The following is a 57,671-nucleotide window of genomic DNA, read 5'->3' as shown; positions in this document are numbered from 1 at the left end:
AACGAACGGCAGTCGCGCAGCAGGATGAAATGACGTTGCTCCAAAGCCTTCCGTAGGGGCACCAGGCTGTGTTCAGCCCGGATCAACACGAAATTCACCGCCGAGGGCATCGGTGTGATGCCAGGCAACTGCGCCAGCTGCTGCTGCATCCAAGCCCCTTCCCGCGCCACCCAGGCCTGGGCCTTCTGGCACCAGCACTGATAGCGACGGGGCGACGACAGCAACTGTTCCGCCATCGCCGCAGCGATGCCATTCACCGGCCAGGGATCCCGCCACTCGGCCCAGCGCTGCAAACGTTCCGCCTGCGCAACGGCATAACCAAGCCGCAGACCGGCAATGCCATACAGCTTGGTGAGGCTACGGATCACCACCAGATTGGCGTGATCGGCAACAAGGGGGATCAGCGATTGCTGTTCGCCATCGGGCACCAAGGAGAGAAACGCTTCGTCGCAGATCACCAAGCGATAGCGATGCAGCAAAGATTCGAGCGATTTACGGCTCCAGAGCTGGCCGGTGGGGTTGTGGGGGTTGCAGATCCACAGCACCTCGCCGCGGTCACCAACCGGATAGGCCTGGGGCATCGTCGCTGACCAGTTCGTAGCCAGGGGAATCGAGCGGGATGAACCAGCCCAGCAGGCCAAGGCACGGGAGTAATCGTCGAACCGCGGCGCAGGCAGCATGCTGACGCCAGCCTCAGAGGCATCACGGGCCGCCCAAGTGAACAGTTCGGCGGCGCCGTTCCCAGGCAGCAGCGAAGAGGAAGCAATGCCGTGCACCGCCGCCAAACGACCACGCAAGCTGCTGTGACTGCGATCTGGATAGTCGCGAAGCACCGCTTGACCCAACAACAGCGGCAGCCGAGGCGTCCAAGGCACGAGAGATGCACTGGCATCCAAGAGCCGAGCCTCGCGAATTCCCAAGCGCCTGGCTGCGGCTTCCACCTCGCCGCCATGGGCAGAAGGCATAGACATCAATGCACGTTTTGCAAGTGTGCCGGTACGGCTTGCTTGACAAAGCTTGGAGAGCTCAGAATGATTCAGGAAGCTTTTTAATTCCCATGAGCCTTCTCCAGGCCTATTTGCAGAATCCACGCACCCGCAAGGCGCTCTCGCGCAAGCCAGGCCAGAAGGGCTTCTCCTTGATCGAACTGGTCGTGGTGATTGCCGTGCTGGCGGTGCTCACGGCGATTGCACTGCCTAATTTCCTTGGAGTGAGTGACGACGCATCAGCACGTACAGCTCAACAAGCGGCAATTACAGCTTTCAAGGAATGCCAAGTTTTTAAAGCCCGAGGCCAGGCAACCAATGATGCCTCTGACTTTGAAAGGCCCTCACTAAACGACTACGTAGTTGTTGCCGTGGATTCGGACAGCGGCTTCAGCGGACCTACTGGAGATTACTCAAGTGGGTCGTTTGAAGCGCAAAGCGATGTTTCCGTCGATTGCTTCGAGGACAATGGAGCGATGAGAGACATTTTCGCCGCACCAAAAGTCGAAGAAAAGTTCCCAATTTTCAAAGTCTCATCAAGCGGCAAAAGATCGTGTCTAAGCGGAGATCTCGACGAGGGATCGAACGATAGCACCTACAATATTGGTTGCGATTCAGCAGGAGCATCAAGCGCTGGCGACTGGCAGTAATCAATTACGCCAACAGTGCAATCTCTTAGCGCGAAAAATCACGGCTTCTCACTTTTAGAACTAATAGTCGTTTTAGCTGGGCTCGGCATTTTGTCGAGCCTGGCCATTCCCAATTTCATGCGACTTCTCGATTTCAACAATATTGACGAAGCCAAAGCACTTTTGAACACAGCAGCCGCTGACTGCCTGCAAAAAAGTCGTCTCAACGATCTCGACGAAAAGGACACGATCGACGAAGAAATCCTTTCAGACAAACGTCTCAACACCATTGGCTATCAAATTGACCCAGATGCTGATAAGTGCTCATATCTTCAGCTCACTCCAACCAACGACAACGACGAAATTCGCTACCCCATTGGCTTTTCAGTTTCCGACGGAAAACTGAGTAAATTCGCTGAGCCCACCTCGAGTGATGGGGGAAGCATCAGCTCATGTGAGAACTGGGCAGGCGTGAACTGCAGACAAGACGAAAGCCTGAAGGAACTGATCGCCCACAAGCAAACAATCGCCGCCGCAGAACGCACCTGCAGAGATGCCTACAGCACATGGCTGACCAACGGCACAAAACCCACCGTCTTCCAAAACTGGAATTCCAACGCTGACAGGGGCTGTCCGACAAGGCCACCCAAGGATGGCTCCACCGACTACAAAACCAGCAACACCTGCACGACCAACGGCTGCAATCAAACCGTCTATGGCCTCGACGGCGAATTTGTGGGCACAACACAAGCCCAATACGACAAGGCGCTAGACGATAAATACGGACAGCAGTGCAAAGAATGGAGAGCCCAAAAAGCCGAAACTAATTACACCAACCCCTCCGAACAAGCGATTACCAAATCCCCCGAGTGCGGCGACCAGGAGTTTTGGTTTGTTAATGGATTGGACACCGGAAGCAAACTCGCGTACCAAGAAGCGAAATGCAAGTCTACCCACGAAGAATGGCGAACCCAAGGCGTGAACAAGAGGTATTCACCAGTAGGAGGGCCTGGAGATTGCGGGAAAGAGATACATGTGTGCAACAAGAGTATTGTCAGTGAATCTGTTTACTATCAAACCCCTGGGTGTGGGAAGGCGCCACAATTCTGCAGCTGCTACTTGCCCCAAGACGAACCGAATGAACAATGTTCCATACATGAAACATCTGAATATATGATGCAAAAATGTGGCCCCCGTCCTGATCAAGGTTATGAAACAACGCAATGCAGAAAACCAGGAGGAGGCAAACCCCCAAACAAATTAGGCGGATGGCTCAACAGCCCAAAATGCAGTGAATGGGCTCAATGCATGGGATACCTCTACCAAGGCCTGCAATGCCAAGCCCCTCCATTTTGATTCGTCAGCTAATTGACACACATTTTTCCCTTCAATGGTGCAGGGAAAATATTGTCGTGCCGATTGGGATCGAAAACAACCAGTCAACAGGCAGCCAACGCCTCACTGTTGCTATTGGCAACTTCAGCTACCTCGCCACGATTGGTGATTTCATCAAGCAACGTGCTGCCAATGCTGGCCTGGAATGCCAATTCATTGAAAAGCCTGCACACGAAATTCAGGCGCTGCTCGATCAAGCAAGCCAAGAGAGGCTCATCAGTGGTGACAGCAACAATCTTGACGGCTTTGAATTCAGTGATGATGCAGTCCTCGAGGCCCTTCAAGGCGCAGAGAACGAAGGGAGCGCTCAAGGGTTTGATTTTGACTTTGACGACAGTGATGAGCAAATCATCGAGGAGGAAGCGCTTGATCTCTCCACAGAAATGATGGGGACGAAAATCCAACAGGCTGCAGCCAAAATTCTGATCAACTCTGCTCGGTCAGGGGTTTCTGATATTCACGTCGAACCCAGACAAGACGAATACAAAGTGCGGGTTCGCCGCGATGGTGTGATGCAGAACTATGTGAGCATGCCGCGTTCAGCTGGGATCAAACTCACCGCCTGCCTCAAAAACATGGCGCAGATGGATATTGCCGAACGCCGTGCTTCTCAAGACGGAAAAATCCGTAGACGGTTTGAAGGTCAAATCATGGAATTCCGCTGCGCCACGGCACCCGGAAAGTTCGGCGAAAAGATGGTGATGCGCTTTCTCAATAGCAATGCCGATATGCTCAGCCTTGACGTCTTAATTTCCAACGAGGAAGTACGTGAAGAGTTCCGCTCCATCATCAACGAAGCCAATGGAATCATCATCGTTTCTGGGCCAACAGGATCGGGAAAATCGACAACGCTAGCCTCGGCACTTCGCGAGAAAGACAGCGGAGAACTGAATATCGTCACGGCAGAAGATCCAATCGAATACGACCTCGGCGGCAATATTCAGCAATTTCCTGTCATCCGAGCCAAGGGACAAACCTTCTCCAATCTGCTACGAACCTTCTTGCGTCAGGATCCCGACGTCATCCTGATTGGAGAAACCCGCGACCCGGAAACGGCTGAATCCTCGATGGATGCTGCTGAAACTGGCCACCTTGTATTCACCACCCTTCACGCCAACAGTGCATCCAGCTCCCTAACACGACTGATGGATATGGAGGTGCCGAGTTACAAGCTGAATGCGTCCTTGCGAGGCGTCCTGGCCCAACGGTTACTCAGAAAAGTCTGCCCAGAATGTAGCGTCGAGCGACCGATTAATGATGCGGAAAGCCGCTTTACCGGTCTCCGACGTGGCACCACCGTTCGTTTTGCAAGCGCCCTCAATGCTGAAGAAAAACAGCAAAGAAAACTAGAAGGCACACTCTGCACTCGCTGCAATGGTACCGGCTACCAAGGTCGGATTGGCACCTATGAACTGATGAAGGTCAACCGCAAGATCCGTGACGCCATCAAGCAGCAGAAGTCCACTCACGACATTGAATCAGTCGCGGTACAGACAGGTATGCTGACACTCAAAACCTATGCTGTTGATCTGATCGCAAAGCAGCTCACCACCATTTCGGAACTACAAAAAATCTGCAATACTGAGGATTAATTCCTCTCTGTCGTCTGGAGCAACCCCATGAGCATTGCACGTCAGATTGTTGATTTTGCGATTAAGGCGGGGTCCTCCGATATCCATCTAGAGGAAGGCTCCCCGATTGCCATCCGAGTCAACTCAGATATTCGCATACTGGAGAACATTCTTCGTAGAGACGACATGACGAAACTGTTGGTGGAAATCGTCGGCGAGCAGAAGCTAAATCAATATCAAGCCACAGGAGACCTCGATACATCGGTCGGCCTTGATGGACTGTCCAGAATCAGGATTAATGCCTACATGGCCAATGAAAAGCGGTGTCTCACGCTCCGGATCCTGCCCGACAACTTGCCGAAATGGCAGGACCTCGGCCTCCCCCAACCCTTCATTGATCTCACCCACAAGCACCGGGGCTTGGTGCTTTGCACGGGACCAACCGGCTCTGGCAAGTCGACCACTTTGGCGGCCTTTATTAACTGCATTCTTGAGACGCAAAAGCGCCACATCCTCACGATTGAAGATCCGATCGAATTTGAGTTCAATCATTCGCAAACATCGATCATTCATCAACGGGAAGTCAAACGCGACACCCAAACCTTTGCCTCTGCCCTCAGGGCTGCCCTGCGGGAAGATCCTGACGTGATCTACATCGGTGAGATGCGCGATCTTGAAACCATTCAACTCGCGATTACAGCCGCCGAAACAGGTCACCTCGTGCTCGGCACTCTGCACACCTCGTCGGCGGCAAAAACGGTGGAGCGCATCGTGGATGTGTTCCCAGGTGATCAACAGGAACAAGCACGCCTGCAGGTGTCGACATCCCTACTCGGGGTGATGACCCAAACCCTGTGCAAAAACACGAAAGGAAAACGATCACTGGCCTATGAATTAATGATCAATACCCCAGCCATTGCCAACCTGATCCGCGAACGCAAGATCAGCCAGATCTATTCTCAGCTGCAAACAGGAAGCAAAGAAGGGATGAACACCCTGGAGCAGTGCCTGCTGAAACTGGTGGACAGTGGAGAGATCAGTCAACAGGAAGCACTTGGCAAGGCCTCTAACCCCAAAGCGCTTCTGCACGTTGAGTCCTGATGGCAACCTACGGCGGTCAAACCCTCTCGGCCCGACCTGGCACTGAGGCAAGCACACCGACTGCGTCGGGAGGGCTCTTCGCTGAACTGATGGGAGGCCAACCTTCCCCAGCACGGCTGAAGATTCCCCAAAAAGATCTGCTGATGTTTTTCCGCCAATTGGCGGTGATTCTTCAGAGCGGTGTACCACTGGCCCAGGGAATGGTGCTGATCGCAGAGAACATGACCAATGAAAAACTCAGCCATTGCGTCAAACGCATCTCCGCCCGCCTCAGCGCTGGGGAAGAACTCTCGGTCAGCTTGCGTCAATATCCCAAAGTGTTCGAATCCCTCACCATTGGTCTGATTGAAGCAGGTGAAGCAGGCGGCATTCTTGAAGACGTGCTCGACCGCATCGCACTTCTTTTAGAAGAACGCGCCAAAATCCGTGGTCAGATTATCGGAGCGATGATCTACCCAGTGATTGTGTTGCTGCTGGCAGTTGGTGTCAGCCTCGGGCTGCTCATTTTCATCGTGCCGCGGTTCAAAACGATGTTCGATGGCATGGGCGCCTCCCTACCAGCTCTCACCAACTTCCTGCTCGAGCTCTCGAAAATCGTCACCTCGCCCTACTTTGCTGCTGGGGCTCCATTGGCGATTCTGCTGGTGATGTACCTCTTCCGTGGTTACTACAGCAGCGCCAGCGGTCGCCTCAATGTAGATAAAAACATTATCAAAGTGCCTCTCTTTGGTGATCTCTTGTTGAAGTCGGAAATGGCCAGCATGTGCGACACCCTGGCCACCCTCGTGAACTCGGGAATCCCCATCGTGGATGGCCTAGAGCGCTGTATTTCCTCCAGCTCAAACGAACTGATCCGGCGCACATTGCGACAATCCATCCTGATGGTGCGTCAGGGCCAAGAACTCAACTACGCCATGGGACGCCCGGGGGTGTTACCCAAACTCGTGATCTCGATGACCAAGATCGGCGAAGAAACCGGACAACTCAGTTTCATGTTGGAAAAATTGGCTCTATTCTACAAGCGTGAAGTGGAATCGGCAGTGTCGGCACTCACCAAAGCGATGGAGCCAGCCGTTGTGTTTGTGGTTGCAGGCATCGTCGGAACGATCGTAATCGCTCTGTATCTACCCATGTTCAGCTTGATCACAGAGATGGGTAAATAACTCACTCAGGATCAGCAAAGCGCAAGTCCCCGAGCGAGTCCAATTCGGCCTCACCCTTCTCTTCCATCACAGGTGCCTTACTTGTGGGGATCTGATCATCTGCCGCCTCAGAACCAAGCTCCAAACCTGGAATCACCAACAGAACATCTTCATCAGCGGAATCAATAACCGGCTCTTGCTGCAACGGCACGTGCTGATTCCTTGCTACTGACGAGGAGGTCATTGGGCCTTCAGAGGGCACCGCAGCGATCGTTGGCCATGGCACCTCCTCCTCACTCACATCGTCCTGCCATTCCTCGGCATCAACCGCACCCGTACTGCCCGTGTTAATCGACGGCCATTCCTCAACCTGTGTGCTCAAGCCATCCTTCGTCTCCTCTTCAACAGCCTTCTCCACCGCACCAGCAATGGACGGCCATTCCTCATCAGCAGAGCTCAATCGCTCCTGCTCCTCTTGATCAACTACGACCTCAGCGACACCTCCAATAGTTGGCCATTGCTCCTCTGCTTCACTCTCCTCTTCCGTTAACTCCTCGACCGGCTCGGAAACAACACCAACACCAATCGGCGGCCACTCCTCAACAGCAAAACCAATCGTGGAATGATCAGGCTCATCCAGTCGATCCAAGCTCCCCGCACCCACAGGCTGATCATCATCATCTGGAGGCGATGTGGTGGGTTCCTCGTCGGACTCAAGCGTGATCGAAGACCCCACATCAGGTGATGCGATCGGCATCGTTGAAGCATCCAGTACCGATGCGGCTACAGGCACCACAGCGGCGTCCTCCAGCACTTATCCCTGCACCCTTACAGACACTGACTGATCAGCCACCACAGGCAGCTGATCAAGGCTCGAACTCTGCACATCCAGATCCAGCAACTCTTCAATCGCCACCCCTGGGCGATGGGGGCGGGACACACCATCGTCCAAACTATCGACTGGAAACGTGACCAGCTGATCTCGATTCAGCAGACCAAGGGCCAGGCCCACCAACCGGCCCAATCCCTTCTGTACCAACACCTCATCCGCTGCAAATCCTGCGACACCCGGTGCCAACAGAGGCCGGTGAGCCAACACGTTGAGCCCCAAAGCCTGCTGCAGCAAATCCACCAGCATGGGGTGGGCACTGTTGAGACCTGTGAGTTGCAAGCAACGGATCTCAGCACCCGGAAACATGCCGTTAAAGCGCGCCAAGGCTGCTTTGAGATCGGCGATCAACACGCGCAGATCAAGATCAGAGATGGGCAGATAGCTCTCGTCTTGCACCGTGAACGACTCCGCCGACAGGCCTGCCTCGAGAGCTGCCCTCGTTTGCTCCTCATCCAAGTCAGGCTCCGGGAAATCCCTGATCGCCGCCAAGCGCTCTGAGCCCAACAATCCAGAGCACGTCACCAACATCAAATTGCTGCAGTCGGGGTGTAGTTCCAACACCAGTTCCACTTGGTGTGGCGCCAACATCACCAAATCCAGTGCCAACGAGCGCAGCTGACTGAGGCTGCCGAGTTCGAGTAACTGCAGCTCCAGATCAGCGGCCTGCAACATCTCAATCACCCGATCCACCAGCACCTGGGGAACCGCCGACAACATATACAACCGCATCCCAGGCGCCCGCTGCGCGATCGACGGCGTTGACATCGGCACCAGGTCGAAATCGGTCTGAGCCAAGGGGAACGGAAGCTGCACACCCTTAGCGGGATCGAGCACATACTCGCGGGCCTCCTCCGTGGTCAGCTCACCGGGAAGATCCACCAGGCGCTGAAACGCCACTTCCGGAGGCAGAACGACCGCCACCCGGTGAGCTGGGATCTTCTTCTCGGTGCAAATCTGCTGGATCAGGCTGGCCATCTTGGCCGGCTCCGCAGGAACACCCCGATCCAGTGCTTCAGGCGGGAGCGCCACACTGCTGATGTGATTGAGCTGCACCCCCTGCTGCGTCAAACACGCCTCGGCCAGATGAAGGAGATCCGTGCCGAATTCCAACACCAACACCCGTTTGGAGACGCGCCGCCGCATCGAGCTCAGCTGCTCGCCGAGCTGACTGATGTCGATGCCGAAAAAGGTGGAGCCAACGAGGGGGGTGGCAGTCATGGGCTCAGCAGAACGGGCGCGGACGACAGAACAGGCGCCTCGTGGGAAGCGTGGAAGCACTCAGGCGTTCGGGCAAGGCCTGAAGCAAATAAATCCCGGGCTTGGCACCCTCGGCATCAGCCAACAGCGATGCCATTAGTGACTCGCGCGCCGTGGTTGTCCACAGACAGAGCCTGTAGCCAGGCGGCAACGTGATCGTTGGCATCGGCAATCCCCACTGAGCAACTGGATCCGCTATTGGACAAGCCACCTGAGGATCGGTCGAATCAGGATCAAAGGCAATCTGCGGATGATCAGCCCCCTGGCCATCCAGTCGTTCTTTGCTCAAACCAGGCTGGGCGAGCACCTCCACCAACTGATCCATCGCCAGCTGAATCTCCTGGTGATCAATCAACACACCATTCGAAACTTCAAATTCATTGCGTTCTCCGGATTCAGCGGCACCAAGAAAGCGAAACGTGAACTCCATCACCATCGCCACCACACCGGTGAACACCACCAACATCAACACAGCCACCAGCATCTCCACCAGGGTCATGCCACGCTGATCCTGCAGACGCCGCAGGCGTAAAGGACCGCACTGTGATAACCACCTACTCAACGGTGCCCACCTCTCGGGGTGCCTTGAGCACATTCTGTTGCCAAAAGTTCTCCGCGTCGTCTGCGGACAGGCCAGCCTGCTCCAACACGGTTCGCTCCTCGTCATTGAGGGGGTAACGGCCGGTCTGGTCAAACGCCTGTTCTGCCACCTCGATAGCGAACAACAACGACGTGGTCGCCACCACCATGATCACTGCACCAACAACGGCATCGACCATCAGCTGCGCTTACTCCTGCTCGAACGAGCAACGCTCATCACCGCTTGGAAGCACACAGGAATACAGCTGATAAGGAGTTGTTGCATTGCCTAAATCAGGAAGCACCACCACATGATGGGCACCATCATTGAGCAGACAACTTCCGGCCCAACGGCCACTATTGACGGGCATATCGGGATCTTCCATCAAGGGATTCACTCCACCAATGGGCACATCATTGCTCTCGTAGGCCGTCGACAAAGCAGTACAGAGAGACGTCCCTGATAGCCCCGCTGGCACAGCACTGCGATCAGCCAACAAGGTGAGCAGTTTCTGATCCATCATCTTCACCCCCTCATCAGAGAGATAGGCATCAGGCGGTGATGGCAACAGCGAACGCCCACTGAGCGCCAGGCCCATTTCAAAGATCGCCATGATCCCGGCCAGCATTGCCACCCCAAGACCGGCGTAGAGGTACACCATCAGGAGTCCTCCTTGGGAACGTCCGGTGCAGGCTGTTGGCCATAGGCCGTGAGTTTGAGCGCCATGGTCACCTCCGGCTCAGGCGATTGATCCGCGGCCTGCCCGCTAGAGGCCACTGCCTTCACATCCATCTCACTGATCACCACAAACACCTGTAGGCGCTCCAGCGCCTGAAGGAACACCAACACCTGAGGGAATGCACCTTGCACAGTGAGACCAGCCGAGCGTTTTTCCAGCCCCCTGTTCAGCAAGGCATCCCCCGATGCAGCGGCCGGCTGGCCACCGCCTGCGGCTGGCGGCGCTTCCTGCCCAGTGGGCGCCGCCGGCGCCGTGAAACGCTGCACCTCGCCGGGCTCCGTGGTGGTGATGGCAACGCGGTGGGTATTGCCGAGATCATTGAGCTCCGCCAGAAACGTGTTGAGCTCTGAGCTGCCAGCCACGAGGGCCAGCAAACGATCGAGTTGCCGTTCCCGCTGAGCTTGTTTCAGCCTCAACTCACTGAGCTCCTGCTCCAGCAACGGCAGCATCTCGCTCTTGAAGCTGAGGTCGTCAACCAGCTTCTGCTGCTCATCGACCCGCAGTTTCAACGGGGTAATCCCAGCGCTGAACACCAACACCGACAAACCAAGCCCTGCAATCACCGGCAGCACCAACACCGCCCGCTCTGGGGAAAGCCAACTCCACAGGCCCGTGCGGCCAGCCCCTGAGAAGTTCGTCATGGCAGCAGATCCTCCTCCTGCTGTAGGCGTTGCAGGCGCTGCTCCAGCCCCACGGCTCCGAGGGACGCCAGTTGCGAGCGAATCGCCTGGGGTGCATCGGGCGCAAACGAGGCAGTGAGGGCATAGGTCAGCCGTTGCGCTGAGGCCTGATCACCGCCCCCCGCCTGCTGCACCTGCGCTTTCTTCAGCACGACGGCATCCTGTTGAAACAGACCCGATTCGCCCAACGACAACATCAAGGCATTGACGATGCGCAAGCCATTGGGCTGCAGAGCATCTCCATCCAGCTCCAAAACATTGCCATTGATCTTGGCCTGACCAATGCTCACGGCCGATGGCACCAAACGCCGCAACTCCGCCAGCAGGGCTGAACTGGAACGCACATCGGCCATCGCCTTCGCCATGGCCTTGTTGGTGTTCACCAAACCCTGCAATGCGGCCTTCTCCGTTGCAATCTCCCCCTGCAAACGGTCGTGCTTTTGAGCCCGCGGGGTGAGCTCTTCTTCCATCTGGATCAGACGCCGTTCACTGAACCAAAACCAACCACACATCAACAGCAACCCCAGCGGCAGCGCTGCTCCCAGCAAGGCTCCCCGCAGCAACAGGGTGCGCACCGGCACCACCTGCGGACGCTGATGGCCGAACTGCTCACGCCGTTGGCGCAACAGATCAATGTCAAGCCAGGCGCCCGAACTCACGATTCACTGCGTACGTCTTGCCTATTCAATCGATTCAAGCCGAGTGGCGCCATGATCATGCACAACACGCGTTAAATCGTTGGCGATGTTGCGTCCTAAGCGCACCACATTGCTCTACTCAGCAGCCCTGTTACTGCTGGGGCTGGGGATTGGCTGCAGCGGCACGCTGCTGGTGCAGAAATGGACCACACCCCCGCCGGCCCCGGTGCGACCCAAGCCTGAGCCCCCACCGGCACCAAAGCTGACGACCGACCTGTTGCTGGAGGGGGAGCCAGCCATGGGCGCCGCCAATGCCCCACTGACAATCGTGGAATTCAGCGATTTCGAATGCGTCTACTGCCAGCGCTTCCATGAACAGGTGCTGCCCCAACTGAAGCAGCAGTACGTCGATAGGGGGCTGGTGCGCTTTGTGCACAAAGACCTGCCCCTGCCTTTTCATCAGCACGCCAGGCCAACGGCAACTGCGGCCCGCTGCGCTGGAGAACAGAACCGCTACTGGGAGATGTACGAGGCGATCTTCGACCAACAAAGCTGTCTGGAATGCAAAGGGGTCACTGGCATCGCCAAAGAACAGAAACTGGATACCGACGCACTGGAGGCGTGCATGAAGCGGGAAGCCACCCAGGCCCTTGTGAACGCCAACCTCTCGGAAGCCGAACTGCACAACATCCGCGCCACACCCACCTTTGTGATCGGCCCGACCCAAGCGGGCAACAAACACAGCGGCGAAATCATCGAAGGGGCCATGCCCTGGCCACAATTCAAGGCGTTAGTCGATGCACAGCTGAAAGCAGTGAACAAGCCTTGATTGGCGAAACCAGACTTGCAGGCAGCGGCATAATCCATCCAGCAACGTCTCGTCATGCATCACGTCGTTCGCGAAGACCGCCTCTGGTTCCAGCGACATCCAACGGCGATCGTGCGCTTCCGCAAATCTGCTTCGGGCGAATTCGCACCGCTTCAGAAGCAAGGGGACGAGCCACCCGCCTTCCGCCCCAGCTTCAGCAAAGCCAGCGCTCCCCTTAGCTGGGTAGCGGTTGTCGACCTGATGCAACTGCTCGGCTCCAGTGCGGGCCAGGCTGAATCAGCTCCTTGTGCTCGGCTACGACTACGCACACCGGCCCTGCGCAGTAAAGATCATCGGCAGGCCGCGAAGCAAGAACTGATGGAAGCGGTGGCGGCCGAACTGCTAGGCCAAAGCGAACCGAACCAATCGGACAGCCCTGGAGACGAAACCAACAAAGACGTCAACACACCATCCGAATCAGAGGACGAAATCGCAGCCTGAAGAGGGTTCGACAGGCACGAGCAAGGTCGCTAGAACGGACCATTACGGCAATGCAAGCCATGGCTCAGCGCCTTGCCTTCCTAACAGCTCTGGCGCTGACAACATCGATTGCAGCCGCTGAAGCAGCGCCACAAGCTGACGCAGCATTGATTCAGCTACTCCAAACCCAAACCTGCAAGAACTGCCGGCTGGCGGATGTGGATCTCGTCCATGCTCAGCTGCGTGATGCTGATCTGGAAGGTGCCAGGTTGCAACGGTCGAACCTGAGCAAGGCTCAGCTCGATGGTGCCAATTTGCGCAATGCCGACCTCAGCTTCACAAGCCTCCAGGGCGCCTCCCTGCGCGGTGCCGACCTACGTGGAAGCCGATTGGTGGGGACGGATCTGCGTGATGTGGATCTCAGCGGAGCCCTCCTCGATCCCAATGCCCTGGAAGAAGCCCATTGGAGCGGCGCCACTGGACTCCCACCCCAGGCACAGAGCCATGCGGCGCTGCACAATGCCGGGGTAGGTGCGACTGAAACCAATCGATGGACACAGGCTGAAGAACTATTTGGCCTAGCGATCCAAAAACAACCTCACATTGCAGAAAGCTGGGTCGCAAGGGCGATCACCCGAGAGAAACTTGGCAAGCGGCAGCTGGCCATTCAGGATTTGAGATATGCCGGCCACCTCTATGCAGCCAATGGGGCTAGTGATCAGGCGACGCAGCTCGAAGGCGCTGCCAACTCACTACAAGACAAGGTGCAAAAACAGCAGACGGGGAATGGTGTTGGCTCAGCCCTACTAGGGGGCCTACTTTCAACCTCAAAAGCTCTCTTTCCGCTGGCCATGAAGCTATTTGCACCAGCCATCGGCCTCTAAAGAGAAGCCATAAGACTGTTCAACGGGGGCTCATCAGCTGACGTGCCTCACGAGTCGATGGGCGGTAGCCATAGCCATAAGAGCCACCAGCTTCATCATCAACAATTGCTGGGGTGACCAAAATCACAAGCTCACTTTTTTGGCGATTCGAAACACTACTTCTAAACAGTTGACCAAGGAAGGGCAAATCACCCAGCACCGGCCACTTCCGCACTTCCTCCTTATCCTGATCCTGAATCACTCCTGTCAACACCAGTGTTTGACGGTCGCGAAGCCGAATCTTTCCAGAGCTCAACTTGCGTCCACTAATATTGAAGATTGCAACACCCTGATTTCTGCCAGCAGGTACGGGCACAGAGACCTCTGGGGTCAGATCCAAAGTCACAAAGCCATTGTCATCAATCTTGTCCACTTCCACTTCCAAAGTAAGGCCCGCGTTGGAGCGCTGATAGGTGAACTGCGACGATCCATTGGATGTATCTGTGGTCGTCACACTCGTAATCACACTGGTACCCGTCTCAACGGAAGCCGTCTCACCCTCTTGCACTAAAAGGGTGGGCTGAGCCAACGTCTTGGCACTCGAGCTCACAATCGCAGCCTCTAAATAGCCATAGACAGAGTTTTGAGGGTAAGCAAACTGATCCGGATCTTTGCCCGGAACATAAATAGGACGGCCCTGACCATCCACTTTTGGTACAAGCGTGGGATTGGCAGCCGGATCAGTCGACTCAACCCATTTAGGCCGACCAAATTTGTCCAACAAAGGAACCAGCTCCGTCGTTCTAACCGTACCCCCAGAGTTCGTTGTCGTGGTCGTCACTTCTTTTTGAGCTTCCACATATGGAGGATCAAAGACCTGCTGGCCCTGCACTTTCGGGATACCAGCATCGTAAACACCAGGACGCGTATAGGGAGTGCCATCGCCTAGCAAACCAACCCCATCACTACTTCCAGGCAGATGATCTCCAAAATTCATAAATGCCTTACCACTCTCACTAACGATGAAAGTATTGCCAAGCCGTGCGGAGAAACTTGAGTCGATACCACGATCATTATTAAGATCAACATTTAAGATCTGCACTCGAACGGCAACCTGGCGCTTGCGCAGATCGATTTGGCGCAAATAACCCTCAGCGATGGAAATCAATTCAGATTCGCCAATCAATGTGATTGTATTCAAGCGTGCATCTGTTGTACCTCGAAGCCCAACCAATGGCCCTACATCAGCCCCAAAAGCCATTGACTCTTCAGCCATTGAGGTCGTCATCTGCCCAGAAGAAGATTCTCCACCACCTCCATCCTGATCGTTTTCTGACGAGGTTGTTGTCGATGTACTTGCGACCTGAATCTTAGCCCCCAGGTTACCCAAATAAGTCTTAGCGGACGCTGCATCAACTTGATTCAGCCGAAAGACCTTCGACATCGTTGGCCCCATATTCAGGCCCATAACGCTGGGCCCAACGATCAAGGTTCTGCCTTGAAGCCGAGCCTGATATCCAGATGCAAGTAGAACCGTATTAAAGGCAACAGCGAATGGAACCTCATTTAAATAAACACTGATCTTATTTTCACCAGCAGCAAACTCACCCTCCGAGGCCGCTGATGAACTTCCACCATTGGAAAAAACGAATCCATATCCACCTTGTTTCGCCAACTCTTTCAATGCGAGCTTTGCATCCGCATCGACAAAGTTCAGGCCGGGAACAATGGGCCCACTCAGTTTTAAATAACTGCGGTTCTGAAGCACCATCGTTCCCACAGCCATGTCGCCTAACGGCGGCGCTACAGCCCGAGGCCTCAGGGGGGGGGCATAGCGAGACTGTGGCACCCGGCCAGGCGTCGTCAGATCAAGCTGGCCGGCCTGCAACTTGGGGGTGCCCAGGCCAGTGAATGTGAGGATCAGATTGCGGCCATCGGCACTCACAATCGGATCTTTGAGGCTCTGGCCCAAGGCCTGCCGAACCGTAATGCGATAAGAGTCGCCACCACCGCTTAGGGAAACAGCCTCAATGCCCAACTCAGGCAGACTCAAGGTCTGCGGACCACGCATCAGTCCTGGGCTTCCCTGGGTGCGCAGTTGCCCTTCCCAAATGCCATTCGCAAGGCGCTGCTGCAGCAATGGTTTGGCACCCACACCTGCCAACACCACCTCCAACGCCTTGGGTTTGCGGCGAAGCTTGAGCTGCAAACTGCCTTGGCGCTGAGTTTGCGCCTCAGCAACGCCACCGCCCACAAAACCAAGAGCGACGACGTCCAAGCAGGTCGCTCCCAGGGCCAACGCCAATAACACAGGCGTCAGTCGCCGGGAAGAAGACATGGGCAGCCGCCAGCATCAACAGATGGGCGGATCGTATCGATTGCATCCGACCTGGGCCAGCCGAACGTTCGCCGAATGACAATCAATCAGGACTGACCAGCATGTGCAGCTGGAAGCTTCGACTCCTCTGAGCTGTGATCAAAGAAACTGAGCCGCAACTTCAACTGGGTTAGGGCAAGCACCGTTGCCGCCTCAGCATTGGCATCCGTAGGAGTATCGAGCGCCTGAAGCGACAGATCACTGGGATGCACAAGCAACGTCATAGCCTCCATGCGGCGCAGAAACGCCTGGAGGGAGCCGTATGCACCCTTGACCTTGAGCAACACACTCGTTTTTCTATAGCCGAGAGAGGTGAGTGGGTCGTCAGAGGCCGCCACCTGGTTCGCTCCACTGGAGCGAGTTCGAGGCGTGCGATTGCCAGACCCCGACGACGGAGTCGCCAATGTGGGTTCGTATAGCTCGATCACCACTCCCGTGGAAGACGCCTCCCGGCTGAGCTGGGCCAAGAAGGTCTGAATCCGTTCCCGCCCAGCGATCAGGTCCACGAGCAGGGCCTGTTGCTCCTCCTCCTCCCGGGTATGGGTCTGAGCCTTCACAAGTTGCCGCTGCAAGCCGGGCAAGGCTCCCTGCTTCCGGCGCAGCTCCTCAAGTCGCTGCTGCTGCTGCTGCAGGCGTCCGAAGCGAGGCCAACCATCCACGCCCACCAGCACCAGGATCACCACCAGCACAACCAGTAACGGGGATCCCACCAGCACGCGCTCACGGGTGAAACGCCGCTGCCAAGCCGGCCGTTCGGGGCTGAGGTTGGTCACAGTGCTACTCCTTCCAGCTCCAGCAACCGCAAACGCGCGGCCATCCCCTTCGCACCAAGCGCCTCTAACTCGGCCAAGGTTGGCTGAACAGTGAGATCAAGCCCCCATCTGAGGCTGAAGCTCACATCCGAGCCATCCCCGTTGTCAGCCCGTGTGATCTTCACCACCTTCACTCCGTCATCCTTCGTGGCAGGCAGGGCGGCCATGGCCAATATCAGGGAGTTCACCCGCTCCAGCGGGCCGGGTTCCCCCCCTGCCTGCACGACACCACTGACACTGATCGCATCACCGTTCACGCTCAGATCCTGAAGCTGGATCCCCTGAGGGGTGATCCGGCGCAACTGCTCCAGCAGCGCTGACCCGGAACGCACCGCCACCAGTTGCTGGGCAATCTGCCTGTTGTCCTTCGCAAGGCTGGTCGACCGTGCCTTCAGCCGGCGCAGCTTTGCCTCGGTGGCCATCACCGTCTGCTCCACAGGCAGCAAGGCTTCCAGCTGTTGGCCCTGATAGCTCTCCCACCAACCCATCAACCCCAGTCCGAGGAATGCGAGCAGCAGCACGCCACCACCCCACGAAGCACCCTGGAGAAGCAAACTGCGGCTTTCCCGGACCAGCGGAGTGGCCGGTGGCAAACCCAACTCAGGCCGTCGCTCCGCCAGCAGATCCAGCCTGTCTCTCCCCTCTAGAGCCAGAGCCATCAGCGGGTTTTCTGTAGGAACAACACCAGCATTCACTCCCTGGGGGAAGCCCAACACCGGCCCTGCCGCCATCGCCTCCAGCCAAGCCAACCACTGCTCCCGGTCCTGGGGGAGAGCCGTAATCCACCAGGTGCGCTCCGACTGCGCCTGAGCTTGCGCAGGGCGATGATCACCATCCCAGGCCAAAAGCATGGCCTTCAGTTCAGCCTCAAGCGCCTCAGCCTTGGGCAAGTCTGGCGCAAGCGCAACGTCGCCAAGCCAGCGGTCCAACTCCGGGACCCCATGGCGCAGCAGCAACACCCTCCAGCCACCACGGCTGCGGATCAGCCAAATCAGTTCGTCAGGCAGCTGATCACAGGAGTCGACCAGGCCACTCCAGGCGGAGGCCAGCAACCAGTCGACCCGATGCAGGCGCAGATCGGCTGCTTCGGCCACATCCACCCAGGCCTGCAGCATCAAGCGCTGGGTTCCCACCAGCAATCGCATCGCTGGCGCGCCAACAGGCGTCAACAGCGCCAAATAGGCATCATCCAAACTGAAGGGCCAATCCAGCCTGGGCTGCAAACGGCGCAGTGTGGATGCATCCAGCAGCGTCAGATCTGCATCACCATCACCCTGCAGCAAACGCCACTGACAGGCCTGAAGCGGCAGCAGCAATTCCAGATCCACCCCAGGCATGGACAGGCCACTATCCAGCAGTAAATCGGCACACAGTTCGCCTAAGGCCTGACGCTGCATCGGCAGGCCATCACGGCAGAGATCTGCCGGCAACTGCTCACAACGCCATTGACGCTGGCCATCTTTCACCCACGAGAGGGTGAGACTGTCGCCCTCCACCGCCATCACCACCCTTTGGCGTGGCGTCAAAGCATGGGAAAGCACATCCACACGCCTGAGCGCTGGTACACGATCCAGAAGGTCAGCCAGCTCCAAGCACGGGATTCAGCCCTACGTGAAGGGTATCGATCATTGCCAGGGCACGCCGCTGCCCACCGCATCACTGAGATTGCGGAAGCCATGGCGATCCAACTGAAGGCTCAAGCCCTCCAAAATCCGCGAGACCAGATCAGGCCCCTGAAAAATCCAGCCTGTATAAAGCTGAATCAGAGAGGCGCCAGCTGTGATTCGTTCCCAGGCCACCTCGGGCGAATCAATGCCACCCACTCCGATCAACGGCAGCGAAGGACCGGCACTGGCCCTGAGGCGACGCATCACCTCCAGAGCGCGATAGCGCAGAGGCGCCCCACTCAAACCACCGGCCTCTGCGGCCAAAGTTTGTCCGGTCTGGGGCATGATCCGATCCTCCAGGCCAAGGCGGTCAAGGCTGGTATTCACGGCAATGATCCCCGCCAGCCCTTCCTCATAGGCCAGTCGCGCAATGGCATCGATGGCGTCATCCTCCAGGTCTGGCGCAATCTTCACCAACAGGGGCGGGCAAGCCTGAAGACGCCGTAACCGCTCCACCAGCCGTCGCAACTGAGCAGAGTCCTGCAGGTCTCGGAGCCCGGGAGTATTCGGGGAGCTGACGTTGATTACGGCGTAATCAGCCATCGGCGCCAGCAACTCGAGAGAGGAGGCGTAGTCGTCGGGAGCGAGCTCAAGGCTGGTGATCTTCGACTTGCCCAGATTGATTCCCAACACTGCGGGACGCTGCCCCGGAGGCGGCAGAGCTTGGCGTTCCAGGGTCCGCAGCATCGCTGCAGCACCATCGTTGTTGAAGCCCATGCGATTCAGGGCTGCCTGTTCCTGCGCCAACCGGAACAAGCGAGGGCGGGGATTTCCAGGCTGGGCATGCCAGGTCACGGTGCCCACCTCGGCAAAACCGAAGCCAAAACGATCCCAGATTCCTGCTGCGACTCCGTTCTTATCGAATCCAGCTGCCAGACCGACTGGATTGCAGAAACGACAGCCAAACAACACCTGCTCCAGGCGTAGATCCCGACGTTGCAGCTCGGAGGAGACGCCATCAAGCAGCGTGGAGATGCCGGGCCAGTTCCGGCGCAGGCTGGCCTGACCCAAAGCGGTCAGCGCCGTTCGGCTGAGCTGCTCAGCATCCAAGCCCTCATCGTTGGCCAACACTGGGCCCAACCAACGTTGATAAAAGCCTCCGGCCGACATCGGGGCTGCTACTCCGCTGGCCATTGGCGACGGTTGAACCATCCCGTCCTCATCCCGACTGCTTTGATCCTGCCGCGCCACGGTGCAGCCGCCATCGCATTCCCTCCTCGACTGGCTGCAGCTCCCAATCACGCCAACGCCAAGCCTCCTTCTTCTGTTCGAGCCTGGCCAGCGGCTGTTCCACAAGCTGGGCCAGTTCAATCGGCGTGAGCGAATAGCCACCGGCCGCTAAACGGTCGGCCAGTTCCATCCGGCTCAGAAGCCTGACAAGGGCTGGGGGGGCAGGGTCCTGCTCATTGACATCGGCTGGAGACACAGCGGTCTCAGCCGCTGGCTTCACCACTCCAGCCTTCGTGGACACCGGCGACTGACCGCGCGAAAAAGCAACCGCAATCTGGTCAACCCTCTCATTGTCGGGATCACCGCTATGCCCCTTCACATAAGCCAGAGGCACATCATCCAGGCGGGCTGCATCGAGAGCCTTCCAGAGGTCCTGATTGAGCACGGGCTTACCCGCTGCAGTTTTCCATCCCTTCCGTTTCCAGCCCTTCATCCAGGAGCTCAGTCCATCAATCAAATACTTACTGTCCGTGCGCAGTCTGAGGTCGGGATGGCGGGGCAGCTCCTGCAGACGCTCCAGCACAGCTAACGCCGCCTGTAGCTCCATCCTGTTGTTGGTGGTCGCCGGAGCAAAGCCACCAAACTCTTCAACGCTGCCGTCTTCAAAGCGCAGCAGTGCGCCCCAGCCTCCAGGCCCAGGGTTGCCACTGCAAGCCCCATCGGTGGCTGCCGCAATCACCCGTCCGCGGCCCTCAACCATTGGTTTCTCCGCGCCAAATTCGGTAGAACACAGATTCCTTCCCCCGCGGGCCCAACGCAATGCCGCGAACCTACCCCGACAAGCGGAGCCGGCAGCCCCTTGGAGCAGGGAGAGCTGCAGCTGTTGTGGCCGCCGTCGGCCTGACGTCGGCTGGCATCCCGCTTGCAGCCGCCAGCTTGTTTGACAGCCAACCGCTCGATGAACAACGGTTCGCGGTCTTGGCCAGGGCTGTGGGTCAGGACCGCTGGAAACTGCTGGTTCTGGAGCAAATTAAAACCCGGCCGCTGTGTTGGGAAAAACGCAGCGATGGACTGGTGAACCCTGCGCTCAACGGATTTGATTTCACCGGCATCTGCAGCCGATACCTCGATAGCAACGGCTATTCGCTGCGCACGGGCGGCAGCGACATGGATTCAGGCTTCCGCCTACGGGTCGAAACTAACCGGCGGGGGCTTGTGCTCACCGCCTTCGATCCCAATCGCGCGGTGCCGATCGTGGTGGCCCGCTCCGAACAAGGGCAACGGAAGCGGGATGCCTTCGTCGAGCTGAAGCTCGAACCGGGCTGGAGCCTGGAACGCCGGGCCTACAAAGGGCGCACCCTCAGCCATGTGTATTTCGCCCACGCCGAACCGACTGCCACGCTGCTGGCCAAGGCTGGACAACGGCCATCCAGCAGCCGAGCCAACACCATGGGGATTAGGGCACCACTCCCGCCACAGCTGGCCTCTCACAACACCAACCGGCTCGGGAAGGGGCCGATCCGATTACAGGTGATTCCCTTCAGCCCCTGAGTCCAGAACAGGACCAACTGGACAGTTGCAAGAGCGCCACCCCAGGCGACGCAGATCAGGGCCCAGCATCTACAAAACAGATGTGTGAGGAGTGTTGAGCGCCTCTGCAGGGTCGAAACAAGGCCAGACGCCTGCCATGCGCCTCCCTGATGGACTCCGCCTTCGGCGGAGTTTTTTATGCGCCGTCGCGGAGCAAACATCAAAAAACCGGCTCCCCCCTGAGGGAGAACCGGTTCAGACAGCAAATGGTGCAGCCGGAGCGAACTCCGACCGAATGATCACTTGAGGGTGACCTTGCCACCTGCTTCTTCGATGGCCTTCTTGACGGCTTCGGCGTCGTCCTTGGACACGCCTTCCTTGATGGCCTTTGGAGCAGCCTCGACCATGGCCTTGGCATCGCCCAGGCCCAGTCCGGTGGCTTCGCGCACAGCCTTGAGGACCTTGATCTTGGCCGAAGCATCAAAGCTTTCCAGCACAACATCAAATTCGGTCTTCTCTTCGGCGGCTTCGCCACCAGCACCACCAGCGGCGCCAGGGGCTGCCATCACCACACCGGCAGATGCGGCAGCGGAAACACCAAAGGCCTCTTCAATCTGCTTGACCAGCTCGGAAGCTTCAAGCAGAGAAAGAGACTTCAGTGATTCGAGGATTTCGTCGGTTTTTGCAGACATGGTTGGGAATCAGCAACAGATCAAAAAAACAGTCGGGTCGAAGACGATCAGCTGTCGCCGGATTCGGCGTGCTGCTTGAGCGCCCGAGCGAGACCGGAGGGAACCTCGTTGATACCAACAGCCACCTTGGTGGCCACTGCGTTGACGGCACCGGCAATCTGGGCCATAAGCACTTCCTTGGAAGGAAGATCGCCAATGGCTTTGATCTCGTCCTGAGAAAGGAGTTTGCCTTCGAAAAGGCCGCCTTTCGTCTCGGATTTCTTGGTGTCTTTCTGGAAGGACTGAACAGCCTTCACGGCACCACCAACATCGCCCTTAACGAGAATGAAGGCGTTGGTGCCCGACAGCAGGGACGTGAGATCCGACCAAGCACTGTCACCATCAATAGCCCGGCGCATCAAGGTGTTTTTGGTCACCTTGCAAACACCATTGCTGGCCTGCAGACGGGTCCGCAGATCAGACATCTCTTTGATGGAAAGACCCTGGTAATCCAGGACCAGTGCCATTTCGGCCTCGCCAAGGAGCTGCTTGAGCTCTTCGACGATCTGTTGCTTGCTCTCCAGCGTGCGGCCCATAGGAATTGGATCGGATCGGGGGAACAAGCTGGGCACGCAGCCGATGCAATTCACGAAGGAATCGAGGCCGCGTGCCGATCCAATCCCAGAGGGAGAAAAATCGTTGCGTTGTCCTCGGCAGGGCTTATATCAATCGATTGAAGACAGGTCTTCAATCAAAACAATTACCTGCTGTCTTTGGCCGGGCGCGTGCCCGTCTGGCTTTCGCCAGTTCCCTAACCTACAACAAAGCCCCCACCAAGGTGGAGGCTTTGCCTTCTGAACGACGCGACGCAGGGATCACTCGTCCTGAGCGATGTCCTGCAAGGCCGTGACATCCACTTCCACAGAGGGACCCATGGTCGAGGTCACGTAAAGGCTCTTCCAGTAACGACCTTTGGCGCCCGAGGGCTTGTTGCGGTCGATCGTTTCCTGCAGGGTCTTGAGATTATTCAGCAGGGCTTCGGCAGAGAAGCTTGCCTTGCCGAAACGCACGTGAACAATGCCAGTGCGATCGGCACGGAATTCAAGTTTGCCGGCCTTGAATTCCTTGATCGCCGAAGCCAGATCAGTCGTGACGGTGCCAGCCTTGGGGTTCGGCATCAGGCCACGGGGACCAAGCACACGACCCAACTTGGCCACCTTGGGCATCATGTCGGGGGTGGCAATCAGCAGGTCGAAATCCATCTCGCCCTTGGCGATGGTCTCCACCAGATCATCATCGCCGGCGAGCTCGGCACCAGCGGCCTTGGCCTCGGCCACCTTCTCACCACGAGAAATCACCGCAATGCGCACGGTCTGACCCGTGCCTTCAGGCAAAGCAACGGTGGTGCGGAGCTGCTGATCGGTGTACTTGGGATCAATGCCAAGGCGCGCATGCGCTTCGATCGTTTCGTCGAATTTGGCGTTGGCGTTGTCCTTGACGATCTTGATCGCGTCAAGAGGTTCATAGGCACGGTCCTCGATCTTGCCGACGAGGCTGGCCAGACGCTTAGAGAGTTTGGGCATGACAGGTACGGGGTGCAGGCGACCGGAAAGGTCTCCCCCAATGAGGTGAACGGAATGCGGAAAACGCTGAAACGCTGAAACGCTGAACGCGTTAGTCACTGATGGCGACGCCCATGTTGCGGGCGGTGCCTTCAATGATGCGCATGGCCGACTCAACGCTGGTGCAGTTGAGATCGGGCAGCTTGGTCTTGGCGATTTCCTCGAGCTGGGCGCGGTTGATGGAACCAACACTTCCCTTGGCGGACTCACCGGAACCTTTGGGGATTCCAGCGGCTTTGGTGATCAGCACCGACGCCGGAGGCGTCTTGGTGATGAAGGTGAAGCTGCGGTCTTCAAAGACCGAGATCTCCACCGGAATCACGAACCCGGCCTTGTCCTGCGTGCGGGCGTTGTATTCCTTGCAGAACGCCATGATGTTGACCCCGTGCTGACCGAGGGCAGGGCCCACGGGTGGTGCAGGGTTGGCTTTGCCGGCCTGAAGGGCCAGCTTGATCACAGCTACGACTTTCTTGGCCATCGGCTAGCGGGGTTGGACATCTGCGGATCACCTGACCCTCGGGGCAGGTGCGGCGAGGTGGTGAACCACCTCAGAGGCCGCCCTCCGCAGGGAGACGGCCGCCGCTGGATCAGCCTTGTTTGCTGACCTGGGAAAACTCGAGTTCGACCGGGGTTTCCCGGCCAAAAATTGAAAGCAAGGCCTTGAGCTTGCTGCGCTCGCCAGAGACCTCGATCACTTCGCCTTGGAAATCCTTAAAGGGCCCGGCTGTCACGAGGATTTGGTCACCTTCGGTGAGATCAACCTTGACCACAGTCTTCTTCTCAGCCGCCCGCTTGAAGATGCGATCCACCTCCGAACGACTGAGAGGTCTGGGCTTGATATGGCCACGGGCCTTACCGGTGGCACGACGATCCTCCGCCCCGACGAAATTGATCACGTTGGGGGTGCTTCGTACCGCCATCATCGTGTCCTCATCCAGAACCATGCGGACCAGCACGTAACCGGGGAACACCTTCTCCTCGGTGGACTGACGGCTGCCGTCTTTCTTGATCTTGACCGCGGGCGTTTCGGGAATCTCGATCTCAAGGATGCGGTTGCTGACGCCGAGAGTGACAGCCCGCTGCTCCAGGGTGGCCTTCACCTTCTTCTCACAACTGGACGCCACTTGCACCGCATACCAGCGGGCAATCGCTGTGCGAGCAACCGAAGCCGTACCGACTTCACCCTCGTTGGGGGCTGGTAGTTCGAGCACATCAGCGCTCTGATCAGTGAGGTCGACGTCAGACACGGGCGAAGGAGAAGTAAAAACTGAAAGACGAGAACAACAGATCACGACCGGAATTGCCGCTGATCAACGAAAGACCTGAGAGGCCGACCAATCGAAGAAACGACTCACTGATGCAATCGCAGCAGCCGACAGACTCACCATCAAGATCACAGCGACCGATTCGCTGAACAGCTGCTGACGGGTGGGCCAGACCACGAGTTTGAGCTCTTCCAAAGTGGCGGCAACAAACCCTCCCTTCCGGCTATCGCCAGAGGGAGCCTGAGGCTTGGTCGCTGCTGTGTCCTCGGAGGTGGGGGTGGTCACGGATCCTCGGCCGGTGCTGACGCCGGTACCAAAGGCACCTGCCGGCAAACAGACACCATACCGGATGCCTTTCTCGTCAAGAGTCCGCAGCGAATCGGAAGGGATCTGCCGACGTCTCCCCTGCACTGACACGCACCGTCTTGGCTCCAGTGAAACGCTCCTCCAGCAGTTCAGTGGCCAGAGGGTTCTCCAGATGGCGCCTCAGCACGCGACGCAGGGGACGCGCTCCGTATTCGGGCTCATGTCCAAGTTCCGCCAGAGCCCTCACCACCGGAGGATCAACCTGCAGGGCCAGCCCCTGCTCCGCCATCAGCAGCGAGAGGTCTTCCAACTGGAGGCGCACGATCCGCTCCAGATCATCGACCCCCAAAGGTCGGAAGCGGATCACTTCATCAATACGGTTGAGAAACTCCGGCCGGAACTGACGGCCGATAGCGTCATCCACCTGCCCAGCAAGGGCCCGCTCCAGGGCTTCCACATCCGAGCCCTCCTGCTGCACCTGGCGGGCCGTATCGAGAATGGCGCGGCTGGCCAGGTTGCTGGTCATCACCACAACGGTGTGGCGGAAATCAACCGTTCGGCCCTGGGAATCGGTGAGGCGACCATCATCCAGCACCTGCAGCAACACATTGAACACATCCGGATGGGCCTTCTCCACCTCATCCAGCAATAAAAGGGCATAGGGCCGGCGACGCACCGCCTCCGTGAGCTGCCCACCCTCCTCGTAGCCCACATAGCCAGGGGGAGCACCTAGCAGGCGCGCCACAGCATTGCGCTCCATGAATTCGCTCATGTCCAAACGAACCAGAGCCTCGTCCTCGTCAAACAAGAGAGCACCCAACGCCTTGGCCAACTCCGTCTTGCCCACACCTGTGGGGCCCAGGAACAGAAAAGAACCCACGGGTCGACGCGGATCCTTCATCCCAGCCCGGGCACGGCGGATGGCAGCGGCGACCGCCTGCACAGCTTCTGGCTGACCAATCACCCGTTCTCCGAGGTGAACATCAAGATCGAGCAGCTTCTGGCGCTCACCCGCCATCAACCTTTGCACCGGGATGCCGGTCCAGCGGGCAACCACGTCGGCGATATCGCCAGCCTCAACCTGCTCACGCAGCAGAGCCGTACCGGCCGCCTGGGCCTCGGCCAGAGCCTGCTCGAGATCGTGGCGCCGCTGCTGCACGCGATGCAACTGGTCATATTCCAGTCGAGCAGCCTCCTCGAAGTCACTGATGCGTTCGGCTTCCGCCATCGCATGCCGCAAGTCTTCATCGTCCTGCAACAACTGCCGCAGTTCCGCAAGCTGGTCCCGTTCAGCCTGCCAACGATCCCGCAGGTTCTCCAAGTGGCTGGATGCTTCAAGCCTGGACCGCTGCAGCTGCACCCTTTCCGATTCCGGCGCCTGCTCCGCGGCAAGTAACGACAACTCCACGCGTCGCAACTCCGCTTCCGCATCCTCCACAACCTGGGGCTTGGAGGTCACATCCATTTTCAACTGAGCAGCCGCTTCATCAATGAGGTCGATGGCTTTATCAGGAAGGCAACGGTCGCTGATGTAGCGATCAGCCAAGCGGATGGATGCCACCACCGCCTCGTCGGTAATGGTGACCCCGTGGTGCAGCTCATAGCGTTCCTTAAGACCGCGGAGGATCTCCACGCTCAGCTCGAGGGAGGGTTCCAGGATTGGAACCTGCTGAAAGCGACGATGCAGAGCGGGATCCTTCTCAACCGTGCGGCGGTAGTCCTCTGGTGTTGTGGCGGCGATGCAACGCAAATCCCCCCGCGCCAGAGCCGGCTTGAGCAAGCTGCCGGCATCAGCACTGGTTCGGTCGCTACTCACCACTGTGTGCAGCTCATCGATGAAGAGCACCACCCCAGCATCGGGATCACTCACCTCGGCCAGCACAGCGCGGAGGCGTTCCTCGAACTGACCGCGAAACTTGGCTCCGGCGATCAAAGCGCCCACATCAAGAGCAACCAGCCGAAGACCCTGTAAAGACTCCGGCACCTCGCCGGCAATCATCCGCTGGGCCAGCAACTCAGCGATGGCTGTTTTGCCGACACCAGGGGCACCGATCAGCACCGGATTGTTCTTGCCGCGACGGGAGAGGACCTTGATCAGGCGACGGATCTCGGTGTCACGACCGATCACCGGATCGAGCTTGCCTTCAGACGCGGCAGCGGTGAGATCTCGGCCGTAAAGGGCAAGCGCCGTGGCGTCTGCCTCAGACGTCTGATCGGCCAAAAGTGGATCGGCGGGCGGTGTTGAGTCCAGCGGCGCCACAGAGCTCACAGGGGCGCTGCGACTGCTGCGCCGACGGGGCATGGCAGGGGCGGCTGCTGACGGGCTAGTGGACTGGGACCCTGAGGAGGGGGCAGGAGAACGGCGCACAGAGCTCTCTGCAGCAGTGGACTGCATGGGAGGAGGTGACGGGAAAGGTGTCAGTGCCTCGTCTTTCGCTGCAACAGCGGTGCGCTGTGCCGGACGCCATTGACGCACCTCGGCCTCAAGACGGTCTGCCGGCAGACCCTGTCGTTCGAGCAGATCAGCACCAACACGAGGATCACGCCCCATCGCGATCAACAGATGGGACACCTCAATCAGGCGGGAGCCCCAGAGACCACGACAGCGATCGGCCTCTTCCAACAACTCCTCGAGATCCTCACCGATGAACAATTCATCGCCGCGGGCCATCGGCTGCTCAGCCAGAAAGCCCTCCAACCGATCAAGCAGTTCTTCGCAATCGAGGCTGAGGCCATCCACCAGCTCGCTGTACTGGCGATCGCTGAACAACACCTGGAGCAAATGCTCCACATCAAGCTCACCGTGACGCCAACGGCGGGCGAGATCCTGCCCGGCCAGAAGAAGCTCCCAGGCGTCATCACTGAAGCGATCAGGCTCAGCCGTGAGACTGGCGGGAGGTTCAACGCTGGAGCGGGCCGAAGAGGTCATGGCGGGCTGAACCTGGTTTATGCAGCGTCCGAACGGGACGAAAGCTGAATCAATTCCACTTTGTAGCCATCGGGGTCTTCCACAAAGGCGATCACAGTGCTGCCATGCTTCATCGGGCCTGGTTCCCGCACCACACGGCCGCCTCGATCAGCAATCATCCGGCACGTTCCATAAATGTCCTCCACACCGAGAGCGATATGGCCGTAGCCCTCGCCAAGGGCGTACTGATCGGTGTCCCAGTTGTGGGTCAGCTCCAGCACCGTGTTGTCGCTTTCTGGCCCATAGCCCACAAAAGCCAGGGTGAAACGGCCAGATGGGTAGTCCTTACGGCGCAGCAACTGCATCCCCAAAACATCGGTGTAGAAGCTCAGGGATCGCTCCAGATCTCCCACTCGGAGCATGGTGTGAAGCATGCGCATGCGCTGTGGTTCCGCCCGTTCTCACCGCATGGTGCCAAAGCGCACAGGGATGCGGCAGGGGGCATTCCATAGGATCTCTTCATCTTTGACCGGCTGCACGTGCTCGATTCCCTCGATCTCGTCATCGACACCATCGTGGCCAGGGAGGTGCTGGATTCCCGCGGCAACCCCACGGTGGAGGCCGAGGTGCTACTTGAAGGCGGAGCCAGCGGCCGGGCGATTGTGCCTAGCGGTGCCAGCACCGGCGCCCATGAAGCCCATGAACTGCGGGACGGCGGCAACCGCTACATGGGTAAGGGTGTCACCAAAGCCGTCGACCACATCGAAGACCGGATTGCCCCGGCTCTGTGTGGACTGTCGGCCTTGGATCAAGCGGCCGTCGACACCACCATGCAAGAGCTCGACGGCAGCGAGAACAAATCCAATCTCGGCGCCAACGCCATCCTGGCCGTGAGCATGGCGTCAGCGCGTGCTGCCGCGAACGGTGTCGGGCTTCCGCTCTATCGCTACCTGGGCGGCCCCATGGCTTCTCTGCTACCGGTCCCCCTGATGAATGTGATCAATGGCGGGGCCCACGCCGCCAACAGCCTGGACTTTCAAGAGTTCATGCTTGTCCCTCACGGCGCTCCCACATTCCGGGAAGCTCTGCGCATGGGCACCGAGGTGTTCCACACCCTCAAGGGTCTGCTCCACGACCGCGGCCTGAGCACCTCCGTGGGTGACGAAGGTGGCTTCGCTCCCAATCTGGGCAACATCGAAGCTGGTGACATCCTCGTTCAAGCGATCGAACAAGCCGGCTACAAACCAGGTGATGAGATCGCCCTGGCCTTGGACGTGGCCAGTACCGAATTCTTCAACAACGGCCGTTACGCCTTTGATGGTGGCAGCTATGACAGCGCCGAGATGGTCGGCCAACTGGAGCAACTGGTCAACCGCTTCCCCATCGTGTCGATCGAGGACGGGCTGGCCGAAGACGACTGGGATGGCTGGAAGCTGCTCACAGAGCGGCTTGGCGGCAAGGTGCAGCTGGTGGGCGACGACCTGTTCGTCACCAACAGCAAGCGCCTGCAGCGGGGCATTGATCAAGGCATTGCCAACTCGATCCTGATCAAGGTGAATCAGATTGGTTCCCTCACCGAAACCTTGCAGGCCATCGACTTAGCTGGCCGCTCCGGCTACACCAGCGTGATTAGCCACCGCAGCGGCGAAACCGAAGACACCACCATTGCCGATCTGTCCGTCGCCACCCGCGCCGGCCAGATCAAGACCGGCTCCCTCAGCCGCAGTGAGCGCGTCGCCAAATACAACCAGCTGCTGCGCATCGAAGACGAACTGGGCAGTCAGGCCGTCTACGCCGGCGCCGCCGGCCAGGGCCCCCGTGGCAACGGCTGATCACGGCCCCTAGTCCTGGCACAGACCACAAAGCAGCAGGGCACTGGCTGGTGCCCCAGCTGCTGGATTGTCAATGGCTGGCGACGATCAACCAGACCCTCAAAACCCGCGCCGTCGACCAGGGCCAACAAGCTGGCCGGGAAGCATTACTGGGCATTCAGGCCGACGGCAGCCACATCACAGCAGACCGCTTCCACCAGGAGCTTTTCGCCCTCCTAACCACGCCAGACCTCGTGGCCGCGGTGAAACAGGTGAGTGGGCTAGCCGCCATTCGGCCGCTGCAGTTTGATCTGCTGACCAAGGCCCCAGGGGGGCCAGGGACCCCATGGCACCGAGATCGCGACTTCCTCCCCATCGATCGTCAGTCCTACACCTGCTGGATCCCCCTCGATCCAATCCCTGAGCACTGCACCTTGGTCTATGCAGAGGGAACAGCCAAGCTGCCGCCAGAGCAGAGCGATGTGCCGGACCAAGCCAGCCTGCGCCGGCTGTTGGTGCGGCATGGAGCACCGATGCGCCAACTGCCGGCGATGCAACCTGGGGATGTGGACATCCATGAAGGGCAGGTCTGGCATTACGGGCCGGCCAACAACACTCCCCACTGGCGCCGCGCCCTAGGGGTGGCCTTCGTGGCGGAAGGGACCCGTCTCTGTGCCAATCCGCCAGGGTTTGCTGGGCCGGCTGGCGCTCGTATGCGCAGCACCACTCTGTGCACCTTGTTCGGCGCGGAGGCTGAGGGTGCACTGGTGCGAGGGAGCCGACATCCAGTGCTCTGAAATGATCCGATTCAGCGACTTCTCTGCTGCCATTGCAACCGGCCGCCACCAAGGCCGCCATGTGTTCGTTCAGTGCCTGCCCAAGATGGGCTCGACAGCGCTGAGTTGCAGCCTCCCCGATGCCGTACACGAATTCGGCATGGATACAGCACCACGACTGATCCAGCAGCACAGGCATCCAGGCTTTGATGACCTGCGCTGGCAATGGCTCCAGCAACGTCGCCAGCAACTGGCACCCACTGTGGACATCTGCACCAGCCTCTTTCTCTTAACGGCTGAGCTCAGCGATCAGGCACTGGATCGCCACGGGCATCAACGATTCCTGCTCAATCGCTCGCTGCGGCCCTGGTTACGCAGCATCAGCAATTGGAGCTATCAGAACGCCAGCAACCCACTGCGTCATGCCTGGGAAAACAGCTATCGCCTGTTTGTCAATCAAAGCGACCCGGAACTGCACGCGGTGATGCCCGAGTCACTCAACACTCTCAGGAGCATGGTGAGGTTCTGGATGCCGGTTTGGCTGGTGTATCAGCGCTGGATTGAGATCCACCTGAACCTTGCCATGGCCCACAGCCCATCAATCCTGATGACTGACGACAACGGAGTGATCCCCACCAAAGCCAACCGCAGCCACTTTTCAAAAGGATTCGAGCACAGCTTTAACAGGCTGATTCCTGCCATGCCCAGTCTTGGGATCTCACCAGAACGGAATCGTGCTTTTCAGCAGGATCTGCGCAGCAAACTATTAGCCATGCCTGCGTCAGCGCCCTGAGCCTGAGAGCCCCTCGACGCGGGCGTCACGGCGCAATTTGAGCTGCAACTTCAACCATCCCATCGCCACAGGCACCCCAGCCGCGAGCGGCAGTAGGGCCCACAGAGGGCGCGGGCTCGCTCCTAATAAAGCCGCCGAGAGCGCCAGGGCGCCGAGCAGCAGGGACTGGCCAATCGCATGCTGCGCCGTCACCATCCGGCGGAACTGACGATCGGATTCGCCCATACGAATCTGCAACTGCAGATCCCCTTGTTCAAGCCGCTCAAGACTTTCATCGAGCCGCCTGGGGAAGGCAACAGCCTTGCTACTGATGGCGCCCACCTGGCGGCCTAACTCATTGAACAGGTCATTGGAGCCGGATCCACTGGCAGTCATGAGGGGCAGCAGGTAGGGCTTGGCGATCGCCACAAGGCTAAAGCTGGGATCGAGGCTGCGCCCCACTCCCTCAAACGTTGACAGCGCACGCATCACAAAAATCAGCTCAACCGGCAGACGGAACGGCTGGCCATACACCAACTCGTAGAGATCTCCAGACAACTGGTCGATCACGTTGGCACTGAAGGGGGGAGTTAAGGCCTCCTTGAGCATCACTCGCACCAGGCGGCGCACTGGACCGACGTCAATGTCAGCAGCGATCACTCCAGCAGCCTGCATCTCCTCGACGAGCGCAGAAGCATCCCTGGAGGCCGCTGCCCGCACCATCGACCCCAAACGACGGCGTAATGCTTCAGAGAGCAGCCCCATCATCCCGAAGTCGTAGTAGATCAAGGCGCCATCACTGGCGACAGCAAGATTGCCGGGATGGGGATCGGCGTGGAAAAAACCGAAGCGCACCAGCTGTTGCAAATAGCTTGCGGCGCCGATCTCCGCCACGGCAGACGGATCAATCCCTGCCGCGAGCAAGGCCGGACGGTCATTCACCTTGATGCCAGGTAGATAGTCGAGACAAAGCACCCTGCGAGTACTGAGTTCCCAGATCACACCCGGAACGCGAATCCGAGGTTCATCCAAAAACTGCTGACGGAAGCGGGCGGCGTATTGGGCTTCCATGCGGAAATCCAGTTCGCGCAGGAGCACCCGGCGACATTCTTGGGCGATCGCCACCCAGTCACGCCCTCGCCCCCAGCTCGGATGGCGCTGCATAACGGCAGCCACCTGCTGCATCACCTCCAGATCGAGGCGGAACAGAGTCTCGAGGCCAGGGCGCTGAATCTTGAGCACCACCTGCCGACCACTGCGCAGGCTGGCACGATGCACCTGGGCGAGCGAGGCCGCCCCTAGGGGCATTTGATCCAGGTCAATGATCTCGGCGCAGCGCTGGCCAAGCTCTGCCTCCAACACCGACTGAGCCCGATCAAAAGAGAAGGGAGGCACCTTGTCCTGCAGGTCGGCGAGTTCGGCAACCCAACCGGCTGGCAACACATCGGGCCTAGCCGACAACAACTGTCCAAGCTTGATAAACGCAGAACCCAAAGCCAGCAGTTCAGCCGTTAACCAGCGGGCGCGGGTCTGCTGACGTCTGGCTCGACGCTCGGGAGTGCAACCGCCCGAATAGGTCCACTCACGAGCATCCCACCAGAGGTAGGCGATCAGGGTGAGAACGGAGCGCCAGATGCGCAGGGCCCGGAAAGCACCACGCAGAGGCGATCGCAACCGTTTCCAACCCATCAGAGGCTGCCTTCCATGCGGGTGTTGAGGTCGGCCACTTTGGCGCGCAAACGGTCGATCTGATCCTGCGGATTGCCAGGCTCGGCCGGGGGTGGCGTTACAGACTCCTGAGGGCCTTGGCCATCACGCTCCAACCGCTCAGCCTCAGCCTGAACCTCCTCCTGAAAAAGATCCCACTCGCGTCGAATCCGCTCTGGAGCATCCTGCGCCAAAACAGCCACTTCAGCAGCAGCTTCAGCCAGACCATGCCCCAACCGCGCCGCCAGACGACTCACAGTGGCCTTCATGAGGGCATCGGGAGAAGGCATGGGCTAATCACCACTATGAGCAGACTGTGGCAAATTTATAGAGATGATTGCCGCAATCTCCCAAGCTCCGCTTAGGGATCTGGGGGAGACACAGGTACGGGCATCTCCAGAACTGGCTGCAGCAGTGGGGTCGATAAGGAGGGAACGACGGGCGCCGCGGTCGGGGCTGCAGGTGCTCCCACAGGGATCACAGCGGGCTCCACGGCCAAAGGAGCCGAGGGCTCCGGATTCGGCAACTCGAGCACATCAACTCCGACAGGCTCCGGTCTCAATCCATCAACGGCCTTCAACTCAGACTCGGGCTGAGCATCAGGTTCAGCCGGGAGCTCCGGCGCAGGGATCAGCTCCATTCCATCCTCGACCGTCACCAGGGCTGCAGGCAGAACAGGAGCTGGTGTGGCCGCAGCCTGCTGCTGACGCAGACGGGCTTCAGCTGCGATGCGCTCAGCAACCAATAAGGCTTTGTCGTCCTTTTTCGGTTTTGGCGGTCGCGTTTTCGCGAGCTCAGCCTCGCGAGCCGCTACATCGGCACTGAGGGGCCTGGAATCTCCCTCATTACGGCCCCGTAGTGACGCGAGGCTTTCGCCAGGAAAACGTTGCGCTGTAAAGGTCTGATGCTTGACGTTGGAGTTGCCTGCCTGCAGGAGCCCAACACGCTGGGTGATGCCATAACCCAAGGCAAAACAGGCACCTGCCACCAGTGGTCCAACCCAGAAACGTGGGCGACGCCGTGGCTTCTTCTCCTGCTTTGGCTGATTCTCCGCAGACACAATTTGGGCATCGAACAGCGCTGCCATCCTGCCAGCCCTTTTTGCTCCTGTCTGCGGAGGAATGCCTAGGTGGTGTAATCGGCGTTGATGCGCACGTACTGATCAGACAGGTCGCAACCCCAGGACCTTGCCTCACTCACACCATCTCCAAGACCAAGCCGAATCTGCACACAGTCATCCTGGAGATAAGCACCCTGCACACGCGCCTGAAGGTAATCAGACGCTGCCCGTCGATCAAAGCCAATCGGAGCCCCATCCCGCATCAATTGATGTGGCCCCAGCCATAGGGCGACAGCCCCTGGATCGAAGGACACCCCGGAACGGCCAGCGGCCGCAATAATCCGACCCCAGTTCGGATCACGACCATGCACCGCTGTTTTCACGAGGGAAGACGAGCACACCGTGCGTGCCATCCGTAGTGCATCTGCCTCGCTGGTGGCACCTTCGACGTGAACCTCGATGAGGCAGGTGGCACCCTCCCCATCCCGAGCGATGGCCTTAGCCAGATGCTGAGCCACCAACGTCACTCCTTCCTCCAAGGCCTCGAACTGGTCCACTCCAAGCGGTTGACCAGCCGCAAAGGCGAGCAAGGTGTCATTGGTGCTGGTGTCACCATCCACGGTGATCGCATTGAAGGAGCGCTCCACGGCACGACGCACCATCGCCTGCCACAGATCCGCCGGAACACCGGCATCACAGCTGAGATAGCCAAGCATCGTGGCCATATCGGGATGAATCATTCCCGAGCCTTTGGCCATCCCGCCGATACGGACCCTGCGCCCACCCAACTCCGCCTCAAGGGCGATCTGCTTGTCCACCAAATCCGTGGTGAGGATGGCTTCCGCGGCGGCGGCTCCACCATCATCGGTAAGAGCGGCGACCAAGGGATCCAAGGCCGTCAGCAAAGAGTCCATCGCGATCGGCACACCGATCACACCGGTTGAGCAGATCAGCACCTGATCAGCCGTTAGACCCAGACGATCAGCCACGGCCTGGGTGACTCGCAAGCTGTCGATCAGCCCACGATCACCCGTACAGGCATTGGCCTGGCCCGAATTCGTGACCACTGCACGAGCCCTGGAAGCGCCGTCCTGGAGGCGTGCAGAACAGAGATCGACGCAGGCAGCCCTGACAACGGAAGTCGTGAAAGTACCGGCACAGACTGCATCCTCGGGCGCCAGTAAAAGCGAAAGGTCGCGTTTGCCGGAGGCTTTCAACCCCGCCCGGATCCCTGCAGCCTGAAACCCATCGGGTGCTGTGATCCCTCCTGGGATGGGAGACCAGCGGACAGATTGCGCCATCGAAACCAACGGCAAGGCGAACCACGTTGGTCTTTCTAAGCGGCCAGACGCCCAGCCCAGAGGAACCCAGAACGACAAACTGGTGTCGAAGGCTTCTCCCCAACTCTTGAGCTCAGCTCACCGCTGGCAAGGTCTGCAACGTCGTATCGGCCTGACGGGAGGAATCGCCAGCGGCAAAAGCAGCGTGGGCCATTACCTAGAGCAGCAGGGTCTGCCTGTACTGGATGCCGACGCCTACGCCCACGAGGCTCTGGCCCCAGGCAGCCCAGGAGCTGCAGCCGTGATCCAGCGCTATGGCCCCCAAGTCGAAGCAGCTCTGCATACCAGTGATGGGGCCACCAGCCAGATGCATCGGATTGACCGACGAGCACTCGGCCAGCTCGTGTTCAGCAACCCCGCCGAACGTCAGTGGCTGGAGCAACTGATTCACCCCGTGGTGCGGGCTCGCTTCAGCCAAGAGATCGCCCGAGAGTCTCAGGCATCAGCCATTGTGCTGATGATTCCTTTGCTGTTCGAGGCGGGGCTCGAAGCGCTGTGTTCGGAAATCTGGGTGGTGCGGTGCACGCCTACACAACAACTGACGCGTCTGCGGCAGAGAGATGGATTGGATCACGAGGCTGCCCTGGCCAGGGTCAGGGCGCAATGGCCAATCAGCGAGAAGTGCCAGCACGCTGACCTGGTGCTCGACAACAGCGGAGCGCCAGAGCACTGGAAAGCACAGATCGCCGAGCAACTACACCGGAACAACTGAGCCCTCAGCACTCAGACGATTGCGATCACTTCGATGTCAAGCCGCTCGACATCAGCGGTGATCAAGCTCACAACGCACGCCAACACAGGTCATCAGCTGCGGCAGTGATTGCGGCGATCTTGAGTTCATCCACAACCGGGAGCACGCCTCCCTTCCAACGATGACCACGATCAAAACCATCACCGCCGCCGCTGCCTCCCTCGCCGCTGGTGCCACCTTGATGTCTGTTGCCGGCCCTGCTGCACAAGCCAATCCTTACAACAGCTTTGGCGATGCCGGCGGCTGTGATTCAGTCGCCATTGGTGGTCGCGGCCCGAACGGAGGTGGCTTCCTCGCCAGCCGTGATTGCGAGGACCACCGCAACTGGGCCTCACGGGAAGCACGCCGCAATCGCCAGCACGACACCCAAAGCCAACTGATTGGTCTTGGTGGTGGACTGCTGGGCCAAATCATCAACGGCAGCCAGCAGCGTCAGCAAGCTGCGTCTGTCTCGTCCTCTGAACTAGCTCTGCTCAGGCAGCAGCAAGAGATCGAGCTGCTCAAGATGCAGCTGCAAATGCAGCAGCAGCCTGGCTACGGCTATCAGACGGTGAACTACGCCCCTGCGCCTCAGGCTCCGGTGTATCACCAGCCTGCTTATGGCTATCAGCAGCAGAGCAGCTACCAGCAGCACTCCGGTTACGTGCAGCAGCCCCGTTACGTCTATTGATCACCGAGGCTCTGAACCACGACTCCAACGCAACAAACGGCTAACCCTGCCATTGGCAGGGTTTTGTCTTGGCTTCTGCGCCCGGTGATCAAGCTCACCATTGGCAGTTATCAGCATCATGAGGTGGCCTGCCGATTCACGCGATCTTGTGATCAAACCCGACAGGGATCCCTCTGCTCCCATGACCTCACTCAAAGGCCTAACCGGCACCACCACCACACTTGCCCTTGGCATCACCCTGATCAGCGCTGGCGGACCTGCAGCGCAGGCGCAGAGCGCTGCGGAACTTCAGATGCAACAAAACCAGCAGGAGATCAACCGCCTCAAGCAGCAGATGCAAATGCAGCAGGGCGGAGGTCCTGGACCGCAGGGAATTCAACCAGGACGACCTCAGCCTGGTGCGGCAATGATCGATGCCCGTTCGATCCAACGCAGCGTCAACTTGGCACGCAATGCGGCAGTGAAGATGAACGGAGGTCTTAGCAAATACCGTCCAGCCCGCTGCATGTTCAAAGGCAGCGAACGCAACCCATGCATCGTGCAGCTGAACGCACAAGGGATCGTTTTCCAGATCCCCGGTGGCCCTCCAGGCTGGGAGGAAGCCGGCCAGGCCCCCAGCCTGATGACCGTGCTGCTGGTCTCAGCCGATGGACGCTCTTTGCTGCAGACAATCTCCAATGGTCCGCTGCAGACACAACCGCAGCAGCAGCCCGGCATGTACCCACCTCAGCAGCAGCCAGGCATGTACCCACCCCAGCAGCAGCCCGGCATGTACCCACCTCAGCAGCAGCCAGGCATGTACCCACCCCAGCAGCAGCCAGGCATGTACCCACCCCAGCAGCAGCCAGCGATCTGAGCCCCTTGAAGCAAAAGCCCCCGATCCTCAGCCCTTGAGTTTCTGGCTGAGGATCTGGTTAGCAAGCTTGGGATCAGCCTTTCCACCGGTCTTCTTCATCAGCTGACCGACAAAGAACCCCTGGAGCTTCTTCTTCCCGCCGCGGAAGGCTTCCACCTCGGCGGGATGGGCTTCCAGCAGCTCATCAACGATTGCTGTGATCGCCGCGGGATCGCTAATCATCCCAAGACCACGCTCATCCACGATCGCCTGAGGGGATCCGCCCTTCTCGAGCAGTTCCGGCAGGATCTCTTTCGCGATCTTGCCGCTGATCTTGCCGCCATCGATCAGCTGCACCATCTCCGCCAACTGCTCAGGACGGAACGGCAATTCCGAATAATTCAGCCGATTGCTGTTCACATGAGCAGCGATGTCACCGGAGATCCAGTTGGCAGCAAGTTTGGCGTCAGCACCGGCACCCACGACCGCCTCGTAGTAGTCCGCCATCGGCCGCTCATCGGTGAGCACGCGAGCGTCGTACTGGGACAAGCCCAGATCGTCGGAGTAGCGATGTCTCTTGGCAGCAGGCAGTTCTGGCAATTCAGCGCGCCATGCTTCCCGCTGATCAACGCTCACCTCAATGGGCCCCAAATCCGGATCAGGGAAATAGCGGTAATCACTCGCTCCTTCCTTGCTCCGCATGCTCTTGGTGAGCTGCTTGCCTTCATCCCAAAGACGGGTCTCCTGAATGATGGCTTCACCGCTCTCATACGCCTTGATCTGGCGCTGAATCTCGTAGTCGCACGCCTTCTGAATGGCCGAGAAGGAGTTCATGTTCTTGATCTCAACCTTCGTGCCAAAGGGAGCATCAGGGCCCCGTCGAACGGAGATATTCACATCGCAACGAAGAGAACCCTCTTGCATATTTCCGTCGCTAACGCCGAGATAACGCATAATCCTGCGGATCTCTGAGGCATATTCCGCCGCTTCACGACCGGTACGCAGGTCCGGTTTGCTCACAATCTCTGCCAGAGCCACACCGGCGCGGTTGTAGTCCACCAGGGAGTGGGTGGATCCAGCCAAACGGTCACTGCCGGCATGCACAAGTTTGCCGGCGTCCTCCTCCATATGCAGACGCTCGATGCCGATCGTTTTCAAATAGCTGTCCTTGCCCTTTTCGGCCACTTCCACTTCGATCCATCCCTCTTCAGCGATCGGCTCGTCGTACTGAGAGATCTGGTAGTTCTTGGGCAGATCCGGATAGAAGTACTGCTTACGGTCAAATTTGCTGTGTTCGGCGATGTTCAGATTCAGCGCCATCGCTGCCTTCACGGCGTACTCGAGCACCTTCTGATTCAGTACCGGCAGGGTGCCAGGCAAACCGCATACCACTGGATCGATATGGGTGTTGGGTTCATCACCAAAGGTGGTGGAGGCAGCCGTGAAGATCTTGCTGTCGGTTCCCAGCTGCACGTGGGTCTCCAGACCGATCACGGCTTCCCAGGCTTGGTCTTTTGCTGCAGGTGCCGGCATCCGCTGTGAGGGTCTGTCAGAGCACCGCAATCTTATGGAAGAGGACTAAACGGCAAGCTGAGAGGCTGCCAAGACGCATCCACCGGCCTTGATCCCGCCATGACCGCCGCTTGCAGCTCTTCTTCTGAACCGGTGCTGGTGCTCGGCGGTGGCCTCATGGGCCTGGCGATCGCCCATCAGCTAGCGCGCAAAGGGATTGCGGTCACCGTGCTCAGCCGACGACGCAGTGAAGCCGCAGGGTTTGTTGCTGCAGGCATGCTCGCCCCCCATGCCGAAGGTCTCAGCGGCCCTCTGCTGCAACTGGGGCAAGTCAGCCTGGGACGGGTGCCCAGCTGGGTGGCCCAGATCGAGGCTGACAGTGGCCTGCCTTGCGGTCTGCGCTCGACGGGCATCGTCGTGCCGTTCCGCAGCGACAAGGAACGAGACCTTTACCCCACAGCCGCTTTTGGCGAACCACTGGATCGCAAACAGCTGGAACAGGAACTGCCTGGGCTGGCCCCTGAGTGGTCCGCTGGGCTTCTCTTCTCCCAAGACGGACAAATCGACAACCGACGCCAGCTGATGCGAGCTCTGGAGAGCGCCTGTGTCGACCGAGGTGTGCAGTTCCAAGAAGGAGTGGAGGTGCAGGAGCTACTGCAAGAGCACGGCCAACTGAAAGGTGTCCGCACGAGGGACTCGGAAGGAACCTTGTCCACCCTCTCTTGCAGCCAAGCCATGCTTTGTAGCGGCGCCTGGAGTGCCCAACTGCTACCGGAACTTCAGGTGTTTCCGGTGAAGGGGCAGATGTTGTCGTTGCAGACTCCTCGCGGTGCTCTGCGGCGCGTGATCTTCGGTCCGGGGACCTATTTCGTGCCGCGAGAAGATGGCCTGGTGGTGGTGGGAGCCACATCGGAACGGAATGCAGGCTTCAACGAAGGACTCACACCCCAGGGCCAAACCACCCTCCAACAGGGCATTGCCGCGTTGCTGCCAGAGGCCATCAACTGGCCGCCGATGGAACGCTGGTGGGGCTTTCGTCCCTGCACACCCGACGAAGGCCCCTTACTGGGTCAGAGTCCGATCGCTGGACTGTGGCTGGCCTGCGGCCACCACCGCAATGGTGTGCTGATGGCAGGAGCAACCGCGGAGCTGATCGCTGATCTGGCCAGTGGTAGTGCACCCCGCAAGGATCTCGCGGCTCTGTTGCCCAGTTTCCGCTGGGATCGCTGGCTCTCTGACCCCTAAGAAGCATTGCTGGAGTTTTCTTTCCACCGCTAGGGCTGCATCAATGCCAGCCCAAAGCCATCCTGAAAAGAACCTGGCACTGAACCGTCCAAGGCAGCCATCACTCCAAGCCATGTCGCCCTTCAGCGTCTTAGAACGCAGCAGTCCGGAACTTCTGAACTGGCTGAAGTCCACAGGAGTGACGCGCACAATCACAGCTTCCACGCAACTGATTCAGGAAGGAGAGCAGCCGCAAAGGCTCTTATTGCTCCTGGAGGGAAGCCTCAGAGCGACCATCACGGGTCCCCAACAGAGGCAGGAGCAACTGGCAACTCTGCCCCCTGGAAGCTTGGTCGGCGAGATGCGCTGGCTAGAGCAGCGCTCTTGAAATGTCCGTCACAGACCTAGAGACACTGCAAAGGCACGACCTGCGCTTGGCGTCGGAGCTGATCGAGATCGATCGCCTCACATCCTTGCCATGGTTTACCGGGTCGAAATCGAAAACAAATTCACTCCCGCCGCTTCAAACCGACACCGTGTGGACCCAGGTGCGAAACCAGCCGCCTCCGCCAGCCGCACCATGTCGCCTTCATCCCGATGGATGAGTCGCCAATCGAGCAGATGATCCATTAATCCGCGCGTGGGATTGCTGGTGTGGAAATTGCCCAGGATCGAGCGCCCTCCTGGGGCCAGGCAGCCACGCATCCAGGTCTGCAAACGCGTGACAATTCGATCATCGAAGTAATCAATCAAGCCGATGGAATAGATCAGGTGCTGGGGTTCCAGCTCCAGCTGCTGACGGCCAATACAGAGATACAGCAGGTTGCGGCGTTCCAAGCGCACCACCGACTCCAGCCCCTCACGCCTCAGCCGCTCATGGACGTACTCCAGGGCCTGCTGATCCACATCCACCAGGGTGAAACGCACTTGGGCAGCCAAATCAGGATCTTGCAAGAGGATGTCGAACACCTCAGCTGCCGGTCCACAGGCCAGGCTTGTCACCCGTAGGGGCCTCTGATCGGTGAGAGTCAGAGCGCGCTGCAACTCCTCACGCAACAACCCGCGCCGGTTGCGCACAGCCCGCGCTGCAGGCTGATTGAGAAAGCATCGGTCCAGCAGGGTGCCCAGTTCCCCTGCTCCACCCGGCTCATCGGCATACATCCAGGCAATCGTGAGGAAATCCCCCGCATACCCCCTCGGCTTGCGGTACATCCGTTCTGCAGAGCGAGTCAGCAGCAGATAGGGCAGCAGTTCAAGGCGCAACGCCTGAAGAGCAGGACTATCAGGAGCCGGAGACTCTCCCGAGACTGGCGGGAACAGGCTGCCGGTCAGGCGCACCAAGGTGTCGAAGGCCGTCATCAAATCCCTTCTCATCAATGGATCGGGACTACTGCGGCGTAGATCCACCTCCACCGCGGCTGCACTTTGCTTGAAGCGCTGCACGGCCGCCACCAAAGGTTCAGACATCAACGAGGCAGCCCCGTGGCCCGCCACCCCATCGCGCATTTGAGAGTGGGTCTGAAGCAACAAACGCTGGGCATTGATGGCCGCCAGAGCTCGAAAGAGCCTCTGCCCCTGGGCAGAATCTTTCTCCATCAAGGTGTCGAGACCCTGGCAGGACAAGCGCAGAGCATCGACAGGCTCCAGGGCAATCACACTGGCCCGCGCCACACCGCCGAGCAGATAGGAGATGTCACCGAGCACGCTGCCTGGGCCCAATAGCGGCCCCTGGAAATCCACCAGATCGGCCCATTGGGCCTGCACCACACCGGACGAAATCAGCAGCAAGCCATCAACTGCCTCGCCTTCCTGTACCAGGCATTCTCCGGGAGCAAAGGTACAGGGCTGGACATCCACAAATGCCTGATCTACCGCTCCGTCGAGGGCCTGCAACAACAGCAGCGATTCAGCATTCAAAACAAAACCCCCGGGACTGCGTCCCGAGGGTATGCAGGGCAGAACGAACTGTCAGGCGATCAGCCTTCGACGCGCCAGCCCTGATCGGAGGGAGTCCATTCGTTCAACTCAGAAGGCTGGAACCAGAGGCCGATTTCGAACTGAGCGGTTTCGGCAGCATCAGAACCATGGATCACGTTGCGACCAATGTTCACGGCTAGATCACCACGAATGGTGCCGGGTTCAGCCTCTAGGGGCTTGGTAGCACCGATCAGCTTGCGGGCGCTGGCGATCACACCGTCGCCTTCCCACACCATGGCCACCACAGGGCCGGACGTGATGAAGTCGACCAGACCGGCAAAGAAAGGCCGCTCCTTGTGAACGCCGTAGTGCTGCTCAGCCAGTGCCCGGCTGGGAGTGATCTGCTTCAGGCCCACCAGCTTGAAACCCTTGCGCTCAAAGCGGCCAAGGATCTCGCCCACCAGCCCGCGCTGGACACCATCGGGCTTGATGGCGATGAACGTGCGTTCGGTGGCCATGAAGAAACCAGTCAGACAGAACCGCCCATGTTCCGTTCTGAAGCTGCCCCTTGGCAAGCAACTGCTGCACCGACGCATTTCTGCCTGACGGAATCACCCTCCTTAGATTTGCCTCAATATCCCCAGTGCTTTCCAATCGCATGGTGCTCGCCGACCCCAACCCACCGGGCAGTGAGTCGAGCTCCAACGTCGAGCCAATGACCACAGCCTGGACCGTGCAGGACAGTGCGGAGCTCTATGGCCTGGAGCGCTGGGGAGATCCCTACTTTTCGATCAATCTGCGCGGCCATGTGAGTGTGCAGCCTCGAGGCGAACGGGGCGGCAGCCTCGACTTGATCGAGTTGGTACAGGGTCTGCAAGGACGCAACCTAAACCTGCCGTTGCTGATTCGTTTCGACGACATCCTGGAAGACCGAATTGAAAGCCTGCATGCCGCTTTCGAACGGGCGATCACCCGTTACGGCTACTGCGGCCGTTATCAAGGTGTATTCCCAGTGAAATGCAACCAGCAACGCCACGTGGTGGAAGAGCTGGTGAGCTGTGGCAAACGCTGGCACTTCGGCCTTGAGGCCGGCAGCAAGGCAGAGCTGCTGATTGCTCTCTCCCTGATCGACGATCCAGAAGCCCTGCTGATCTGCAATGGCTACAAGGATCAGCGATATATCGAAACGGCCATCCTGGCCAGGCGCCTTGGCAGGCGACCGGTGGTGGTGATCGAGCAGGCCGATGAGGTGCAACGGATCATCGATGCCAGCCGAGAGCTTGGGGCCGCACCCCTGATCGGCATCCGCGCCCGGCTCTCCAGCCGCAGCACGGGTCGCTGGGGCAGCTCCGTGGGAGAAAAGGCGAAGTTTGGGCTGCCCGTGCCAGAGATCCTTTCCACCGTGGAAGCACTACGGGAGGCAGGCCTGCTGAATGAACTGCGTCTGCTGCACTTCCACGTGGGCAGTCAGATCAACGATATTGCCGTCGTCAAAGATGCCCTGCAGGAGGCGTCGCGTATCTATGTGGAGCTGCACAAGCTCGGGGCACCGATGGGCTACCTCGACGTAGGCGGAGGCCTGGGCATCGACTACGACGGCAGCCGCACAGCCACTGCGGCCTCAACCAATTACTCACTCCAGAACTACGCGAACGATGTGGTGGCCACGGTGCAAGAGGGTTGCGAGCCCCATGGAGTGGTCGTACCGACCCTGGTAAGCGAAAGCGGCCGAGCAATCGCCAGTCATTTTTCAGTGCTCGTCTTCAACGTGCTCGGCACCGGTGGACTGCCTCAGGAGACCCCTGCTGAGAGGGAGGAGGAACCACTCATCGTGCGCAATCTGCGCGACACACTCGATGGCATCAACGGCCTCGCCAACGACGGCAGCGCTGATGTCTCGCGCCTCCAGGAAGCCTGGAATGACGCACGCAAATTCAAGGATGATGCCCTTGCCGCCTTCCGGCTCGGCTACCTCAGCCTCACTGACCGCAGCCTCGCCGAACAACTCACCTGGGCCTGTGCCAGGGCTCTTCTGGACCGGTTGCCATCGATCAACACCCTGCCGGAGGAATTGCAGTCGCTGCCGGCTGTACTCGCCCAGACCTACTACGCCAATCTGTCCATCTTCCGCTCCGCCCCAGACACCTGGGCGATCCAGCAGCTCTTCCCCCTGATGCCACTCCACCGGCTCGGGGAAAAGCCCACTGAACTCGGCCATTTCGCCGATCTCACCTGCGACTCGGACGGTCGCCTCAACCGCTTTATCGGCGATGGCCGCAGCAAACCACTGCTGGAACTCCACCCTCTGCAACCGGAGCAGCCGTACCTGATTGGAATGTTTCTGGCAGGGGCCTATCAGGAAGTGATGGGAAACCTGCACAACCTCTTCGGCACCACCGATGCCGTACACATCCGCCTAGCCCCCGGCGGGAACTACCAAGTCGACCACGTCGTGCGCGGCGACACGAATGCGGAGGTGCTCACGGCTATGGAACACAACCCGGAATCGTTACTAGAGCGCCTACGCGTCGCCAGTGAGCAGTCGATCCGCTCCAACCAGCTCAAGATTGCCGAGGCACGACGCCTGATGGATCACCTCGAAAGCAGCCTGCGCCAGAGCACCTACCTGCAGAGCTGATCCGCCATGACCCTGGTTCTCAGCCTCCTCGCCATTCTTGCGCTGCTTGGCCTGCATCGGATTTGCAAACTCCAACAGCTCTCGCCTCCTCCGTTGCGAATGCCGTTGATTGCGGCCGTCGCCATCCCGTTGCTGACGTTGTTAGGAGGGATCGTGAGCTATGGCGGCCTACCCGTGCTGGTGGGATCACTGGCCACGGCCATCACCCTGCTGTGGGCTTTCAGCATCATTCGCCTCCTGAGCTGGGCGATCCTGCAACTGCCCGCAGAACTGGGCTGGTGGAAACCGACAGCAAAGATCCTGCGTGATCTGATCACCCTGGCAATCATCACCACGGTCACCCTGGTGGTGATTCACCGCGATTTCCGGGTCAATCTGGTGGGTCTGGCCGCCACATCCGCAGTCGTCACCGCCGTGCTGGGCCTAGCAGCCCAGGAAACCCTCAAGAATCTGTTCGCAGGTATTTCCCTTCAAGTCGACTCGCCATTCGAGGAGGGCGACTGGATCGATTTGGGATTCACCCGAGGGGTCGTCACCTCCCTACGGCTGATGACCACGCGGATCCGGGTGCTCGACGGCTCCGTCACAGTGGTTCCGAACAGCCGCATCATGATGGAGGGGCTGCGCCGTTTTAAACCAGACGAGCCAGTGGGACAGATGATCGATCTGGGGCTCGACTACGGCCTACCACCACGGCAGGCCATCCAATTGCTGCATCGCACCCTGCAACACAACCGCAAGGTGCTGCGTCATCCCACCCCCAAAGTATGGGTCTCAGCCTTCGCGGATAGCTCTATCACCTATCGGTTGCTCACCTGGCAAAGCTCAGCCCTTGAACTGCAACCCCTCAAAAGCGACCTGCTCGAACAGATCTGGTACGCACTCCACCGCATCGATCAGTCGATTCCCTATCCGATCCGCGACATCCGCACGCAACCGAGCCCAGCACGTCTACCTTCACTCGACGTCAACCTCATTGAGAAACAGCGACTGCTGGCCTCCACGGAAATCTTCGGCCATTTGAGTCAAAACCAACTGATCACCCTGGCGGAAAGCGCCACATGCCAAAGCTTCGCGCCTGGGGAAACGGTTGTGCGCCAAAGAGAACGTGGTGACAGCCTTTACATCGTGGTCAGCGGCACTTTGGAGGTGTTCCAAGCCACCGGGAGCAACCCGTCCAGTGGCCTGCCTGGACAACGGATCGCCAGTCTGGAAGCGGCAGACATTTTTGGAGAGATGGCACTGTGCACAGGTGAAGCCCGTGCCGCCAGCGTGGTGTGCAAAGACGAATGTGTGCTGATTGAAATTGAACGCAAGCACCTGCTGCCTCTGTTGGAGGAACAGCCGGAAATTCTCGAAACGATGGGCACGATCATCGCGAGCCGGCGTGAGCAACTCAAAGCCATCAGCGAAAACCGAGCCGAAAGCAGGCGACTTGCCCTGATCTCGCGCATGCAACGCCTCTTCAGGCTCTCCGGTCAGGATCTGTGGCCGAAATGAACTGGCTGCGACCCTTACGCCGGGGATTTCCCTACCTGTTGGCCTCAACCCTGCTATTGGCACTGCACCAGTCACCCGTAGTGGAAACAGCCAACCTGCTGGTCTATGACCTCGCCCTAAGCCTGCGCCATCGAAGCAGCGCCAGCGGCGCCGAAGACCTGCCATGGCCAATCACCCTTGTTGGAATCAGCGAAACCGATCTCAGCAGCTATGACTGGCCGCTCGATGACAACCTCCTCTGCACCGTGGTGCAACGGCTTGATGCGCTCGGAGCAGCTGCCATCGGCCTCGACCTCTATCGCGACCAGGCCAAGCCCTGCCTCCAGGCAGAGATCAAGCGCAATCCTCGACTGATCTCGATCCGCAATGAGGTGGATGGCATCGCCGCCATCCCGGGAACACCCCCGCAACAACAGGCGTTCAATGACCTTGTCATGGATGCCGATCGCGTGGTTCGACGCGATCTCATGCATGTTGGCGGGCAGGACGAGGCGCTCCACTCCCTTCCCCTCCGCTTACTCGAAACAGCGCAGAACAACCGACAGCTCGATCAACAACTCGAGCAATTCGCTGATCAGACCTGGCTAGGGGAACAGTCCGGTGGCTATCAGGGCCTTGATGCCGCGGGTTACCAAACCATGCTGCCGATCTATCCTCCCGGCCGTTATCCCAGCCTGGAACTACGGGATGTGCTGGAGAACGTCGTGGCAGAGGAGATGATCCGCGGCAGGGTTGTGTTGATTGGCACCGTGGCCCGTTCCCTACGCGATCTATTCGAAATTCCCCACAGCCGCTTCGACCACAGCTCGCAGTTCTTTGAGGTACCCGGTGTGGAGCTGCATGGCCAGCGGCTCGAAGCACTGCAGCGGCTGCTGCAGCGCCAAGCACCGCAGATCAGCGCCGCCTCCGGCTGGCAAAGGCTGCTTGTGCTGCTAGCCATGATGCTGCTGGGAGTGCTAATTGCCGAGCGACCGCAACGGATCCGCCGCAGCGTCCTACTGCTGTCAGTCGCGGCGGCCCTGCTCTCAGGAAGCGTGTTCGTGTTGTCGTTGGAAGGCATCTGGATCGGAGTGACCATGCCCCTCACGGGCTTGGTGCTGATGGGCGGTAGCGGCATCCTGCGACGTGGCGTGCAGAGTCAGCGCCATCAGCAGGACATGCGACGCCTGCTTGGTCAGACCAGTTCACCTGCAGTGGCACAACAACTTTGGGATCACCGAGAAGATCTGATCAAAGACGGACGCTTTGCGGGACGTGAGCAATACGTCACCGTTCTCTTCACCGATACCTGCAACTTCACTGGTGTGAGCGAACAGCTCACACCATCCGCTCTGATGCATTGGCTCAATCGCGGGATCAGCATCAGCGTTAATGCGGTGACCAGCAGAAACGGCATGGTGAATAAATTCACCGGCGACGGCATGTTGGCCGTCTTTGGGGCACCGATTTCCAACGGTCAGGCGATGGACGCTGCCCAAGCAGTCGCCGCAGCGATCGACATCCAGCAGAGGATCACCGCCCTCAACACAACACTGAAACAAGAAGGTTGCCCAGCTCTGCGCATGCGGATTGGCATCCATTCAGGGCCCGTGCTGACCGGCTCACTGGGCAGCAGTGAGCGACTGGAATATGCCGTGATCGGCGACACGGTGAACTGCGCCTCACGCCTGGAAAGCGTTCAGAAGGAACGGCACGAAGGCGTTGTGCGGGTGCTGCTCTCGGCCGAAACGCAGACGCTCATCCATGATCTGCCGAATCAGACCAAAGCCGAGTCCTGGGGAGCCATCAGCGTCAAGGGTCGGCAAGAACCGCTCGAAGTGATTGAACTCAGAAGCACTGCACCGTGATGGTTTGGGGCCAGGAGGCATCGATCACCCCATCGCCAAGATTGAGTGCTGCCTGCAACCGCGACAACGCTGTCGTCCCTCCACAGGCTGACTTGAGTGCAGTGAGCTGTTGGCGAATGCTCTGATCCTCCACGCCCCCCTCTGGAACCAACAAGCTCAGGGCCGGCGGGGCCGACGCAGTAATGAAACCAAATTCATCATCACCACTCTCAGCACCACAGCGATAAGAGGATTCCCACAACAAAGGCTTCGAGGCAGCAGGGATGGTGATCAACACCAGGCGGTTGACAGCAGCAGGCAGTTCCCGTTGCAGCATCGGAGGCTCCGCTGGATCCACGCTTCCATCTGCACTTGCGGAACGCAAGGTCACCTCCAGAGGCTGTGGATCCGGAGAAGGACCCTCCAGTAAGGCAATCAACGACGAGTCACCAGGAGCAAACACACTGGATGCAGGCACCATATGTACAAGCGGCCGGGCGGCACACTCACCCCGAGTTCCTCCACCGATGCGTCGCCCAGGGAAGGCGTTACGTGAAGCCGCATGCAGCTGTGGCATGGAAGCAGCAACCATCACAACACTCATCAGTGATGTGGCCAGCAGGGTGAAAGGAAGGGGGCGTGCCATCGAACGCCGTGCTTTTGCACGGAGGGGATGAATGCATTCAGCTTGATGCCTTGCAACACCAAAGCGATTGAGACCAGTCACAGATTGGTGTGATTTCGATCACAGCAATCTGGCCGCAGACCAGCCGGAAACCAAGTGTCACCACGGTGAACCAATTAATTCAATCCCAGCCCAAAAGAAGGGATTGCTCACCCCGGAAGCAATACGACGACGCTGAGACGTACTGAGATCATTCAGGAGAGATGCACCTCCAGCACCGATCACCTCATCACCAACGAGCCGGACCACACCCGACGAGAACAATTGGCGCGTGCGCTGCAACGCTTCAGCCTTCGCCACCCCCTGATCAAGCAGCCGATAGAACTGCACGAAGAATGCCGAAGTCACCACATCATCGACATACCAAAGAGTCCCGATGGCACTCCGTGCTCCAGCCTGCAAAGCCAGTCCTGCGAAACCAAGCTCACTGTCCTTGTCGCCCAGGAGGGTGCGGCAAGCGCTGAGCACCACCAAATCGAGGGGCTGATCGCTTCGCTCTTTGCGTAGGCGCGCGAACTGAGCCATCGACATCGGACCCGTTCCAGTGTGGAGCACGGACCGCTCTGGACCACCCGAGCGGAAATCGGCATGGGTGGCCACATGAACGCGGGCATAGCGCTGATCGGCGGCCCCATCCAGCAGAGCCTTGGGCGAGAAGTCGCTATTCAAATAACGATCGGCACCGGTTGAGGCGTCGATACGTTCCAGCTCCTGGGGCACCAACGGCAACGGCGCAAGACCATCAAACTGCGAAGCTCCAAGAGCGAGCTGGCCTTGCGGACCATCGCCTGCCGGGGAGAGGGGGGTGAGCGCCAGTGACGGCGTCAACGCAAAGGCATAGCGATCACCGAAATAGCCGGAGCCATCGTTGAGAGCAGCGAACGGCACCGCTTGGAGGCCTTGATCGGCAGCGATGAGCAGCGTCTGAATCCCCTGGGCCTGAAGAGCCTCATCAAGAGGTGCGACCAGCAGGGAATGCAGCTGGCGGGTCGGCGATGCGGGGTTATCCACGGCCATCGGCTCCTGCCGTGACAGTTGGCGGTAAAGAGCCTTGAGCAAGCCAGCGAAGCGTTTGCGATCGACCTCCACCCGACGTGCTTCAACCGGTGCTTTCGCACTGATCAAAGTGAGATCAAGAAACCCAGCGTCCGCCCCCTGCTGCTGCTCCGGCGCTGTTGTAAATCGCACCTGCAATATGGCTGGGCTGGCAGCCAAGCGCTGACTCTCCACTTGCTGCAGCACCGTCTGCAGTTCATTCACAGTCGGTGTAGGGGGAAGCAGGGCCTGTTCCGCCTGCTCGAGCCCAAGCAGTGCAGCAGTCCGACTCGTGGCCGCCTGATCAGTCGTCAGTAGCTGATCCGCAGCCTGGTCTGATGTCACGGTCTGCACGGCCCCTCTCGCAGATGGGGCCGCAGTCGCTGCAACACTGCTGTCGGAACTATCGCTGGTGCCACCTAGATCCACGACAAGGCTTGCGTCGCTGCCCTGTGGCTGGCCGAGAGACGAACCAGCCACGCCTGCCTCGCCGGACTGTGGATCAGATGCTTGACTCCCGGTTTGCTGAGAAGGTGGCAGCACCGGTAGATCAGCCACAGCTTCGATCAGCACAGCCTGAAGCGTGGGCTCATGTGCTGTCTCTGTTCCGGACGTCGTGTCGTCGTTGTCGTCGTTGTCGTTGTCGTTGTCGTCGTTGTCGGTATCAGTCGCCTGACAGCGGTTGGATGCACCCGTGCCACTACAAGTGGCCTTCACAGGCGAAGCGGACAGCACATCCAACCTGCCGGCCTTGACCAACGTGTCTCCCTCGTAATCGATCTCTGCTGTGGCGGGAAAACGCAGGGTGCCTTCACCCTCTTTACTGAAATCGCCGCTGCCAGTAATTTCTGCATCCCAAATCAAGGTGTAGTCATCACCAACGCTGATCCCTCCACCACCAGAACCAAGTTCCAGAGTTGCGGACTGGATTGTCTCATCAGCATCCCTACGCAAGATTGATCCATTATCGAGAAAAATCGACGAGTTACCTGATCCCTCAATCACTTCCGATTCACTCTCCTGATCCATCCAAAGAGTGCCTCCTCCCGTGGAGGACACTTTTTCAGCCCAGATCGCATCGCGGAAACGCAGAACACCGCTACCTGTTTGACGAAGATCGCCATAAGTCTTTGAACTTTGACCATCTTTCAGATTGATCGGATCCCGCGCATCCAGACTGCCATCACCAATGATGAGTAAATCTGAGTTGTATGCGCTATTCGCTACATCTACTGCCAATGCATTACCACTGGAGGGATTTAGAGTAAGACCGTCTTGGCGCAGATCAATCGTTGAACTGCCAATCAGCTTAACTTTATTGGCCAGAGTATTATCACCCGACCAGTTCACTAACGTGCCTCCAGCAAGAGTAATTGGCTCATCAACGCTGATATCGCCGCTGATCTCCAAAGAGGCCCCAGAATCAACCCGTGTCGCCATACTCGAATCGCCAAGGGCATTAGCACCAATAATGCGCAAGGATCCAGCCTTCACTTCAGCATCACCAGTCCAACCTGAATTGTTCCCAGACAGGATCAGTCGCCCGGCCCCAGTTTTAACAAGGTTGCCAGCACCCACAAAAGTCGACGCTAGCGAAGGGGACGTAAAACCAGAGGTGCCAATCGTTGTATCACCTGTTTCAATCTCGAGCGCTCCCCCGAGCCTGAGCGTGACTGATTTAGCACCCTGCACATATCCAGACGCCGCCTTAAGCGACAGACCTCCACTGCCAGTTGTGATATTTGAATTCAGTTGAATATAACCAGCCGCATCCAAAGTCAGCTTGGAATCATAACCAGAATAATCAATGCCATAACCAGATTGCCAAACAATATTACCGCCCTCTGCCTCAGCACTATTAGGTGCAAGTATAAGATTATTTTCATTATTTGCACTGCCAGATCCCGTTAAAATGCGAACATTACCCTGCCCCAAATACTGCTCAATAGAGGCAGCGCTGACGGTCGAAGAACCTTGAGATGATTCAAACAAACGACCACCATCTTCATAATCGGGATAGATATCAGCACTACTCGATGCACCGATCGTGATGTTGTAAGGGTCAAGCAACCACTCGCCGGCAAGACCGTTCATCGACGACACATCAACCTTCTCGGGATTAGCCAACAAGAACGGACCTGAGGTTTCAATCCGTCCGCCATCACCGCCCAAGGGCCCTCCACTGGCCAGCAGTGAGCCTTCCACCACCGTGCCACCGTCGAGGTTGTTGAGATCACTCCAGATCACGACCGTGCCGCCGGCTCCATCTCCTCTCGATGAGGCATCCACCAGAGCACCCTTCTGAATCCACGTCTGCGTGGCCTGGCGCACCGAGGCATCACTGTTTTGCCAACTGCCACCCACTTGAATCAGTCCGCCCTTCTCAGCACCCGTCGCCAGCAGCTCCGATCCATCGCCCACACGGATCAGCTCACCCGTGAGCGTGAGCGTGCCGCCATCACCAGACGCATTGCTCACCGACAGCCGGCTTCCTTCCACATCGATACGGCCCCCGGGCGCATCCACCAACAGCGCCTCATCCACATCAATCGAGATCCCATCCATGCGGATCCAGGGACGTTTCTCCCCCAAGGCTCCAGGGAGCAATCCCAACGCTCCAGGCAGGGGATCACCACCCAACACAGCCACGCCGGTTGCCGGCGTGCTGAACACATCGAACACCCCTCCGCCAAAACGCAATTGCGAAGCTGTGCTCAAGGTCAACTGCGGTATCTGCTGAAACGAAGCCCCTGGCATCAACTGAATGCCACCGGGAGAGAGCACAAACAGATGGGCTGGCGATGTCAGCGACACGCTCTTGTCGATAAAGCTCCCATCCGCTGCCGTCACCCCCAGCACCAGATTGCGCACGCCATCACTCTCGATCGACACCCCTTGGATCGCTCCGCGGGTGTCGAACTCACTCAACCGATGAAAGCGGTTGCCGCCGCCAGCACTGCCCCCATCAATCCGGCAAACACCACTGCTACATCGCCCACCCAGCGCTCCATTGATGCGGGTGCCTAGCCCCCCCGATCGCGACGACGCCACATCGGCAGCCGCCGGCGTGATGCCAGACAAAGCGATCAACAGCGGCAACAGCGCAAGTCGTCTCATTCGATGGCGCCTCTCTCTTGCAAACCAGCTGTTGCATTGCTACTTGGGAACGCTAGGTCAATTTTTCTCAGTCAACTTTAAAGTTTGCGCCAGTGATAACTGCCGGATCAATGCTGCGTCTGCTGGCGCAACTGGTGGTCCGTCCCCACTCGCCACTCGCCAGTCACCGCAGGCCGACGAATCCGGTAGCAAACGACTATCCACACCAGCGCTCAGCGGAGAGAGGCAGTGGTGATGAAGCAAAGCAGGCTGGCCTTTGGGCCCAGCACCAAGGAATGGGAAGCAGAAACGGTGCCAACCGATTGCAGTGAGAGCGAATCAACAAGCCAATAGAGGTTCCAGCTCAGAGCAACAGCTATTGCGAGAGAATGTCCCTGGGTCGACCAACCAAGCTCTGACACGCGAGAGGTTCTGCCATTTTTGGCTAAATTTTCAACTCAGCAAGGCCAACAGAATTTCAATAAAATTGGGGTATTAAAGGCCCACAACCAAGCAGAAATCTTGAAGGACTACTCAAGCTTCAGCTTCGAATCCTCAGGATCACCTTGAGCAGGGCTGGCCTGCAAGTCGGGAGAGAGTCGAATCGAATCAGAAATCGATGCCTCGATCGAGTTGACCTGTGGCGCGTCAACAAAAAAGATCGGAGAACCTATCATTTTACTGGGCACGTCAAGAACTACATCAACAAACTCTTCGTATGCATCCAGAAGAACGATCAGAAGACTGGAAGACGATGAGGGCTCTAAGGCAGTCACTTTTGACGTCGATCTCGATTTGGATTTCGATGTCGTAGAGGTTGTTGCTGTTGCGACGTCTGTTGGAGTTGTTGGAGTTGTTGTTGACTTAGAGCAGATATTCGAACTCGCTCCGGTACCGCAGGTTGCCGTTGTCGGACCTTTACCCGTAACGGTTAACGTTCCCGCATCCACAAATGTTGATCCAGTGAAATCATTATCACCAGACTGAACAAGCGTTCCTGTACCAACTTTTCTGAAGTTTCCAGTACCAGAAATGACCCCACCGAAAGAGGTTGATGCATTATTTGCACCTGCAGATAATGTATTATCTCCTAATTCAATAGCGCCTTCGCCTGCAATAGAGCCCACCGTATCACTCTTGGCCAACTGATATGTTGCGCCACTAACAATCGTAAGCGCCGACGCATCACTCAAACTCCCACTAACAGACAAAGTACCCGCCTCAACGAAACTCGCGCCTGAATAAGTATTATCACCAGCAAGAGTTAAAGTTCCCGTTCCGAATTTTGTGAGCCCTCCAGTGCCAGAAATCGTACCACTAAAGGTTGTTGATGAGTCATTAGCACCGACTCCCAAGGTATAAGCCCCTAATTCAATTGATCCGGCCCCAGCGATCGCACCAACAACATCATCAATGCCCATCTTGAGCGTCCCGCCAGAACCGACTGTCACAGTAGTAGTTTCATCGAGACTGCCAGTGATTTTTAAGCTACCTGCATTCACATTCGTTGCGCCTGTATAGGTATTCGTTCCGCTCAAATTCAGTGTTCCCAAACCTGTTTTCGTGAAGGCACCGGAGCCACTCGCGACAGAGCTGAAATTGATCGTTAACCCAGAATCAACCTCAAATGTTCCACCTCCACTGGCGAGACTCGCCGAGGGAACTGAGGCAGCCTGAGAAAAGCGGAGTGTTCCTCCATCGATATTCAATTCACTTGAGGAACCAAGTGCTGAAGCATTGGAGAGTTGTAGCTTGCCAGCATTGAGATGGGTTGCCCCCGAATAAGTATTCGCTTCCGTCAACTTCAAGCGACCAGAGCCAATCTTGGTCAATGAACCACTACCGAGACTGAGAGCAGCAACAGAAGAATCCGTCGCCACCTGAAAGGACACATTATTAGCGTTGGATGTGAATGTATCCGAGAAATTCAGCCCTGCAGAACCAGAGTGAAAAAACGCATCGCTCTTCACAGCAATGGGTGAATTGGACACAATCCCATTCACATTTGAATCACCGACGGTGACACTTGAAAAGGAACTGGCCAGATTGTCGAGTCCTTCCAATGTTAAATCAGAGCTCGACTCCACCCCAATCGTTCTTCCTGAGCTGTAGGGGTGAATTTCCACGGTTCCCGCCCCCGACACATCGGATCCGAAGGAAATCTTTTTATCTGCCTGAAAACTTGTGGCGACCGATGTGGACCCAACAATCGGACTCACACCTTGAACAGCCGTCTCCGTTGTTCTGCTTGCTAACTGTATATTATTGGCACTAATGTTAATCGCAGAATTCGCCGTGTTGCGCTTACTCACCAACATGATTGGGCCAGCATTAGAGAGAAATTGATAGTTCTGACTGCCCGAATCAGATCCGCCAAGATCTATTCCAGGGGTATCCCCGGTGGTTTTCGACGATGATCCTTCTAATGTAATACCACCGCCACTATTGGCCGTACTTTGCAATAAAACAGTCCCGACATTTATTGCATCGTATCCATCACCCAACCAAACGCCTCGATCGCTCACCGACGTACCAATAATCTGGATCGCGGGGGATGATGTACTAGAACTCGTAATCGCAACATCGGGGAGATAGTCGATATTGCCAAATCTCAGCCCCACTCCACCGTCGGTTGCTACTTGATCACCTTCAATCTGAATTGAGCCTGAACCCGAATCAATTACAACAGCCCGCTGCGAGCCAAAACCATCGGCCTGGGTGTGGGCCACACCCGAACGACCACGCATGATCACATCACCGCCACCGGAACTGATTGTGATCCGTGCACCAGTTTGATTACGCACGCTGCCCAAACTGACACCTGATTGCAGCGGGTCTCCAGCAAAGGTCGATCCTGCTGTCCGGACAACATCACCGACATACGCATATCCGTCTGGAACACCATCAGAGTTCGTATCAAGCCCTCCTGCCAAAACAATCTTGCCACCCGCCGAAGTCAACGAGGAGCCTGGATTCAAACGAATGAAGTGCTGGCCCGATCCAGACTCTTTATTGCCAGTATTCGACCAAAGCACAATATCGCCACCATTCGTTTCAATCGCCTTACCGTCATCAAGGATAATTTGACCCGCAGCCTTGGCCACCACATTCAGAGCATCAGCATCGCCGGTCGATTCAATCGATCCCGAAAGATAAACATCATTGTCCGCCAAAAATGTCAAGGTCACTGGAGAGCCTGATGTCTTTTCGATCGGATGATTCAAACTAATATTTCCAACCCCACTCCCTGTCGAACCACCTGCAGGGTCGTTGACTGCAGTACTAATCGTTACATTCGTACCCCCATTAAGGCTTGACTCAATCGTTCCTGCTTCAGGTGAGTCGATGACATAATTAAAAGGATCTTGCAGCCACAAACCAGCTTCTCCATCCAAAGCAGACGCATCAATCTTCAAGTCCGGAGCGAGCGACAATGTCGCCCCCGATGTCTCAATCCGTCCACCATCACCACCTTGGGGTCCTGCTTTAGCAAGGAACGTACCAGCCACATCCGTGATCGAATCAGGGGCAGAAATATCACTCCAAACCACAATCTCACCACCATCGCCATGCACCGTTGCTGATGCATCGATCACGGCACCAGCATCCACACGCGTGGTAGTCGCCTGGCGCACCGAGGCATCACTGTTTTGCCAACTGCCACCCACTTGAATCAGGCCGCCGTCTTCAGATCCTTTGGCCAGTAATTGCGATGTTCCATCAATCACTAGATCGTCTGCCATGAGCGTGAGCGTGCCGCCATCACCAGACGCATTGCTCACCGACAGCCGGCTTCCTTCCACATCGATACGGCCCCCGGGCGCATCCACCAACAGCGCCTCATCCACATCAATCGAGATCCCATCCATGCGGATCCAGGGACGTTTCTCCCCCAAGGCTCCAGGGAGCAATCCCAACGCTCCAGGCAGGGGATCACCACCCAACACAGCCACGCCGGTTGCCGGCGTGCTGAACACATCGAACACCCCTCCGCCAAAACGCAATTGCGAAGCTGTGCTCAAGGTCAACTGCGGTATCTGCTGAAACGAAGCCCCTGGCATCAACTGAATGCCACCGGGAGAGAGCACAAACAGATGGGCTGGCGATGTCAGCGACACGCTCTTGTCGATAAAGCTCCCATCCGCTGCCGTCACCCCCAGCACCAGATTGCGCACGCCATCACTCTCGATCGACACCCCTTGGATCGCTCCGCGGGTGTCGAACTCACTCAACCGATGAAAGCGGTTGCCGCCGCCAGCACTGCCCCCATCAATCCGGCAAACACCACTGCTACATCGCCCACCCAGCGCTCCATTGATGCGGGTGCCTAGCCCCCCCGATCGCGACGACGCCACATCGGCAGCCGCCGGCGTGATGCCAGACAAAGCGATCAACAGCGGCAACAGCGCAAGTCGTCTCATTCGATG

The 57,671-nt window shown here is 58.3% G+C and carries 52 protein-coding genes (1 of these 52 running past the window's edge); 21 read left to right on the top strand and 31 right to left on the bottom strand.

Annotated features, from left to right (window positions below):
* Positions 1-965, bottom strand: the 5' portion of a protein-coding gene (locus tag DXY10_RS03090) for an aminotransferase class I/II-fold pyridoxal phosphate-dependent enzyme (RefSeq protein ID WP_115016106.1). 109 nt of this gene lie to the left of the window's left edge; the window shows 965 of its 1,074 coding nt (coding positions 1-965); the start codon lies at positions 963-965; its stop codon lies off the left edge, out of view.
* A 92-nt stretch (positions 966-1,057) separates the two neighbouring features.
* Here DXY10_RS03090 and DXY10_RS15060 point away from each other — a divergent pair, with 92 nt between their 5' ends.
* The 5 genes from DXY10_RS15060 to DXY10_RS03065 are packed head-to-tail and all read left to right on the top strand — an operon-like array spanning position 1,058 to position 6,845.
* Positions 1,058-1,636, top strand: a complete 579-nt coding sequence (locus tag DXY10_RS15060; protein ID WP_115016104.1) for a prepilin-type N-terminal cleavage/methylation domain-containing protein — start codon at positions 1,058-1,060, stop codon at positions 1,634-1,636.
* A gap of 15 nt (positions 1,637-1,651) precedes the next feature.
* Complete coding sequence (locus DXY10_RS03080) at positions 1,652-2,971, top strand: Tfp pilus assembly protein FimT/FimU (RefSeq protein ID WP_170955679.1); 1,320 nt, start codon at positions 1,652-1,654, stop codon at positions 2,969-2,971.
* Positions 2,950-4,602, top strand: a complete 1,653-nt coding sequence (locus DXY10_RS03075) for a GspE/PulE family protein (protein ID WP_115016101.1) — start codon at positions 2,950-2,952, stop codon at positions 4,600-4,602. Before DXY10_RS03080 ends, DXY10_RS03075 begins: the two co-directional genes overlap by 22 nt.
* A 27-nt stretch (positions 4,603-4,629) precedes the next feature.
* Positions 4,630-5,682 carry a type IV pilus twitching motility protein PilT gene (locus DXY10_RS03070; RefSeq protein WP_115016099.1) on the top strand — a complete coding sequence of 351 codons (1,053 nt, stop codon included), beginning with the start codon at positions 4,630-4,632 and terminating at the stop codon, positions 5,680-5,682.
* Positions 5,682-6,845, top strand: a complete 1,164-nt coding sequence (locus tag DXY10_RS03065; protein WP_244281907.1) for a type II secretion system F family protein — start codon at positions 5,682-5,684, stop codon at positions 6,843-6,845. Before DXY10_RS03070 ends, DXY10_RS03065 begins: the two co-directional genes overlap by 1 nt.
* A gap of 1 nt (position 6,846) precedes the next feature.
* On the opposite strand, the gene DXY10_RS03060 is transcribed toward DXY10_RS03065, so the two are convergent.
* Genes DXY10_RS03060 through DXY10_RS03035 form a run of 7 tightly spaced genes read right to left on the bottom strand, consistent with a single transcriptional unit; the run spans position 6,847 to position 11,631 of the window.
* Entirely contained in the window at positions 6,847-7,638 is a 792-nt protein-coding gene (locus DXY10_RS03060) for a hypothetical protein (RefSeq protein ID WP_115016097.1), read from the bottom strand.
* Positions 7,639-8,934, bottom strand: coding sequence for a type IV pilus biogenesis protein PilM (pilM, locus tag DXY10_RS03055; RefSeq protein ID WP_115016095.1), 1,296 nt, complete (start codon positions 8,932-8,934; stop codon positions 7,639-7,641). It lies immediately after the preceding gene.
* Between the two features lie 4 nt (positions 8,935-8,938).
* The gene (locus tag DXY10_RS03050) at positions 8,939-9,568 is read right to left on the bottom strand and encodes a PilW family protein (RefSeq protein ID WP_256359468.1); all 630 of its coding nucleotides are present in this window, start codon (positions 9,566-9,568) and stop codon (positions 8,939-8,941) included.
* Complete coding sequence (locus tag DXY10_RS14445; RefSeq protein ID WP_170955677.1) at positions 9,528-9,752, bottom strand: hypothetical protein; 225 nt, start codon at positions 9,750-9,752, stop codon at positions 9,528-9,530. The genes DXY10_RS03050 and DXY10_RS14445 overlap by 41 nt, the downstream gene beginning before the upstream one ends.
* Positions 9,753-9,761: 9 nt before the next feature.
* The gene (locus tag DXY10_RS03045; RefSeq protein ID WP_115016092.1) at positions 9,762-10,214 is read right to left on the bottom strand and encodes a hypothetical protein; all 453 of its coding nucleotides are present in this window, start codon (positions 10,212-10,214) and stop codon (positions 9,762-9,764) included.
* Positions 10,214-10,933, bottom strand: a complete 720-nt coding sequence (locus DXY10_RS03040; RefSeq protein WP_115016090.1) for a hypothetical protein — start codon at positions 10,931-10,933, stop codon at positions 10,214-10,216. The genes DXY10_RS03045 and DXY10_RS03040 overlap by 1 nt, the downstream gene beginning before the upstream one ends.
* Entirely contained in the window at positions 10,930-11,631 is a 702-nt protein-coding gene (locus DXY10_RS03035; protein ID WP_115016089.1) for a PilN domain-containing protein, read from the bottom strand. The genes DXY10_RS03040 and DXY10_RS03035 overlap by 4 nt, the downstream gene beginning before the upstream one ends.
* Before the next feature lie 85 nt (positions 11,632-11,716).
* On the opposite strand from DXY10_RS03035, the gene DXY10_RS03030 reads away from it, so the two are divergent.
* From DXY10_RS03030 to DXY10_RS03020, 3 genes are read left to right on the top strand one after another with little or no spacing between them, the layout of a single operon-like run.
* Positions 11,717-12,439: a DsbA family protein gene (locus DXY10_RS03030; protein WP_115016087.1), complete on the top strand. Its 723-nt coding sequence runs from the start codon at positions 11,717-11,719 to the stop codon at positions 12,437-12,439.
* Positions 12,440-12,493: 54 nt separating this feature from the next.
* Positions 12,494-12,919: a hypothetical protein gene (locus tag DXY10_RS03025; protein WP_115016085.1), complete on the top strand. Its 426-nt coding sequence runs from the start codon at positions 12,494-12,496 to the stop codon at positions 12,917-12,919.
* Between the two features lie 59 nt (positions 12,920-12,978).
* Positions 12,979-13,782 carry a pentapeptide repeat-containing protein gene (locus tag DXY10_RS03020; protein ID WP_244281906.1) on the top strand — a complete coding sequence of 268 codons (804 nt, stop codon included), beginning with the start codon at positions 12,979-12,981 and terminating at the stop codon, positions 13,780-13,782.
* A gap of 19 nt (positions 13,783-13,801) precedes the next feature.
* Here DXY10_RS03020 and DXY10_RS03015 read toward each other — a convergent pair whose 3' ends face one another.
* From DXY10_RS03015 to rnhA, 5 genes are all read right to left on the bottom strand, one after another.
* The gene (locus DXY10_RS03015; protein ID WP_244281905.1) at positions 13,802-16,015 is read right to left on the bottom strand and encodes a type II secretion system protein GspD; all 2,214 of its coding nucleotides are present in this window, start codon (positions 16,013-16,015) and stop codon (positions 13,802-13,804) included.
* A 170-nt stretch (positions 16,016-16,185) separates the two neighbouring features.
* A complete protein-coding gene (locus tag DXY10_RS03010; RefSeq protein WP_115016082.1) occupies positions 16,186-16,911 on the bottom strand; it encodes a hypothetical protein in 726 nt (241 codons plus the stop codon).
* The gene (locus DXY10_RS14795) at positions 16,908-18,542 is read right to left on the bottom strand and encodes a PilN domain-containing protein (RefSeq protein ID WP_244281904.1); all 1,635 of its coding nucleotides are present in this window, start codon (positions 18,540-18,542) and stop codon (positions 16,908-16,910) included. The genes DXY10_RS03010 and DXY10_RS14795 overlap by 4 nt, the downstream gene beginning before the upstream one ends.
* Positions 18,543-18,575: 33 nt before the next feature.
* Positions 18,576-19,769: a quinone-dependent dihydroorotate dehydrogenase gene (locus tag DXY10_RS03000; RefSeq protein WP_115016081.1), complete on the bottom strand. Its 1,194-nt coding sequence runs from the start codon at positions 19,767-19,769 to the stop codon at positions 18,576-18,578.
* Positions 19,770-19,776: 7 nt separating this feature from the next.
* Positions 19,777-20,547 (bottom strand): ribonuclease HI, encoded by a 771-nt coding sequence (gene rnhA / locus DXY10_RS02995; protein ID WP_115016080.1) that lies wholly within the window; start codon positions 20,545-20,547, stop codon positions 19,777-19,779.
* A gap of 59 nt (positions 20,548-20,606) precedes the next feature.
* Here rnhA and DXY10_RS02990 point away from each other — a divergent pair, with 59 nt between their 5' ends.
* Positions 20,607-21,338 carry a DUF3747 domain-containing protein gene (locus tag DXY10_RS02990; RefSeq protein WP_115016078.1) on the top strand — a complete coding sequence of 244 codons (732 nt, stop codon included), beginning with the start codon at positions 20,607-20,609 and terminating at the stop codon, positions 21,336-21,338.
* 278 nt (positions 21,339-21,616) lie between these two features.
* Here DXY10_RS02990 and rplL read toward each other — a convergent pair whose 3' ends face one another.
* The 8 genes from rplL to gloA form a co-directional block, all read right to left on the bottom strand.
* Positions 21,617-22,009 carry a 50S ribosomal protein L7/L12 gene (gene rplL, locus DXY10_RS02985; protein ID WP_115016076.1) on the bottom strand — a complete coding sequence of 131 codons (393 nt, stop codon included), beginning with the start codon at positions 22,007-22,009 and terminating at the stop codon, positions 21,617-21,619.
* Between the two features lie 47 nt (positions 22,010-22,056).
* Positions 22,057-22,584, bottom strand: a complete 528-nt coding sequence (gene rplJ / locus DXY10_RS02980; RefSeq protein ID WP_115016074.1) for a 50S ribosomal protein L10 — start codon at positions 22,582-22,584, stop codon at positions 22,057-22,059.
* 279 nt (positions 22,585-22,863) lie between these two features.
* Positions 22,864-23,571 (bottom strand): 50S ribosomal protein L1, encoded by a 708-nt coding sequence (gene rplA, locus DXY10_RS02975; RefSeq protein WP_115016072.1) that lies wholly within the window; start codon positions 23,569-23,571, stop codon positions 22,864-22,866.
* 91 nt (positions 23,572-23,662) lie between these two features.
* Positions 23,663-24,088: a 50S ribosomal protein L11 gene (rplK, locus tag DXY10_RS02970; protein WP_115016070.1), complete on the bottom strand. Its 426-nt coding sequence runs from the start codon at positions 24,086-24,088 to the stop codon at positions 23,663-23,665.
* A gap of 109 nt (positions 24,089-24,197) precedes the next feature.
* On the bottom strand, positions 24,198-24,857 hold the full coding sequence (gene nusG / locus DXY10_RS02965; RefSeq protein WP_115016069.1) for a transcription termination/antitermination protein NusG: 660 nt from the start codon (positions 24,855-24,857) through the stop codon (positions 24,198-24,200).
* Positions 24,858-24,920: 63 nt separating this feature from the next.
* Positions 24,921-25,160 (bottom strand): preprotein translocase subunit SecE, encoded by a 240-nt coding sequence (secE, locus tag DXY10_RS02960; protein WP_115016143.1) that lies wholly within the window; start codon positions 25,158-25,160, stop codon positions 24,921-24,923.
* 76 nt (positions 25,161-25,236) lie between these two features.
* Positions 25,237-28,110 carry an ATP-dependent Clp protease ATP-binding subunit gene (locus tag DXY10_RS02955; protein WP_115016067.1) on the bottom strand — a complete coding sequence of 958 codons (2,874 nt, stop codon included), beginning with the start codon at positions 28,108-28,110 and terminating at the stop codon, positions 25,237-25,239.
* A gap of 17 nt (positions 28,111-28,127) precedes the next feature.
* Positions 28,128-28,529: a lactoylglutathione lyase gene (gene gloA, locus DXY10_RS02950; protein WP_115016066.1), complete on the bottom strand. Its 402-nt coding sequence runs from the start codon at positions 28,527-28,529 to the stop codon at positions 28,128-28,130.
* A gap of 99 nt (positions 28,530-28,628) precedes the next feature.
* Here gloA and eno point away from each other — a divergent pair, with 99 nt between their 5' ends.
* The 3 genes from eno to DXY10_RS02935 are packed head-to-tail and all read left to right on the top strand — an operon-like array spanning position 28,629 to position 31,469.
* On the top strand, positions 28,629-29,921 hold the full coding sequence (gene eno / locus DXY10_RS02945) for a phosphopyruvate hydratase (RefSeq protein WP_115016064.1): 1,293 nt from the start codon (positions 28,629-28,631) through the stop codon (positions 29,919-29,921).
* Positions 29,922-29,971: 50 nt separating this feature from the next.
* Positions 29,972-30,697: a phytanoyl-CoA dioxygenase family protein gene (locus DXY10_RS02940; protein ID WP_115016062.1), complete on the top strand. Its 726-nt coding sequence runs from the start codon at positions 29,972-29,974 to the stop codon at positions 30,695-30,697.
* 1 nt (position 30,698) lies between these two features.
* Positions 30,699-31,469, top strand: a complete 771-nt coding sequence (locus DXY10_RS02935) for a hypothetical protein (RefSeq protein ID WP_115016061.1) — start codon at positions 30,699-30,701, stop codon at positions 31,467-31,469.
* On the opposite strand, the gene DXY10_RS02930 is transcribed toward DXY10_RS02935, so the two are convergent.
* The 4 genes from DXY10_RS02930 to argJ form a co-directional block, all read right to left on the bottom strand.
* Complete coding sequence (locus DXY10_RS02930; protein WP_115016059.1) at positions 31,458-33,137, bottom strand: AarF/ABC1/UbiB kinase family protein; 1,680 nt, start codon at positions 33,135-33,137, stop codon at positions 31,458-31,460. The genes DXY10_RS02935 and DXY10_RS02930 overlap by 12 nt on opposite strands.
* Entirely contained in the window at positions 33,137-33,445 is a 309-nt protein-coding gene (locus tag DXY10_RS02925) for a hypothetical protein (RefSeq protein ID WP_115016058.1), read from the bottom strand. The genes DXY10_RS02930 and DXY10_RS02925 overlap by 1 nt, the downstream gene beginning before the upstream one ends.
* A gap of 71 nt (positions 33,446-33,516) precedes the next feature.
* On the bottom strand, positions 33,517-34,242 hold the full coding sequence (locus DXY10_RS02920; protein WP_179949419.1) for a hypothetical protein: 726 nt from the start codon (positions 34,240-34,242) through the stop codon (positions 33,517-33,519).
* 38 nt (positions 34,243-34,280) lie between these two features.
* Entirely contained in the window at positions 34,281-35,516 is a 1,236-nt protein-coding gene (gene argJ, locus DXY10_RS02915) for a bifunctional glutamate N-acetyltransferase/amino-acid acetyltransferase ArgJ (protein WP_115016056.1), read from the bottom strand.
* On the opposite strand from argJ, the gene coaE reads away from it, so the two are divergent.
* The 3 genes from coaE to DXY10_RS02900 all read left to right on the top strand — a co-directional run bounded on the left by coaE (position 35,488) and on the right by DXY10_RS02900 (position 37,832).
* Complete coding sequence (gene coaE, locus DXY10_RS02910) at positions 35,488-36,267, top strand: dephospho-CoA kinase (protein WP_115016141.1); 780 nt, start codon at positions 35,488-35,490, stop codon at positions 36,265-36,267. The two genes, argJ and coaE, sit on opposite strands and share 29 nt — an antisense overlap.
* Before the next feature lie 160 nt (positions 36,268-36,427).
* Positions 36,428-36,976 (top strand): hypothetical protein, encoded by a 549-nt coding sequence (locus tag DXY10_RS02905; RefSeq protein ID WP_115016055.1) that lies wholly within the window; start codon positions 36,428-36,430, stop codon positions 36,974-36,976.
* Positions 36,977-37,157: 181 nt separating this feature from the next.
* Positions 37,158-37,832, top strand: coding sequence for a hypothetical protein (locus DXY10_RS02900; RefSeq protein ID WP_136989027.1), 675 nt, complete (start codon positions 37,158-37,160; stop codon positions 37,830-37,832).
* Positions 37,833-37,859: 27 nt separating this feature from the next.
* Here DXY10_RS02900 and gatB read toward each other — a convergent pair whose 3' ends face one another.
* A complete protein-coding gene (gatB, locus tag DXY10_RS02895) occupies positions 37,860-39,344 on the bottom strand; it encodes an Asp-tRNA(Asn)/Glu-tRNA(Gln) amidotransferase subunit GatB (RefSeq protein ID WP_115016051.1) in 1,485 nt (494 codons plus the stop codon).
* A gap of 99 nt (positions 39,345-39,443) precedes the next feature.
* Between gatB and thiO the strand changes: the two genes are divergently transcribed.
* Positions 39,444-40,568, top strand: coding sequence for a glycine oxidase ThiO (thiO, locus tag DXY10_RS02890; RefSeq protein WP_115016050.1), 1,125 nt, complete (start codon positions 39,444-39,446; stop codon positions 40,566-40,568).
* Between the two features lie 112 nt (positions 40,569-40,680).
* Entirely contained in the window at positions 40,681-40,935 is a 255-nt protein-coding gene (locus DXY10_RS02885) for a cyclic nucleotide-binding domain-containing protein (RefSeq protein WP_206749688.1), read from the top strand.
* Between the two features lie 95 nt (positions 40,936-41,030).
* Here the strand turns inward: DXY10_RS02885 and DXY10_RS02880 are convergent, their stop codons facing one another.
* Together DXY10_RS02880 and ndk are read right to left on the bottom strand one after the other, a co-directional pair.
* Positions 41,031-42,464, bottom strand: a complete 1,434-nt coding sequence (locus tag DXY10_RS02880) for a cyclic nucleotide-binding domain-containing protein (protein ID WP_115016046.1) — start codon at positions 42,462-42,464, stop codon at positions 41,031-41,033.
* Positions 42,465-42,523: 59 nt separating this feature from the next.
* On the bottom strand, positions 42,524-42,982 hold the full coding sequence (gene ndk / locus DXY10_RS02875) for a nucleoside-diphosphate kinase (protein ID WP_115016045.1): 459 nt from the start codon (positions 42,980-42,982) through the stop codon (positions 42,524-42,526).
* 197 nt (positions 42,983-43,179) lie between these two features.
* On the opposite strand from ndk, the gene speA reads away from it, so the two are divergent.
* The 3 genes from speA to DXY10_RS02860 are packed head-to-tail and all read left to right on the top strand — an operon-like array spanning position 43,180 to position 48,449.
* Positions 43,180-45,102, top strand: coding sequence for a biosynthetic arginine decarboxylase (speA, locus tag DXY10_RS02870; protein ID WP_115016139.1), 1,923 nt, complete (start codon positions 43,180-43,182; stop codon positions 45,100-45,102).
* A gap of 6 nt (positions 45,103-45,108) precedes the next feature.
* Positions 45,109-46,602 (top strand): mechanosensitive ion channel family protein, encoded by a 1,494-nt coding sequence (locus tag DXY10_RS02865; RefSeq protein ID WP_115016043.1) that lies wholly within the window; start codon positions 45,109-45,111, stop codon positions 46,600-46,602.
* Positions 46,599-48,449 (top strand): CHASE2 domain-containing protein, encoded by a 1,851-nt coding sequence (locus tag DXY10_RS02860; protein WP_115016041.1) that lies wholly within the window; start codon positions 46,599-46,601, stop codon positions 48,447-48,449. Before DXY10_RS02865 ends, DXY10_RS02860 begins: the two co-directional genes overlap by 4 nt.
* Here DXY10_RS02860 and DXY10_RS02855 read toward each other — a convergent pair.
* Both DXY10_RS02855 and DXY10_RS02850 read right to left on the bottom strand, forming a co-directional pair.
* Complete coding sequence (locus DXY10_RS02855) at positions 48,430-49,074, bottom strand: hypothetical protein (protein ID WP_136989024.1); 645 nt, start codon at positions 49,072-49,074, stop codon at positions 48,430-48,432. The genes DXY10_RS02860 and DXY10_RS02855 overlap by 20 nt on opposite strands.
* A gap of 138 nt (positions 49,075-49,212) precedes the next feature.
* The gene (locus DXY10_RS02850; protein WP_115016038.1) at positions 49,213-53,265 is read right to left on the bottom strand and encodes a CHAT domain-containing protein; all 4,053 of its coding nucleotides are present in this window, start codon (positions 53,263-53,265) and stop codon (positions 49,213-49,215) included.
* 110 nt (positions 53,266-53,375) lie between these two features.
* Between DXY10_RS02850 and DXY10_RS14440 the strand changes: the two genes are divergently transcribed.
* Positions 53,376-53,576: a hypothetical protein gene (locus tag DXY10_RS14440; RefSeq protein ID WP_170955675.1), complete on the top strand. Its 201-nt coding sequence runs from the start codon at positions 53,376-53,378 to the stop codon at positions 53,574-53,576.
* 198 nt (positions 53,577-53,774) lie between these two features.
* Here DXY10_RS14440 and DXY10_RS02840 read toward each other — a convergent pair whose 3' ends face one another.
* Positions 53,775-57,476, bottom strand: coding sequence for an autotransporter-associated beta strand repeat-containing protein (locus DXY10_RS02840; protein WP_179949418.1), 3,702 nt, complete (start codon positions 57,474-57,476; stop codon positions 53,775-53,777).
* Between the last annotated feature and the right edge of the window lie 195 nt (positions 57,477-57,671).

Origin of the sequence: Synechococcus sp. UW140 (assembly GCF_900474295.1) — a bacterium.
Taxonomy (GTDB): domain Bacteria; phylum Cyanobacteriota; class Cyanobacteriia; order PCC-6307; family Cyanobiaceae; genus Synechococcus_C.
This window is presented reverse-complemented; position numbering and strand designations above follow the sequence as displayed.

Coding starts and splice junctions, on each gene's coding strand:
- DXY10_RS03030 (WP_115016087.1), top strand. CDS start 11,717: ATGTTGCGTCCTAAGCGCACCACATTGCTCTACTCAGCAGCCCTGTTA.
- DXY10_RS03000 (WP_115016081.1), bottom strand. CDS start 19,769: ATGGTTCAACCGTCGCCAATGGCCAGCGGAGTAGCAGCCCCGATGTCG.
- DXY10_RS02855 (WP_136989024.1), bottom strand. CDS start 49,074: ATGGCACGCCCCCTTCCTTTCACCCTGCTGGCCACATCACTGATGAGT.
- DXY10_RS02930 (WP_115016059.1), bottom strand. CDS start 33,137: ATGGGTTGGAAACGGTTGCGATCGCCTCTGCGTGGTGCTTTCCGGGCC.
- DXY10_RS15060 (WP_115016104.1), top strand. CDS start 1,058: ATGAGCCTTCTCCAGGCCTATTTGCAGAATCCACGCACCCGCAAGGCG.
- DXY10_RS03040 (WP_115016090.1), bottom strand. CDS start 10,933: ATGACGAACTTCTCAGGGGCTGGCCGCACGGGCCTGTGGAGTTGGCTT.
- DXY10_RS02920 (WP_179949419.1), bottom strand. CDS start 34,242: ATGGCAGCGCTGTTCGATGCCCAAATTGTGTCTGCGGAGAATCAGCCA.
- rnhA (WP_115016080.1), bottom strand. CDS start 20,547: ATGGTTGAGGGCCGCGGACGGGTGATTGCGGCAGCCACCGATGGGGCT.
- speA (WP_115016139.1), top strand. CDS start 43,180: ATGACCACAGCCTGGACCGTGCAGGACAGTGCGGAGCTCTATGGCCTG.
- gatB (WP_115016051.1), bottom strand. CDS start 39,344: ATGCCGGCACCTGCAGCAAAAGACCAAGCCTGGGAAGCCGTGATCGGT.
- pilM (WP_115016095.1), bottom strand. CDS start 8,934: ATGACTGCCACCCCCCTCGTTGGCTCCACCTTTTTCGGCATCGACATC.
- DXY10_RS02860 (WP_115016041.1), top strand. CDS start 46,599: ATGAACTGGCTGCGACCCTTACGCCGGGGATTTCCCTACCTGTTGGCC.
- DXY10_RS03025 (WP_115016085.1), top strand. CDS start 12,494: ATGCATCACGTCGTTCGCGAAGACCGCCTCTGGTTCCAGCGACATCCA.
- coaE (WP_115016141.1), top strand. CDS start 35,488: ATGGGAGACCAGCGGACAGATTGCGCCATCGAAACCAACGGCAAGGCG.
- DXY10_RS03050 (WP_256359468.1), bottom strand. CDS start 9,568: ATGTGCTCAAGGCACCCCGAGAGGTGGGCACCGTTGAGTAGGTGGTTA.
- DXY10_RS03070 (WP_115016099.1), top strand. CDS start 4,630: ATGAGCATTGCACGTCAGATTGTTGATTTTGCGATTAAGGCGGGGTCC.
- thiO (WP_115016050.1), top strand. CDS start 39,444: ATGACCGCCGCTTGCAGCTCTTCTTCTGAACCGGTGCTGGTGCTCGGC.
- rplJ (WP_115016074.1), bottom strand. CDS start 22,584: ATGGGCCGCACGCTGGAGAGCAAGCAACAGATCGTCGAAGAGCTCAAG.
- DXY10_RS02865 (WP_115016043.1), top strand. CDS start 45,109: ATGACCCTGGTTCTCAGCCTCCTCGCCATTCTTGCGCTGCTTGGCCTG.
- DXY10_RS02955 (WP_115016067.1), bottom strand. CDS start 28,110: ATGACCTCTTCGGCCCGCTCCAGCGTTGAACCTCCCGCCAGTCTCACG.
- DXY10_RS03075 (WP_115016101.1), top strand. CDS start 2,950: ATGCCAAGCCCCTCCATTTTGATTCGTCAGCTAATTGACACACATTTT.
- DXY10_RS14445 (WP_170955677.1), bottom strand. CDS start 9,752: ATGGTCGATGCCGTTGTTGGTGCAGTGATCATGGTGGTGGCGACCACG.
- ndk (WP_115016045.1), bottom strand. CDS start 42,982: ATGGCCACCGAACGCACGTTCATCGCCATCAAGCCCGATGGTGTCCAG.
- DXY10_RS02900 (WP_136989027.1), top strand. CDS start 37,158: ATGACCTCACTCAAAGGCCTAACCGGCACCACCACCACACTTGCCCTT.
- rplK (WP_115016070.1), bottom strand. CDS start 24,088: ATGGCCAAGAAAGTCGTAGCTGTGATCAAGCTGGCCCTTCAGGCCGGC.
- DXY10_RS02990 (WP_115016078.1), top strand. CDS start 20,607: ATGCCGCGAACCTACCCCGACAAGCGGAGCCGGCAGCCCCTTGGAGCA.
- rplL (WP_115016076.1), bottom strand. CDS start 22,009: ATGTCTGCAAAAACCGACGAAATCCTCGAATCACTGAAGTCTCTTTCT.
- DXY10_RS03045 (WP_115016092.1), bottom strand. CDS start 10,214: ATGGTGTACCTCTACGCCGGTCTTGGGGTGGCAATGCTGGCCGGGATC.
- DXY10_RS14440 (WP_170955675.1), top strand. CDS start 53,376: ATGCTGCGTCTGCTGGCGCAACTGGTGGTCCGTCCCCACTCGCCACTC.
- rplA (WP_115016072.1), bottom strand. CDS start 23,571: ATGCCCAAACTCTCTAAGCGTCTGGCCAGCCTCGTCGGCAAGATCGAG.
- DXY10_RS02905 (WP_115016055.1), top strand. CDS start 36,428: ATGACCACGATCAAAACCATCACCGCCGCCGCTGCCTCCCTCGCCGCT.
- DXY10_RS03065 (WP_244281907.1), top strand. CDS start 5,682: ATGGCAACCTACGGCGGTCAAACCCTCTCGGCCCGACCTGGCACTGAG.
- DXY10_RS02885 (WP_206749688.1), top strand. CDS start 40,681: ATGTCGCCCTTCAGCGTCTTAGAACGCAGCAGTCCGGAACTTCTGAAC.
- DXY10_RS02935 (WP_115016061.1), top strand. CDS start 30,699: ATGATCCGATTCAGCGACTTCTCTGCTGCCATTGCAACCGGCCGCCAC.
- DXY10_RS03020 (WP_244281906.1), top strand. CDS start 12,979: ATGGCTCAGCGCCTTGCCTTCCTAACAGCTCTGGCGCTGACAACATCG.
- DXY10_RS02925 (WP_115016058.1), bottom strand. CDS start 33,445: ATGCCTTCTCCCGATGCCCTCATGAAGGCCACTGTGAGTCGTCTGGCG.
- gloA (WP_115016066.1), bottom strand. CDS start 28,529: ATGCGCATGCTTCACACCATGCTCCGAGTGGGAGATCTGGAGCGATCC.
- argJ (WP_115016056.1), bottom strand. CDS start 35,516: ATGGCGCAATCTGTCCGCTGGTCTCCCATCCCAGGAGGGATCACAGCA.
- DXY10_RS02850 (WP_115016038.1), bottom strand. CDS start 53,265: ATGAGACGACTTGCGCTGTTGCCGCTGTTGATCGCTTTGTCTGGCATC.